Consider the following 57671-nt stretch of genomic DNA (forward strand, 5'->3'; position numbering starts at 1 on the left):
TCCGGTTCAGCACGAAGCGGACGGAGGACGGCACGGGCCTGGTGCTGTACGAATACCGCGCCTACAGTCCCACCCTGGGAAGGTGGTTGAGCAGGGATCCATTAGGGGAACAGCCTGGCAGCTTCTCGTTAAGGTCCGGGCCTGCGAGTCTGTTGGGTGCGCAACCCTATGCATTTGTCCTTAATGCGCCGGTGTTCCAATATGATATTTTGGGTCTCGTACCGCCGATGGATGTGCCATGGTGGCCTCCCAAATGCGATCCGCCCCCGCTGCCAAGTCCCTGCGATGTAGCCGCACACCTTATTAGGAGCTTCTTGAGCACGCCTCAGGAGAAGGCAGCGTGGGACAGGTATGTGTCGGGCACTGGAGGGACGTGGGAGTTATCGTGCTCGGAGATGCGATCGGTGTTGAGCGCAGCCAGGGCCGGGAACGGGATGACCGTGCTGGATATGATCGAAGCAGAGCGGCGCCGATGCGAGTACGGCTTTTTGGGGTATCCCAATTCGGACTGGTGGAAGTCTCGTTGGTGGATGAGTCAAAGGAAAGAGGTAGTGGCTGTGGGCGCCCCATGGGAGTGTGCTTTGGGCAACGTTGAGCTGACGATTTACACCGAGTGCGAGTGCAACAAGTTCTTCTTTAGAGTGTGTTTGAAGGACACCTACGATTTCGATCCCAAGTGGTTAGAAACGCACCGGGGTTCGGGTGAAGTCCCTGTGATCCTGGTGTCGGCCGCTCAGAATGCACTGAATTGCGGTTGGACGCCATTTGAGTTTACGGGCTGTTATGCAACCGGATGTGGGCCGTAGGGTGGCGAAGGCGGTGTTAGGGGTTGCCTACAGCATGACGGTTATTGGGCTTCCATTAGCAGACGCCGTATACTTTGGGGGTGGAAGGTTGGGGGGGTGGCTGGAACTTGTCGTACACCTGGTGTTATTTGGCAGCGTGTGGTTGGGGTGGGCGCTGAACCGGTGGGAATGGGGGTTGGGTGCCGCAAGCGGGGCGTCTGCGATCCTGTTGGTGGTTTTTGTTTGGCGTAATGTCGGGCATCCTGAGCCGATCGTGGGTGACTATAGCGGCCCTTATCTCCTTGGACTGACCGTTCTTCCTTTTGTGGCTTGCTTGTTCTATCCGGGGAAGTGGTATGTGAAGCTCGGGTTCATGGTGGTCGGATTGTTGGGCGAGTGCATAGCGCTTGTGGTGAGTGGGTTTGTGTGGTTAGTCCTAAGGGGCTTGCCCGTGGATTGAGCTGCGCAGCGGAGTCGAAGTCCGCCGGGAGATGTTAATGGCACTGCAAGGAACGATCCGGTGAGTCCGTAGGGCCAGCCTCGAGCGCAACTGCATGTCGTCGACGTCCTGAGCCTTAACGCTAGTGTCCAGCCCAGCGGATGCTTTGGCCGGCGTGTTTTGGGTGGCTGTGGCATTGACGAGCTCCAGAGGCACAGAGTGCGCACGGGGCGGTGCATCGGGCTCGTGATGCATGGAGTCGTGCGGCGTGTAGGGAAGCGCTGGGCGACGATGCCAGTTGAGCAGCGATCTGGACGCCATGGGGTGGGCGAGGACGGCGACCGTCCCGCGTGGGTGTGACGGCGCAGGTAAGGGACGGACGGTATCCGGCCGGTCCGCAGGAAGATGCGGGCACAGGGGACTGTGCCCCTCCCACAGGGTTTGTTGGGGGGACCGTGCCGCCGCGGTCCGCAAGAAAAGGCAGACACCGGGGCCCGCGCCGAACCTGCAGCGCAACTCAATCGGCCGGGTGCCCTTCCGAACTCCGCCAGGTCGGGAGGGACCGTGTCCTCGCGGTCCGGGAAAATAGCGGGCACAGGGGACTGTGCCCCTCCCGCGCGATCGCTAAAGCCAAGGCACCCTGCGGCATTTAGCAGCTTGGGAGGGACGGCGCCCCGCCGTCCGCAGAAATATTGGGCACAGAGGACTGTGCCCCTCCTGGGGAATCCCCAAATCGGAGGCAGCCCAGCCCATTCGCCAGGTCGGGAGGGACCGTGTCCTCGCGGTCCGGGAAAATAGCGGGCGCAGAGGACTGCGCCCCTCCCAGAAGGTCGCATGGGAGGGACGGCGTCCCCGCCGTCCGCAAGAGTATTGGGCACAGGGGACTGTGCCCCTCCCGGGCCATGGGCAAACTGAGGGAGTCCTGGGCGGTTGGCCAATCTTGGGAGGGACCGCGTGCTTGCGATGTGCATTTGGCGGGCGTGGAGGAGTGTGCCGCTTGCGGGCGGGGTGGCCCGGGTCGGGAGGTGACCGGGCGTGCGGGTAGCGCGAGAATCCGTTGGCGATCGGCCGTGGCGGCTTTTACATTAGGGTGCCGTGGGTCTTGTCAAGAGGAAGCTTGAGGAACGGCGACCCGAGCCGGCCAGGTACGACGACTCAGGTGGGCCAGGGGTGAGGTGGGTGTTTTCGCTGATCTGGAAGCTGCGCTGTTGTTCCGGGTTGGTGCTTCTACTGGCGTGGGCGCATGTTGCATGGGCGCAGACCACGTTGACGCTGGTGCCCGAGGGGGCGTGGTGGCGGTGGCGCAAAGGCACCAACGAGGCGTCCAATCCGACGTCGGCATGGCGTCAGCGGTCGTATAACGACTCGACCTGGCTGCTGGGGCCTGCGCCGTTCCACTATGGGGAGGGTTTGACCCAGGGGACACTCCTCAGCGACATGCGCAGCAACTATACCTGCATTTTTCTGCGCACCTCGTTTGTTTTTACGAACGCGCCGGAGGAGGTGGCGCAGGTGGAGTTGCAGGCCAATTTCGATGACGGCTTTGTGGCATGGATCAACGGGGTGGAGGTGGCACGGTCCAACGTGGTCGGGGAACCGCTGGTGACGGGGGTTGCGTCGGCGTCGCATGAAGCCGGCCAATTTGAGTCGTTCCCGATTGCACTCACGCCGTCGTCCTATCTGGTGACAGGGAGCAACGTGCTGGCGGTGCAGGTTTTCAACTCTTCCCGCACGAGTTCGGATCTGCGGTGGGATGCGCGATTGGTGCTGCGGCTCCGCGTGCCTTCCACACCTCCGGCGGTGGTGAATGTGCAGCCGCCCGCGGGCGCCACGGTGTCCAATCTCAGCCGGGTCGTTGTGACCTTCAACAAACCGGTTCAGGGTGTGGATGGGCCGGACCTTTGGGTTCAGGATCAACCGGCTGCGCGGGTTTGGGGGGTGCCGGGGACGAACGTGTATGTGTTTGAATTTGCCCCGCCTGCTCCGGGTCTGGTGGCGATTTCCTGGGACGAGGCCCACGGCATCACGGATCTGGCGGGTCAGCCATTTGATGCGACGGCTGCGTCGGCGCACTGGACGTATGTTGTGGCGGACACGGTTCCGCCGGTGATTCAGAGAATGGTGCCGGCTCCGGGCGCGACGGTGGGGCAATTCGGTGCTCTGGAGGTGTGGTTCAGTGAACCGGTCTCGGGCGTGGACGCTTCGGACCTGCAGGTGCAGGGTCGGCCGGCTGCTGCGGTGGTGGGGTCGGGCGCCGGACCGTATGTGTTTACGTTTGAGCCGGCCGGACCGGGGACGGTGGAAGTGGCCTGGTCGCCGGGTCACGGGATTGCCGATCTGGCGCAGCCGCCGAACCCGTTTGCAGGTGGGAGCTGGACGGTTCAGGTGAGCGGCCCGGGTTTTGCGGGCGACGTAATTCTGAATGAATTCGTGGCGGCGAATCGGACGGGTTTGCGGGACGAGGATGGCGAGTTACAGGACTGGATTGAGTTGTACAACCGGGGCAGCAACACGGTGAACCTGCTGGGCTGGTCGCTGACGGATGATCCGGACGATCCAACCAAGTGGGTGTTCCCGTCGGTGCAGTTGGGGCCGGGCCAGTATCTGGTGGTGTTTGCGTCGGGGAAGGACCGGCGCGATCCCGCGCCGGGCAGGCGGCTTCATTTGAATTTTCAGCTCAACGATTACGGCGAGTATCTGGCGTTGTATCGGCCCGACTATCCGTTTCAACCGGCCACGGTGTTTGCGCCGGCGTATCCGGAGCAGCGGACCGACATTGCGTACGGGTTGGCTGCGGATGGACAGTGGCGGTATTTTGCCACGCCGACGCCCGGTGCGGCCAACACGGGTGCGGCGCTGGCGGGGATCACGCCCGAACCGCACGCGAGCGTGGCGCGCGGGTGGTTTGACCACCCCTTCTGGCTGCATTTGAGCTGTCCGTTGCCGGATGCGGTGCTGCGCTACACCACGGACGGGCGGGAACCCACGGCAACCACCGGCAGCGTGTACACCGGGCCGCTCTGGATCACCAACACCACGGTGTTGCGCGTGGCGGCTTTTGCGCCGGGTTATTTGCCCTCGCGCACCGTCACCCACACCTACCTGTTCCTGGAAAGCGTCATTCGGCAGCCCAACAACCCGCCGGGATTCCCTTCGACCTGGGGGACCTATGCCAATTTTCCGAACAACATCGTGCCGGCCGATTACGAGATGGACTGGGACCCGTTGCGGGTGGACCCGAACAATCCGGCCTCGCCGGTGGATCCTGCCAAGCTGCAGGATCTGAAGGAGGGGTTGCTGGAGCTGCCGGTGTTGTCGCTGGTGATGAACCCGGCCGATTTGTTTGAACCGACGGGTCTGTACTGGTCAACGAACGTGGTGCGGAAGACCTTCCCCAACAAACCGGTGTCGGTGGAGATGGTGTTGCCGGACGGGCGGACGGCATTTGCGACCACTGCGGGGATTGAGGCGCATGGGAATGCGAGCCGGGAACCGTCCAAGAATCCCAAGCACGGATTCAAACTGAACTTTCGCGGCGATTTCGGTCCGGCCGCGTTGGAGTATCCGGTCTTTCCCGAGTCGCCGGTGAAACGGTTTGACGATCTGGTGTTGCGGCCGGATTTCAACACCAGTTGGCGGCACTGGTCGGACAGCCCCAACAACGGCGCCGGAGCGTATCAGCGGAGTCGGGCCAGTCGATTCCGTGATGCATGGATCAAGCAGGCGTTTCGTGACATGGGGCAGGTCGCCAGTCACAACCGCTACGTGCACCTGTTCCTCAACGGGCTTTACTGGGGCGTGTATGACATCAGCGAGCAGCCCACGAAACATTTCGGTGCCGCGTACTATGGCGGGGACGATGACGAGTACGACGCCTACGACCAGGGGGTTTTGCGGGCCGGCACGGCCGATGTGTACAACGCGATGGTCGGCCTGACGGGGCTGGCCGACAATGCCCGTTACGAGCAGATGAAACAGTACCTCGACGTGCCGCAGTACATTGATTACGTGCTGCTGCATTTCTTTGTGGGGCACCAGGACTGGGGTTACAACAAGAACTGGCATGCGGTGCGCCCGCGGCGGCCGGGCGGCACGTTCAAGTTTTTCCCGTGGGATGGCGAGTGCATTTTGTTGAATGAGGACGTCAACCGGGTATCCAACACGGACGTTCCGGCCGGTCTGCACACCAAGCTGGTGGAAAACGCCCAGTATCGTCTGGATTTCGCCGACCGTGTGTACAAGCACCTGCTGGCGCCGGGCGGGGCGCTGACCCGGGAGGCCAACATTGCGCGGTGGTTGTACTGGTCGAACCTGTTGTATCGGCCGATTGTGGCCGAGTCGTGTCGCTGGGGGGATTATCGCCGGGATGTGCATCCCTGGCAGGACGGGACGTTTGTGCTGTACACCCGGGAGACCCATTGGCAGCCGGAAAACCAGCGGATGGTGGGTTCGTATTTTGTCAACCGGCCGGGGATCGTACTGAACCAGTTGCGGGCGGCCGGGTTGTATCCGGGTGTGGATCCGCCCGAGTTCCGGCTGGGGAGTGTGACGGGTCCTGTTACCGGCGGGGGTCGTGTGGCGCGCGGCACGTTGCTGGTGCTGCGCAATCCGGGGGCTTCCGGCACCGTTTACTTCACGACCAACGGGACCGATCCGCGCGTGTATTACGCGGGCACGGTATCCGCGGATGCGCAGATCTACACGCAACCGATCGTTCTGCAGGACACGCTGACGATCAAGGCGCGCGTCCTGTCCGGCACCACCTGGAGCGCCCTGAACGAGGCAACCTTCCGGGTGGCGGAACTGACGCTTCCGATTGCCATCACGGAGATCAATTACAACCCGCCCGGAGGCGAGGCTTACGAGTTTCTGGAGCTTCAGAACCGTGGGACCCGCCCCCTGGACCTCGGTGGATTCAGCTTCGAGGGGATTTCCTTTGTGTTTCCGATCGGGACCGTGCTGGCGCCCGGCGGGGTGATTGTGCTGGCCAACAATGCCAACCCGGCCGCGTTCGCAGAGCGGTACCCGGGGGTGCCGGTGTTCGGGTATTTCGGCGGCAACCTCTCGAACGGTGGGGAGCGTTTGCGCCTGCTGGATCGGCAGGGTCGGCCGGTTCTGACGGTTGCTTATGACGATGAGAACGGTTGGCCGGCGGCGGCCGACGGCGGGGGCGCCACGCTGGAGTTGGTGGATCCCGAGGGCGATCCCAGTGCACCGGCGTCGTGGCGGGCCAGTGCGCGACCCTGGGGCACGCCCGGTCTGGCCCCCGTGGCGGCTCCGTCGCCGGGACCGGTGCGGATCAGCGAGGTGATGGCCGACAATGCAGGTTCGGTGGTCCACGAGGGTGCGTTTCCCGATTGGGTCGAACTCCACAACCGTGGCGATGAACCGGTGGATCTCGGGGGCTGGAGCCTCACCGACGACAGCAATCCGCGCAAGTTTGTGTTTCCGTCCGGCGTCATGCTGCCGCCCGGCGGTTTTCTGGTGGTGTGGTGTGACAGCCGCACCAACACGGCGGGGTTGCACACGGGATTTGCCCTGAGCCGGCGCGGCGACTCGGTGTTCCTGTATGATCCGGCCACGAACCGCGTGGACGCGCTGAGCTTCGGGGTTCAGTTGACGGATTTCACCCTGGGGCGTGTGGGGGATGAATGGCGGCTGTGCCGGCCGACGCCGGGGTCAAGCAATGAGCCGGTGGCCCTCGCCCCGGCGACAAACCTGGTCTGGAACGAGTGGCTGGCCAATGCGCCTCCCGGCGGGACCGATTGGGTGGAGCTGTACAATCGGGATCCCAACGCGCCGGTCAGTCTGCGCGGGTTGTATGTGGCCACGTCCAATGCCGTGGTGGAGCTCCGGTGGCTGTCGTTTGTGCCTCCGGGCGGGTTCGTGCTGTTGCGGGCGGATTCGGATCCGGGGCCCGATTCGCTGGGACTCAGCCTGCCGGCTTCCGGAGGGACACTGACGCTTTACGATCCCGCCGGTGAGGTACTGGATCAGGTGAGTTATACGGCGCAGCCGGAGGGCGTGTCGGAAGGGCGTTATCCGGACGGCGCGGAGACGGTGGTTACCTTTCCGGGCACTCCCAGCCCCGGTGCTTCGAACTACCGGGCCTCATGGAGCGGCCCATGGTTGAACGAAGTATTGGCCCGGAACAATCGGGCGGCGCTGGCTCCCTGGGGTGAATACGCGGATTTCATCGAACTGCACAACCCGGGCTCGAACGCGGTTTCGCTGGCGGGGCTGGCGCTGGGGCGCGGTTCGGGGACGGGACGCAACCGTTGGGCATTCCCGCCCGGTGTGAGCATCCCTGGCGGCGGTTATCTGGTGGTATGGTGCGACGGGGCCCGGCCGGCCGGTTTCGTGGCCGGTTCGGCCCTCAATGCCGGGTTTGATCTGGACGGTGACTCTGACGAGGTGCTGTTGTTCAACGCGGCGGGCCAGGTGGTGGATCGTGTGGCGTACGGCTTGCAGGTTCGGGACCTGCCGCTGGGCCGCACCGCCGAGGGTTGGCAACTGCTGGCAGCCGCGACGCCCGGAGGCCCCAACGCGGCCCCGGCCGAGCTCGGGCCGGTCACAGCGCTGCGCATCAATGAATGGCTGGCCGCCAACCCCGACGGACCGGACTGGTTTGAACTCTACAACACCGATCCGCGGCCGGTTCGACTCGACGGCCTTCGGTTGACGGATAACCCCTCGATTCCGGGGCGGGCCCGTTTCTCGATTCCGCCGCTGAGTTTCATAGCCGGGCATGGCTGGGCACGGTTCATTGCGGACAACGACCGCAGTGCGGGGGCGCATCATGTCAACTTCGCCCTGAACCAGCGGGGCGACAGCCTGCTCCTCTACACGGCCGATGGACAGCTCATTGATGCGGTGGGGTTCGGCCTGCAGTCTGCGGGCGTGTCCCAGGGCCGGCTGCCCGATGGTGGGTCCAATGTGGTGGCTTTCCCCGGTCCGTCTGCGGGCGAGCCCAATTACCTTCCGCTGACCAACGTCCTCATCAGCGAGGTGCTGTCGCATACCGATCCACCCTTCGAGGATGCGGTGGAAATCCTGAATCTCACCGACAACCCGCTCGACATCAGTGGCTGGTACCTGAGCGACAGTGCCGCCGACCCGAAGCGGTACCGCGTCCCCGAGGGCACGGTCATTCCCGCGCGGGGGTATGTGGTGTTTTACCAGTTCCAATTTGGTTCGCCGGACGGGGAAGCAGACGCGCCGCCGCGGTTCAGTTTCAACTCGGCGCATGGCGACGAGGTGCATCTGTTCGAGGCCCTGCCGGATGGAACCCTGACCGGTGCACGCGCCAGTGCGGTGTTTGGTCCGGCCCCCAACGGCATCCCGTGGGGCATCCATCCGACCAGTGTCGGGTACGACTTCACCCTGTTGAGCCAGCCGACCTTTGGCGTTTCCCAACCCACGAACCTGGTCCATTTCCGGACGGGTCGCGGCGCGCCCAATGCGGCCCCGTGTATCGGACCGGTGGTGATCAACGAAATTCACTATCAACCGCCCGAGGACCTGGACGCGCCGGACAGCGGCCTGTTGGAGTTCATCGAACTGTACAACCTGGCACCGACGAACGTGCCCCTGTATGACCCGGTACATCCCACCAACCGCTGGCGGCTGGCCAATGCGGTCCGGTTCGAATTCCCGCCGGGCCTGGTGTTGCCACCCGGCGGGTACCTGCTGGTGGTGGCGTTCGACCCGCAAACCAACGCGGCCGCGCTGGAACTTTTCCGGGCCCGGTACGGCGTGACCACCACGCCGATCGCGGGCCCCTGGGACGGCCGCCTGGACAACGCCGGCGAGACGGTGGAACTGCTGCGGCCCGACACGCCCCAGGCGCCGCCTCATCCCGATGCGGGTTACGTGCCGTATTACCCGGTGGATCGCGTGGCCTACGGTCGGGCGGCGCCCTGGCCGGTTGAAGCCGCGGGCGGAGGGGCTTCGCTGCAACGGATTCGACCGGACCTTTACGGCAACGACCCCGTGCATTGGAAGGCCGGGGCACCCACGGCCGGCCGGACCAACGCGCCGGTGCCCCAGGCGCCTCCTGTGATTGTGCAGGCGCCCCGGTCCCTGACGGTTCGACCGGGCGAAACCGCGACGTTCCAGGTGGAGGTTGAGGGCGCAGCCCCCTATGAGTTCCAGTGGTACCACGGGGGCACACCCATTCCAGGCGCGACCGCCCCGGTGCTGACCTTCGTGGTGGACAGCGAGGAGCGGGCCGGATCGTATCGCGTCCGGGTTTCAAACGCCTACGGCACGGTCCTGAGTTCGCCGGCCACCCTCACGGTGCTTGTGCCGCCGCAGATTGTGGCAGCGCCGCCGGACCTCGTCGTCCGGCTGGGGGAGGAGATTCTGCTGCAGGTTCAGGCCGCGGGCACGGCACCGCTGTCGTACCAATGGCAGCGCAACGGCATCGATCTGCCGGGACAAACTGCGTCCATTCTGCGTGTGGCGTCGGCCACCCTTGCCGATGCCGGTCTGTATCGCGTCCTGGTGACGAACGAGGCCGGGAGCACCAGCGCGGTGGCGCGGGTGACAGTGCAGGCGCCGCCGCAGCTGACGCTTCAGCCGCAGGGCGGGTTTGCCGTGCCGGGCAGCCGGTTCGAATTCCGCGCAGCCGCCACCGGGGATCCGCCGTTGAGTTATCAATGGCATTTCAACGACACGTCGATCCCCGGCGCAACCCAGCCGGTTTTGGTGCTGGATCCGGTGAGGACCGATCATGCGGGTACCTATACCGTCCGGGTCACGAACCCGGCCGGCAGCGTGTGGAGTGCGCCGGCCATGCTGATTGTGGTGCAGCCACCGCGTTTGTCGCCCGTGGGCTGGACCGAGGAAGGGGAGTTCGAGGGCCTGCTGATGGGTGAGCCGGGCCGGTTGTACGTCGTGGAAGCGTCGGTGGACCTGCGGCAGTGGATTGAAATTGGTCGGTGGCGGGTGGAATCCGACGCCGTGACGTTCCTCGACGCGGAGGCGGGTCAACACCCGGTGCGATACTACCGGGCCCGACTCATTGAGTAATAGTCGGGCGGCCGCGTTGCGGGCCGCTTGAATGGGCGCACTCGGGACGGGTTGGGGCGGCGGGAGTTTACATTTCTTGGCTTTCTTTTCTCCAGAATGGCGTTTTGGGGCAGCGGCTCTTGCGAATGGACAGCGGCCTTCTAGTGTGGCGTGACGGGGCGCAAGGGGTGCGTTCCCAGAACCAGTGAGGGTCCCATGAAAACGCGGCGTGAGTTCCTGAAAACCTCGTTGGCGGCCGGTGCCGCCCTGTCCCTGGGCGGGCTGGAACGGTTGTTTGCGGCTGAACCTGCGTCGGGTGGTGCCACAGCGCAGGCGGGGGCACAGGCGACGCGATCCGTTTTGGTGGCGGTGCGGGATGGCGAGCGAGCGGCCATGCTGGATCGTGCCCTGGCGGAGTTGGGCGGGATGAAGGCGTTCGTCAAGCCCGGGCAGACCGTGCTGGTGAAGCCGAACATCGGGTGGGACGTACCGCCCGAGCGTGGGGCCAACACGCATCCCGAGCTGGTGCAACGGATCGTGGAGCTTTGTTTGGAGGCGGGCGCCAGGAGTGTACAGATTTTCGACAATCCGGTGGACGAGTGGCGTCGTGCCTACGAAACCAGCGGGATTGAGGCGGCCGCGCGCAAGGCCGGCGCCACGATGGTGAACGGCAAGGACGAGTCGCTTTATCGTCAGGCGAGTGTGCCGCGCGGGGTGAAGTTGCGGGAGGCGCGCGTGCATCGCCTCTACCTGGACGCCGACGTGGTGATCAATGTGCCGGTGCTGAAGACGCACGGCGGGGCGCGGATCACGGCCTGTTTGAAGAACCTGATGGGGGTGGTCTGGGACCGCCGGGTCTACCATCAGTTGGACCTGCACCAGTGCATTGCGGATTTTGTGACGTTGCGGAAACCGGAGCTGAACATCCTGGACGCGTACCAGCCGATGGTTCGAAACGGTCCGCGGGGCCGCAGCGCGGATGACTGCGTGGTGATGCGGACGTTGTTGGTCTCGACCGACCCGGTGGCGGTGGATGCGGCCGGGGCCCGCATGCTGAATCTGGAACCGGATCAGGTGGCCCATATCCCGCTGGCGGCGAAACTCGGGCTGGGTACGGCGGATCTGGATCAGGTGGAGGTCCGTCGGATTCGCCTGGGCTGAGGCTCGGGGAGTCAACCCGGCCTCTCCGGCGAGGTGTTCATGGCGGAAGTTCGCTCCTCTCAACCCGGGCCATCTTCGCGTCGGGCACCTGTCTCTTCCGAAGACTTCCGACCCGAGGGCAGGGCTGCGGTCTGTGGAGCGCCCGAGGTTTGTGCCCGGATTGGCCGGGCCGGATGGTTGCGCCGGGTCCGGGTGGCAGTGGGGGTGGTGGTTCTGGGTGCGTTTGTCTGGGTGTTCACCGATGTGCGGGAACTGGCGCCGGCATGGCTGGGGTGGTTGTTGCCGCGGACGCAGTTTGTCCCCTCTTTGCTGGGCTGGACGGCCGGGGCAGGCGTGGCCGTGGCCGCGCTGGTGATTCTTGCGGTGACGTTGCTTTGCGGTCGGGCGTACTGTGCGGCGTTTTGTCCGTTGGGGCTTTACCAGGACGCCGTCTGGTGGGTACGCCGAAAATTGCTGGGGAGCCGGCGCGTTCCGTTCTCGCCCGAGGCCGCGAGGGTACGGTCGGCGGTGTTTTGGTTTTGCGTGGGAGGTGCGGTGGTGTCGGGCGGGGTGATGCTGGCGTGGCTGGATCCTTACAGTGGATTCGGCCGGATCGCAGCCCTGTGGTTTCGCCCCCTGTTTGCGTGGTTGACCAATGCGGCGGTGGATCTGCTGGGCGCGTTGGGGGTGGAGGGGTTGTATCGCGTGGCGGTTCCGTGGCATTGGGGATGGGGGAGTGGGCTGGCGGCAGGTTTGTTGTTTCTGGTGACGGGCCTGGCGGCGTGGCGGGGCCGATTGTACTGCAACACGGTGTGTCCGGTGGGGACGCTGCTGGGCTGGCTGGCACGGCGGGCGCGGTGGCAACTGCAGTTGCAACCGGCGCAATGCCGCAAATGTGCGCGGTGTCTGGAGGCCTGCAAGGCCCAGTGCATTGACCTGCGGCATCAGACGGTGGATTTCTCGCGGTGCGTTCTTTGTTTCAACTGCATGGCCACCTGTCCTGAACAGGGCATGCGGTGGGTGCGCGGGAACCGCGGGGCGCCCGGTCGGGAGGCCGGTTCCGCGGGCGGGGTGGCTGCGCCGGATCGGCGTCGTTTTCTGGCGTGGGTATGGGGGCTGATTGCATCCGGGCCGCTGTTGTGGGGTGCCCGTGTGCGTGCTGAAGGGGAGACGGGCCATGAATCGACCCCGGCGGGCGGCGGTTCGGCTCCGCGGGGCGGCGTACCGGTCACTCCGCCGGGGTCTGTGAGCCAGCGGCACTTTCTGCGGCACTGTACGGCATGTGGTTTGTGTGTTGCGGCCTGTCCCACGCGGGTGTTGCAGCCGGCGGGTTTTGAATACGGCTGGGCCGGGCTCATGCGTCCGCACATGGATTATACGCACGCCTTTTGCAACTACGACTGTCACCGTTGCGGCGAGGTTTGTCCCACCGGGGCGATCCGTTCGTTGCCGCTGGCCGAGAAACAGCGGACCAAGATTGGAGAGGCCGAGTTAACGCTGGAACGGTGCGTGGTGGTGAAGCAGGGGACGGATTGCGCGGCCTGTTCGGAGCATTGTCCCACGCAGGCAGTGACCACGAAACCGTATCGGGATCATCTGCGGGTGCCGGAGTTGCATCCGGAGCTTTGCATCGGATGCGGGGCTTGTGAGTATGCGTGTCCGGTTCGGCCGGTTCGGGCCATTGTGGTGCGCGGGTGGGTGGAGCATGGGCGGGCCGAGAAGTGGAGGGACACGCCGCCGCCGAGCCTGCCGGGTACGGATGACTTTCCGTTTTGAGCGCGGCCGGCAGGAAACCGGGCCGGCTCCGCACCTTCAGGCCTTTCTCAGCAGGGGGACGGTTTGGAGGAGGGTGGTCAGCGTGCGTTCCAGTTCGGGCTCGACGCGGGCCCGCGCCTCGGCGGGGACGGGTCGCTCCGGGTCGCGCCAGCCGCCGGACCAGTCCAGGGTGCTCATGAGGGTACCGCCCAGGCCCATGCTCCAGGCATCCTCGTCATCGCGTCCGGCAAGTGTGCGCCAGGCGAGGGCCCACCCCCGCACGGTGGGTTCGAACTGGTAGCCGCCACCGCCGCTGATGAGCAGGGGCAAACCGGTTTGGCGGAGGTGACGTGCAATTTCGAGGACGGCGTTGTTGGTCATTTGGAGGTGGGTGAGGGGGTCGCCGGCCAGGATATCCATGCCGAGCTCGACCACGAGAACGTCAGGTCGGTAGGCCTCGATCAGGGGCGGGACGATGGTCCGGTAGGCGCGGAGGAAGGCTTCGTCGTAGGTGCCGGCCGGCAGCGGGACATTGATGTTGTAGCCGTAGCCGGGGCCCTCGCCGAGTTCGTTTTCGAAGCCGCCCCATGGATAGAGGGTTTTGCCGGACTCGTGCAGGGAGACGGTCAGGACATCGTTGCGGGAGTAGAAGAAGGCCTGAACGCCGTCGCCGTGGTGGGCGTCGAGGTCGAGGTACATGACACGGCGGCCTGCGGCGGCGAGGTGTTCACAGGCGAGGGCGACGTCGTTGAGGTAGCAGAAGCCGCCGGCGCGATCGGCGTGGGCATGGTGGAATCCACCGTGGAGGTTGAAGGCGATGTGGGCGCGGCCCTGGAGGAGGAGCTCGGCGGCCTGGAGAGCGGCGCCGCAGGCCCAGCAGGCGTAGTCCCAGAGGTCGCGGAACACGGGCGTGTCCGGCCCGCCCAAACCTGCATGGAGGGCTTCGGCCGTCAGTTCACCTGCAGCGGCGGCCTGGAGGAGGTCGAGGTACCGCGGGGTGTGAAGCCGTTCGAGCTCGGCCCGGGTGGCCGGGCGACAGGGCACTTCGCACAGGTCGGCCGAACCGAGCAGGCCGGCGCTGCGGAGCTGGCGTCGGGTGGCCTCGGCCCGTTCGGTTTTGAAGGGGCAGTCCGGCGGGTAGTGGAGTCGTTCGGTTTCGGGTGCGTAGACCAAGGCCTGGACGTTCGGGGGCATGGAGCGGGACGCCGGCGGTTGTGGGCCCGGGGCTCGGGGCCGGGCCGGGCCGTGGCTCAGGTGAATTCGAGTTCGTAGTGGTAGACGTTGCCCACGAGCCGGCTGCTGACCTTGCACTCGGCCTTGTTAAAGACGGCCTGCATGGCCTTGTTTTCGACGAGGACCTCGGCGGTGAAGCCGCTGATGCCGTTGCGGCGGGCGATGCGCATGAGATGTTTGAGCAGGAAGGTCCCGATACCGCGTCGCTGCCAATCGTCATGGACGGTGAAGGCGACCTCGGCCCGGTTGGTTTTCGGGTTCAGGTAGTAGCTGCCGATGGCGATGATCTGGTCGCCGGCGGGATCCGGCAGGACGCCGACGATGCAGACGTCGTTGCGGTGGTCGATGTAGACGAAGTCCTCAATCTGCCGGCGCGGGATGATGCCGTCTTTGACCGCCTGCATGAAGCGGAAGTAGATGGACTGCTGGGAGAGGCTGTAGAAGTGCTCGCGCATCCGGGGCACATCCGTGGGGTGGATGGGCCGGAAATTGATGAGCGTGCCGTCGCTCAGGAGCATGGTGGTGCGCAGCTCTTTCGGGCCGATGATGATCTTGCCCTCCTTGTCGGCCATTTCGGCGGACAGGTACTTGGCCTCGATGGCCTCGCGCAGGAGCTGGGCGCGGAACTTGGGGTGGGCGATGCTGATGAGGGCCAGGGCGCGTTCGGAGACGCTTTTGCCGTGGAGATAGGCCACGCCGTATTCGGTGACGACGTAATTGACACCGGCCCGGGTGGTGACGACGCCGGCGCCGGGGCTGAGCCGGGTGACGATGCGGGAGACGGTACCGTTCTTGGCGGTGGAAGGCAGGGCGATGATGGCCTTGCCGCCCGGGGCCTTGGCTGCGCCGCGGTTGAAGTCCACCTGACCGCCCACGCCGCTGAAGAACTTTGAACCCAGCGAGTCGGCGCACACCTGGCCGGTCAGGTCGACCTCGAGGGCCACGTTGACCGCGACCATCTTGTGTTGCTGGCTGATGATGTGGGGGTCATTGACGTACTCGGTGGGTTGGAAGGAGAAGATGGGATTGCGGTCGATGTAATCGTAGAGCTTGCGTGTGCCCAGGCAGAAGCTGGTGACGATCTTGCCGCGGTCGAGGGTTTTGCGTTTGCCGGTGATGACGCCCGACTCGATGAGGGGGATGATGTCGTCGGTGATCATCTCGGTGTGGATGCCGAGGTCCCGTTTATGTCCGAGGAACGCCAGCAGGGCATGAGGGATGCGGCCAATGCCGAGCTCGAGGGTGGATCCGTCGTCGATGAGGGCCGCGATGTATTCGGCGATCTGGCGGGTGACGTCCGTTACCTCGGCCGGCGGCACTTCCACCAGGGGGTCCTCACACGGCACGAGCACGTCCAGCTTGAGGATGTCGACCAGGGAATCGCCATGGGTCCAGGGCATGTTGGGGTTGACCTGGGCGATGACGAGCGAGGCGTTTTCGATGGCGCTTTTGACGATGTCCACCGAGATGCCCAGGCTGCACATGCCGTTCTCGTCGGGGGGCGTGACCTGGATGAGGGCGGCGTCCAGGGGCAACTGACCCGAGTGAAACAGGCGCGGGATATCGGACAGGTGGATGGGGGTGTAATCGCCCAGGCCTTCCTGGATGATGTTGCGGACGTTTTCGGCGATGAAGAAGGAGTTGACGCGGAAGTACCTGGCCAGCTCGCGGTGGGCGTAGGGGGCCTCACCGAAGGTGAGCAGGTGCACGATTTCGGTGTCGGGGAGCTGCGCGGCGCGCGCGGTCAGCGCGCGCACGAGGGTCAGGGGCTCGGCGCAGCCGGTGCCGACGAAGACGCGTTGACCGGGCCGGATCCGTCTCACGGCCTCCTCGGCCGTTTGGATCTGGGCCGCGTATTTTTCCTTCCAGTTCGGGTCGAATTTAATGGGCGACTTGCTCATGGCGGGAAGAATCGATGCCGGACAGGGTCATGCGTGCGTCCGCGACGTAGGGGCGCATGCCGACCGGGCCGACGACAAAGGGGTTGATGTCCAGTTCCTGGATTTGCGGGTAATCGGTGGCCAGCTGGCTGATGCGCTGGAGGGCGCTGGCGATGGCGTCGAGGTCGACCGGTTCCTGGCCGCGCGCCCCCTGCAGCAGTGCGTAGGACCGGGTGCTTTTGAGCATTTGCATGGCCTCGTCCTGGGTAATGGGGGCCAGGTAAAAGGTGACGTCCTTCATCACCTCGACGAAGATGCCGCCCAGACCGAACATCAGCAGCGGACCGAAATTGGGGTCGCGCGTCATGCCGAGGATGACCTCGCGGCCGCGGGGGCCCATTTTTTCCACGTAAGCGCCCCGGACCCGGGCCCTGGGGGCCCTGCGTTGAATGCGCACCATCATGAGGTCGAAGGCATCGCGCACCTGCTCGGCCGTGGCCAGGTTGATCCGGACGCCGCCGAAGTCGGATTTGTGGATGATATCGGGTGAGGAGATCTTCAGGACCACGGGGTACCCGATGCGTTCGGCCACTTCGACGGCCTCGTCGGCGGTGCGGGCCAACTGGCCGGGCAGCACGTTGAAATCGTAGGCGCGCAGGATTTCCTTGGCTTCGACTTCGCCGACCTGGGCGGTGCCGCTTCGGACGTGCCATTGCAGGACCCGGTTGACGCGTCGGCGGTTGACGGCGATCCGTGCCACCACCCGCGGCGGCCGGTTCCGCCAGGCGGAATAATCCACCATGGCTTTGAGCGCCGCCACGGCGCGTTCCGGCGAGGGATAATTGGGGATGCCCGCGCTCACCAGGAGTTCCTGTGCCGCGGCCACCTCCTGGCCGCCCATGAACGCGGCCAGCACGGGTTTGACGCCGCGGTGCGTCTCGATCAGGCGCCGGGCCAGATCGGTCGGACGCGTCATGTTCTGGGGTGTGACCAGCACGATGATCGCGTCGATGGTCTCGTCTTCCTGGATGAGCTCGAAGGCCTTCATGTAGCGGTCCGGATCCGCATCGCCGATCACGTCCACGGGGTTCCCCACGGACGCCGCGGCCGGCAGGACCTCCCGCAAGCGCTGACGGATGGGGTCGGACGGCGGCACCATCCGGAGTCCGCAGGTTTCCGCCGCGTCGGCGGCCATGATGCCGGGTCCGCCGGCGTTGGTGATGACGACGACCCGGTTGCCCCGGGGCAGCGGCTGTGCGGCGAAGGCCCGTGCGTAGTCAAAGAGTTCCTCGAAATGCTCGGCGCGGATGACCCCGGCCCGCTTGAACGCGGCACCGTAGGCCATGTCGGCACCGGCCAAGCTTCCGGTATGGGAGGAAGCAGCCCGGGCGCCGGCCTGCGTGATGCCCACCTTCAGCACGATGACCGGTTTGATCGAGGCGGCGGCTTCGGCCACCTGGAGGAACCGGTTCCCGTCGGTGATGTTTTCCAGGTAACTGACGACGACCCGGGTTTCCTTGTCCTGGGCCAGCGCTTCCAGGAAATCGGCCTCATTCAGGTCCGCCTTGTTCCCGATGCTGAGCACCTTGCTCAGACCGAGCCTTTCCTTGACGGCCCAGTCGAGAATGGCCACGCAAAGCGCTCCGGACTGGGAGATGACGGAGATGGGCCCCGCGGGGGGCAGGGCGGCGGCAAAGGTGGCGTTCATCCGGTGATGGATGTTCATCACGCCAAGGCAGTTCGGGCCCATCAACCGCACGCCGGCAGCCTTGCAACGCTCCACCAGAGCCTTTTCCAGGGCGGCGCCCTCCGGCCCGACCTCCTTGAACCCGGCGGTGATGACCACCACGGCCTTCACCCCCACGCGGATGGCGCTTTCCAGGGCCTCCATCACGGCCCTGGGCGGCACGACAATCACCGCCAGATCCACCGGTTTGCCGTAGGCGTCAAGGCTGGGATAACAAGGCACACCGAGGACCTCGGTTGCTTGGGGATTGACCGGCACGATCGTGCCTTGAAAACCGCTGGCCAGCAGGTTGGCCACAACGGCGTGACCCACCTTGCCGGGGCTTCGGGATGCCCCGATCACGGCCACCGTGTTCGGAGAAAGCAGCGATTCCAGCATAACATTCGGCGTTGCGGAGCCCCGGGGTCCGGGCCGGGCTGCACCTTTCCCGGGCGGGCTCCGGATCCTTTCCTTGCACGTGTGGGGGCCGACGGAAAAGCGCGGCCGTCCCACACCCGGCCAAAGTTGCCCGAACCGGCTCGGCATGCTTGGCCCGACTTGCCAAATGCTCATCCTTTTTTGGTGCGGGCGGGCCAAGGATGGGCAGTCAACCGCGCCCCAGAGTGGCGCGAAGGTCGGCAGGTGGCAAGCCCGGGACCGCGCGGGTTCGAATGGCGGTGCGCGGATGGAGTCGAAAGAGCGGGATGTTCCCCGGGTGCAGCCTCCGATGCCCGATGCGTTACTGCACGGGTCGATTTCGACCGAGGTGGCTCGGGGCGCGGGGTCTTCCACGAGGGTTGTGCTCTTGCACATCTGCCGGGTTTTTGTCGGGCCGGCGCGCACACTCGGGCGGAACGATTGCCAACTCCACAGGACCTCACGCTCCAGGGCGTGCGCGAGCGAACCGGTGGGAGCCATGGCTCCACAGCCGGCGCGGCTTCCGATTACAAGGTCCACCGGCACAGGGAGGGCCAGGACGGGTCGGGGATGGTCCCGTTCCCCCGGATCGGCCGGGGTGTCCTCAACGATCAGAGGCGGATCGGCACGATGGCCGGCACCGAACCGGGGGAGGGCCGCGGATCCGAACACGGCAAGAGCCAACAGCTCCGGGTTGCGCTCGGCCTGATCAAGCATCCAGCAGTGAACGGCCGAGAAAACCATCCAGGCGTAGGGCCAAGTGACCGTGGACGACTGCAAGGACCCTACCGGGGTGGGCAATGGCTCGCTGGCTTTGAGCAGGGCCGTGGAGTCCGCAAGGCCGGGGATCAGGATTGCCACTCATCTCGACCGGTGCTTGAAGGCCACCCGGCGGCCCCGGTCATCGAGGTGGCGTGGCTTACCGGCTTTTTCTGCGACCTGATGAGGGGAGAAGAGGTCTGTTTGTTTCGTTCGTCCCCGTGCGCGATCCGGCCCGTTTCAGGTCACCCTCGCCCCGTGGCCACCAGTCACCGGTCCGGTTCATGACCCGCAGGTTGATGGCCGTGCCTGTGCAGCAGGCTGCAGGGCCAGAGCGGGAAAATCCAGGGGTGGGTATTCTGAAGCCGGGTCCGCCTGCATGGCCGGAGCTTCGCACCGTCCTGTGCCTGGTAGAGCTTCCGGGGCCGCCGAGAGCACCTTGCGCTGCACGCAGCGCCGCCTCTCGGGATCCTCTTGGAATCACCGGCAACCTGGCAGTTCTGGCGGCAGGCCGTGTTGCGAGGATTCGCGGCTCCGGGGATGGCGCTGCGTACCTTTGGGATCCATGGCCGTGGGAGAAGCCGCCGCACGGGTGCGTTCGGCGACGGGTGTTTGGTCAGCCACCGATTTTGAGGCTACGAGGATGTAGGTTGCGTGGGTTCGCGAGGAACGTGAGGACCGCGGGTGGGCGACGAATGGGCGGGATCCCGGGCCATTTGTTCCGGGCGGGGTCCGGCCCTCGGGGCGCCCAAGGGATGCGGTCGCGTAACCTTGCGCTGTCTGAAGGCTCAGGCACAGGATGAGCGCGGTTGCGTGCAGGTAGGTGAACAGCCTGGACCACGGCAGGAGTCGGGCCATGAAAACGTTTCGGTGGATTGTTGCAACGGGTTGGATGGCGCTGAGCGTGTGGGGGGCGGATGTTCCGGCTCGGACGGTGCCCTGGGCGGGTCGGCCGCTGACGTTGACGGAGGCGTTGAATTGGGCGCTGGCGCAGAATGCCGAGGTGCGGAAGGCGCGTCAGGATCTTGAGGCGGCAACCGGTGTGGCCATTCAGACGCGGGCGGTGGCGTTGCCCCGTCTGGAAGGCAACGCCGGGTACACCGTGCGGGAGCAGGGCGGTGTGGAACAGTTTCCCGTGCCCGGGCTGCCCATCCAGATCCCGAACGACAATTGGTCGGCGGGCATTCGGCTGGTGCAAACGGTGTACGGGGGCGGACGTTTGACGTCGGCCTGGCGCTCGGCGCGGTTGACGGAACAGCAGGCGCGGGCGGCTTATGACACGGCGGTGGCCGAGACCGTGCTTGCGGTGAGGACCGCGTATGCGGACGTGTTGCTGGCTGCCGAAATGGTGCGGGTGCACGAGGCTTCGGTGCAGCTACTGGAGGAGGAACTGCGTCAGACCCGGCAGAGGTTCGAGGCCGGCACGGTGCCGAGGTTCAACGTGCTGCGTGCGCAGGTGGAGCTGGCGAATGCCCGGCCGCGGCTGATTCGGGCGCAGAACAGTCTGCGGATTGCCCGGCAACAACTGGCTCAACTGCTGGGGTTCGATGTGCCGTCGGAGTTTTCTGACGATCTGCCGTTGGAACCGGCTGACCACCTCCAACCGCCGGAGTCGAAGCCCGACCTGGCCGCCGGTTTGAAGCAGGCGCTGAACCGGCGGAGCGAACTGGCGATGCTGCGGCATGCAGAGTCGCTGCAGGCCGAGGCGGTGCGCCAGGCACTGGCCGGTTACAAACCGGCGCTGGAGGTATTTGCCGGCTACGACGTGCACAGTCCCACCTTCCGGGACGAACTGGATCGGGGCATCGGTGGCTGGTTGGCGGGGGCGCAGGTTCGCTGGAGCTTTTTTGATGGCGGGTCAACGCGGGGTCGGGTGCTGGAAGCCCGGTCCAAACAGGAACGGGTGCGGGTGGAGTTGGAGGATCTGCGCCGCCGAATTGAGCTGGAAGTCCGCACCGCCTATTCCCGGTTGATGGAGGCGCATGAGGTTTTGGCTTCCACGGCAAAGGTGCAGGAGGAGGCGGAGGAGGCGTTGCGTCTGGCGCAGGCCCGGTACGCGGCGGGCACCGGCACGCAACTGGACGTGCTGAGCGCGCAAACGGCCTTGACCGAGGCGCGGTCCATTCACGTGCAGGCGCTGCGTGACTGTGTGGTGGCGCAGGCCCGATGGGAACGCGCGGTGGGTTTGCCGGTGATGGAAGCCGAGTCGCAACCCTGAGCGGTTCGGACTCAGGGTTGGGTTGGGCTGCGGTACGACGACTTTCCCTGGCCGAGGCCGGTTTGGGGGGAGTCGGACCCGCGCAAGCGGGCGAGGACGGTGTGAAACCGTGTCGAGCGCCGTAGACGCCGCGTCACCCGGGTTTTGGGGCCGTCACGGTGGCCGGGGGGTTGCCATAACTTGTCGGAGTCTTGAGCCCTGGAACCGTTTCTGCGGCGCCCGGGTAGAGGCGAGGCTCAAGATGGCCGGGTCTCTGCGGCGCGGGGACGGCCGCGAGCTGTCCTGGGAGGTAGCAACCGCGCCGGGGACGGATTGGACCGTACGGCCACGCGCCTTGGCTGGACCGGGCCCGGTTTGTTGTCTGGCGTGACTTTCCCGGACTGGCGTCAGCGGGTCGGCGCTGGTTGAGGGGGGCGGGTCGGCGGCCGGCTGATTTTGCGTGAGGATTTGCTGCCATGGCGCGGGTGTGTTGACCGGAATGGTTTCGTGGGCAAAGAGGGAGATCCATTCCAGGGCCGCCTGACGATCAGCCGGGCTGCCACCGTGCAATCGGAGCCGGCCATCCGGCCAGCACACCAGTTCCGCCCGGCCCCAGCGCTTGATCAGTCGGGGCCGCAGGAATCGCATCCGGAGCCGATTGATCATCGATTTCATGCGGCCCATTGTGACAACCGGGGTGGGACAATTACGGGGTGAGGGTAAAAAAGTTTCCTTCCGGTTGCCGGGTTTCCGCCCGTGACCCGGGCCGCTGCTTTGGCCAAAAGCGGGTGCACGCAAAGCGAATGAGCTTTCGGGGCGGGATCTCAGGGACGCCGGTGCAACCTAATCCGTCTGCCAATGCACGGGCCGTGGGGCGGGGTCGGATCGTTTTGACGGTCGTGCCCGCGGGCGAACAAACTGGCCGGCGTTCCACGCGTATGGGAAGGCGGGCTTTGCCGGTGAACGTTTCCCCGTCCTGGCAGAGGCAGGGGACAGTTTCCGCCTTCTCTGGATGGGGTCGGAGAGGGGTTCTGCAGTCAGGCCGTGGCTCTCGGGCAACCGGCCGTGGACGCTGGCACGATTGGCCAATCGAGTCCATGATACGGGGACTCATGAGAACACTGATCCTGGGGTGCGGGTATCTGGGTGCGGCACTTGGGGGCGAACTGGTTCGTCGCGGGGCGGAAGTTTGGGGCGTGCGACGTTCCATCGCCGGCGATGCGGCGCTTCTGCAGGCGGGGATTCGACCCGTTCATGCGGACGTGACGCAGCCCGGGTGGTGCGCAGGGTTGCCGACCGACTGGGATGCGGTGGTCTATTGCGCCGCGCCGGGCGCGGGTACCCCGGGCGATTACCGGGCGGTTTATGAGGCGGGGGTCCGCGGGGCAATCGCGGATCTGGGTCGCCTGCGGGTTCGCCGGGTGCTGTATACCAGCAGCACCGGCGTTTACACGGCAGCCGACGGGGAATGGGTCACGGAAGAGAGCCCGGCCGAACCCCGGGATGAGAAAGGTCGGCTGCTTCGCGCGGCGGAGCTGATGTGGATCGCGGCTGCGGGCACGGTGTGTGAAACGGTGTTGGTGCTACGGATCTCGGGCATGTACGGGTGGGGCCGCGGTTACTACCTCCGCCGGTTCCTCGAGGGACCGGAGCTTGATGCCGGGGAAGCACAACGTTGGGTGAACCAGGTGCACCGGGACGACGTGGTCTCGGCAGCCGTCCTGGCCCTGGAACGGGCGCCGTCCACGCGCACATACAACGTGGCGGATGACGAGCCGGCCCGGCTGGGAGAGATTTTTGCCTGGCTGACGGAGCGTCTGGGCCGGTGCGCGGGTTCGGGTCACCCGGCGGGCACCCTTCCGCGCCGGCGGCGCGGCGCGGGGGACAAACGGGTCTCGAATGCGCGGCTCAAGGCGGAGCTCGGCTGGCAACCGCGTTATCCCACCTACCGCGAGGGGTACGAGGCTGAACTGCGCCGGATGGGCTTGTGGCCCGGCGGCCCGGCCGGCGAGGCGCCGGAACGCGTGTGATGCAGGTTGCGCCGGTGCGAGCAATCTGCGCCGCCGGGCAGGGGTGCTATTCCACGGTCACGCTCTTGGCCAGGTTGCGTGGTTTGTCCACGTCGCATCCGCGCAACAGGGCGACGTGGTAGGCAAACAATTGCAGTGGCAGCACCGTCAACAGCGGTTGCAAACAGTCCAGGGTGGGCGGGATATAGATGACGTCGTCCACCTTTTTGCGGATCTCCCGGTCACCGGCGGTGGCGATGGCGATGATGGGACCGTTGCGGGCTTTGATTTCCTCAAGATTGCTGAGGTTTTTCTCGTAGAGTGCGTCGCGCGGGATCACGAACACGCTGGGGAACTCCGGCGAGATCAGGGCAATGGGTCCGTGCTTCATTTCGGCCGACGGATACCCCTCGGCGTGGATGTAGGAGATTTCCTTCAGCTTGAGGGCACCCTCGAGGGCAATGGGGAAGTTGTACTGCCGGCCCATGTAAAGGAAGTCGGTGAACCGGTAGTACTTTTTGGCCAGGCGAACGATCCGGCTCTCCGCGGCGAGGATCCGCTGCATCCGGGATGGGATGGCCTTGAGAGCGCGGGCGATGCGCCGACCCTCGCTCCGGCTGAGCGTGCCGCGCCGTCGCCCCAACCATAGCGCCAGGAGGGTGAGCTGCAGCAGCTGCATGGTGAAGGCCTTGGTGGACGCCACGCCGATCTCCGGACCCGCCCGCATGTAAAGGGTCCAATCAGCCTCGCGCGCGAGGGTGGATCCCACCACGTTGACCAGGGCCAGGGTGCGGACCTTTTGCTGGCGGGCCAGCCGCGTGGCGGCCAGGGTGTCGGCCGTTTCGCCGGACTGGGAAATGGCGATGACGAGTGTGCCCTCCTCGAAGGGCCGTTGGCGGTAGCGCATCTCGCTGGCGCATTCCACCTCCACCGGAAGGCCGGCGAGGTTTTCGATGAGATACTCTCCGGCCAGGGCGGCATGCCAGCTGGTGCCGCAGGCCACCAGGATGAACCGGCGCATGCTCGCCAGTTCGTCCAGGTGCGGTGCCAGGGAGTCAAACTCGACGGTGCCCTCCTCGGATCGCAGCACCCGCCTGAGTTCGTCGGCGACGCGACCGGGTTGCTCGTGGATTTCCTTGAGCATGTAGTGGGGGAACCCGCCCAGTTCGGCCTCCTCGGCCGACCACTGCACGGTGTCCACGGGCCGTTCCACCGGCTGGTCGCCGGCCCACAGCCGGTAGGAATCCGAGCGCAGAAGGACGATGTCACCGTCGTGGAGGTAAATGACCCGCCGCGTGTGGGGCAGGATGGGGGACACGTCGCTGGCGAGGAAATTCTCGCCCCGGCCCAGTCCCAGCACCAGCGGCGAACCGCGTCGGGCACCCACGAGACAGTCCGGCAGATCGGCATGCAGGAGGGCGATGGCGTAAGTGCCCTCGGCTTCCCGGGTGGCCTGATGCACGGCGGCGACGACCTGCTCGGCCGTGGGCCGCTGGCCGCGGGGCACTTGTTCATCCAGGTGCCGGCCGATGAGGTGGGCCAGCACCTCGGTGTCGGTCTGGGACTGGAACTGGTGTCCGGATTCGACCAGTTGTCGGCGGAGGTCGGCGTAGTTTTCGATGATGCCGTTGTGGACGATCACCAGCCGGCCGGACTGGTCGAGGTGGGGATGCGCGTTGGCGTCGCTGGGCAGGCCGTGCGTGGCCCAACGGGTGTGGCTGATGCCCAGGGTGCCCTGCAACGGCCGGGCACGCACCGCCGCGATGAGGGCGTCCACGCGGCCCACGCACTTGCGCAGTTGCAGCCCCGAGCCGTCCAACGTGCAAATCCCGGCCGAGTCGTAGCCGCGATATTCCAGGCGTTTGAGCCCGTCCAACAGAATGGTCGCGGCTTCCCGCCGGCCCACGTAACCCACGATCCCGCACATACAGGCGTCCTTCCGCTGCCACTTACGATGATGCGTCGGCGGCGGCACCCCCGCGGTCCGCCCCTGCCGCCGGCCCAACTCCTTTCCCTCGCCCGGGACAGGCCCGGGTCCCCCTCAGAATGGCATCGGCGGCTGCCGGCAAATCTTGAACCACCCACAAAGGTCCCGGGGCCGGCTCCGGCAGGGTCCGCAGTGTGTCGGCCCCGTACCCGGTCAGCACCAGAATAGATGCCTGCACACCGGCGTTCCAGCCACATTCCAGGTCGGCCCGCTTGTCTCCGACCATGTAACTCCGGGCGAGGTCGACACCGTGTCGGTCGCGCGCCTGGAACAGGAAGTGGGGTGAGGGTTTCCGGCCCTGGCTGGGTTGGTCCGGGGCCTCGGGTGCGACGTAAACCTCCGCGAAACAGACTCCATGGGGTGCCAGCAGAGCAATCAACCGTTCATGCACGCGCTCAACGTCAGCCAAGGTAAAGTAGCCCCGTCCGACGCCGGATTGGTTGGTGACCAGAAACAGGAGGTACCCCGCCCGGGCCAGGCGTTGCAGCGCTTCACCTGCACCCGGCAAAAGGCGCACCTCCTCGGGCCGGCTCAGGTAATGCCGTTCCTCGATGATCGTGCCATCGCGATCCAAAAAAACCGCCGATTTGCCCATCTCGGGGCCGGAGTGTTCAACATGCCCCGCTTGGAGGCGAACTTTTTTCGGGGCCAACCCGCCGGCGCGACCGGGGCGGATCCGGCCGGGAAACTCAGGCAGGAACCTGCTCGCAAACCCGTGTGGAGTGGGGCTCGACAGCCCGGCCGGGCCCGTTAGAGTAAGCGTCAGAAACGCCGGAGCCGGCCGCGGCGGACGTCCGGAAACGGGATGGGTTCGGATCAGAGCCGCAGCCCGGCACGGCGGGACCACTACGCCCATGAATGCGCGACGTATCTTCTGGTCGGGTCTCCTTGCGGGGTGGATCGTCTGCTCGGGGGCCGCTTGTCGGGGCCCGGACTCCGGTTCGTTCCAGCCGCCGCCGGTGTCAACGGAATCTGCGGACCCGGCGGAAATCGGGACCGGCGAGCCGATTTTGCCTGCCGATGTGACCGAAACCTTGCGGCGTGCGCTGGCCCAACCGCCCACGGCCTGGCCCGGCACAGACTGGAAGGTTCTGTGGGACTGCCGGTCATGGAAGGGTTGGCTGGTGATTCCTTACGCCGGCCGCGGCGCGGTGGAGTTGCGCGACGGTGTGCTGGTCATGGGCATGGGCAGCCCGTTCACCGGTGTCCGCCACACCAACGAGTTCCCGCGGATGAACTACGAGATCGCCCTGGAAGCGGCGCGGCTGTCCGGCTCCGACTTTTTCTGCGGGTTGACGGTGCCGGTGGGGAATTCGCATTGCAGTTTGATTGTGGGAGGTTGGGGCGGCGGGTTGGTGGGCATTTCGAGCCTGGACGGGTACGATGCTTCGGAAAACGAGACCACCACGTTCCGGCGGTTTGAGAAGGGGCGGTGGTATCGGATCCGGATGCGCGTCACTGCCAACCGTTTGGAGGCGTGGATTGACGACGAGCAGGTGGTCAACGTGAACACCGAGGGGCGACGCATTTCGGTGCGCCCCGGCGACATCGAGGAATGCATTCCGCTGGGAATCGCCTGCTGGCAGACCGCTGCCGGGATTCGGAACGTGCAATGGCGCACAGTTACGGGTCCGGCCAGTCCGCCCCCGCGGTCGTTTTAGAGCGGGCGGGGCGGGCGGTTCATGGACCGCTTTCGAAATCCGGGTTGTTGGCCGGGGCCCTAGGTTCTTGGCACGGGCGCGCGCAACGTACGACGCCGGATTCGAGTTTGGGTGGATACACCGACCTTGCCCCGGTGGCCGGGGCTTGGGGTGCCGCGCCTGAAGGTGCCGGAACCCGGGGTCGTCACCGCCGTTGAATGCGCGGCCCGGGGTTGGTTTTGGGCTTTTTCGGCCGAAATGCCTTCCTATACTGGGTCGCGTTGTCACAGGGCGGCCGGGCACGCCACAAACGGACCACCGGGCCGCCCACGTTTTCGGGGCGTTCAAGCAGGGTCGGAGACCGTGGCCTGAGGCGCGGTCCTGATCCTCTCGAAAGGGCAAGCCCGGTCAAGAAAGGGACAAACGGGAACATGGACCTGACGTTTGTGTTGACGGGTCTGATCACCCTGGCGGGTGCGGTGGCCGCTGTCTGGTTGCGGAACCTGGTGCATGCGGTTCTGGCGCTGGCGGTTTCTTTTGCCGGGGTGGCAGCGGTGTATTTGCAGCTGGGGGCGGAGTTCCTGGGGTTTGTGCAGATCCTGATTTATGTGGGTGCGGTGGCGATTTTGATTGTGTTTGCGTTGTTGCTGACGCGGGGCGGGGAAGTGCCGGTGGGCGGCGTGCACGCGTCGCGCTGGTGGGTGGGGGCTTTGGTGGCATTGGCCGTGTTGGGCGTCCTGGGATGGTCGGGTTGGGCGGCTGCGGATCGGGGTGGTGTGGGGGACGCCCCCTCCGTGACGGTGGCGGATTTGGGTCGGGACCTTGTGACGCGCTGGGTGTTTCCGTTGCAGGTGCTGGCGGTGTTGTTGACGGCGGCGTTGATGGGTGCCGTGTTGCTGGCGTGGAAAGAGGAGGGGGACGCCCAGGGAGTGGACGCCCCGGGCCCTTCGGGTGAGGAGACCAGGCGATGAGCCAACTGACCGGCTGTTTGTGGTTGAGTGCCGCGCTGTTTGCGACGGGTCTGGCAGCGGTGCTGACCCGGCGGAATGCGGTCGCGGTGTTGATCGGCGTGGAGCTGATGTTGAACGCGGCCAATCTGAATTTTGTGGCGTTTTGGCGGTACGGTGCCGGGGCCGGCGACGGCTCCGGTCTTGTGTTTGCGCTGTTTGCGATCGCAGTGGCGGCGGCCGAGGCGGCCGTGGGTCTGGCCTTGGTGATTGCCGTGTACCGTCACTATCGAACGGCGCACGTGGATGAACTGGATCGGCTGCGGGGATAGAGCAGGAACGGCCCTGACAGGAAAGGGGTGAGGACATGGAGGGTTGGGTCAATTGGATGTGGCTGATTCCGGCTCTGCCGCTGGGGGCTGCGGGGGTGACGGCCCTGTTGCCGCGGCGGGCGCGGGCGCTTTCGGCGTCGCTGGCAATCGGGAGCCTGGCGCTTTCGCTTCTGCTGTCCGTGGGATGCTTCCTGCAAACGCTGAATGGGGAGACGGCCCGCCAGACGGTTCGGTTTCCCTGGTTTGGGTTCGGGCCGGGCGACGCCGGTGTGTTGTGGCTGGGGTGGGTGTTGGATCCGTTGTCGGCGTCCATGCTTGTGATGGTTTCGGGCGTGGGTCTCCTGATTTTTGTGTACAGCGTGGGGTACATGGCCCGGGACGAAAATTTCACCCGGTTCTTCTGTTTCCTGTCGTTGTTTGCGGGGGCGATGTTGGGGCTGGTGATGTCCAACAGTCTGTTGGGTCTGTTCATTTGCTGGGAGTTGGTGGGTCTGGCGTCGTATCTGCTGATCGGGTTTTGGTTTCAGAAGCCCGCGGCGGCTGCGGCGGCGAAGAAGGCGTTCATTACCACGCGGGTGGGGGACCTGGCATTTCTGCTGGGGCTGGTGTGGTTGTACGGTTCGACCGGGACACAACTGTTTTATGACGGGGGCCGGGGGTGTTTGGAGGGGGTGGCTCTGAACCGGTTGGTGATGGAAACGGCCTTGTGGGGGTGGAGTGCGGCGCAGTGGATCGGTTTGTTGTTGTTCATTGGTGCGGTGGGCAAATCCGGGCAGCTGCCGTTGCACGTATGGTTGCCGGATGCGATGGAGGGGCCCACGCCCGTCAGTGCGCTGATTCATGCCGCGACGATGGTGGCGGCTGGGGTGTTCCTGATGGCGCGGGTGTATCCCCTGTTGACGGCCGGAGTGGCGGAGGGGGCTGGTGCGGCGCTGACGGTGATGGCCTGGGTGGGTTCGATCACGGCGGTGTTTGCCGCGTCGGTGGCCGTGGCTCAAAACGACATCAAGCGGATTCTGGCCTATTCCACCATCTCGCAGCTGGGCTACATGATGCTGGGCCTGGCCACGGGCGGGGTGGCGGTGGGGATGTTTCACCTGCTCACACATGCGTTTTTCAAGGCGCTGCTGTTCCTGGGGGCCGGTTCGGTGATTCACGGTTGTTACGAGGAACAGGACATCCGGCGGATGGGCGGCCTGCGACGTTGGATGCCGGTGACGTTCGCCACCTACATGGTGGGGATGCTGGCGCTGGCAGGGTTCCCGGTCCTGTTCTCCGGGTTCTGGAGCAAGGAGGAGATCCTTCATGCGGCGCACGCATGGCCGGTCGCGTCGGGACCGTTTTGGTTGGGACTGACCGGGGTCTTTTTGACGGCGTTTTACATGACGCGTCAGGTGGTTTTGGTGTTTGGCGGGGAGGGTCCAAGGGGTGCGGTGGGCGCCGGGCATGCACGTTCGGAAGCGGTCCACGAGAGCCCGCCCGTGATGACGGTGCCGCTGCTGGTGCTGGCAATGTTTTCGGTGGGACTGGGCTTTGTGGGGACACCCGCCTGGCCGTGGATTCAGGGCTATCTGGCGGGCGAAGCGGTGACGTTGGACTGGACGCGCCTGGTGTCGGGTGAGGTCTGGAAGCTGGCGTGTCTGTCGGTGGCGGGGGTTGCGTTGGGCATGGGCCTGGGGATCTGGCTGTACGGGCGGGCTCGAAAAGCGGCCGGCGAGGTGGAAGAGCCTCTGATGCGTTTGCCGGCGGGGTTGTATCCGGCGTTGCGGGACAAGTTTTGGGTGGACGAAGTCTACGAGGCGACGGTGATTGCGTGGGTACGCGCGCTGGCGCGGTGGTCGGATCGGATGGACCGGTGGGTTTGGAACGGTTTGGTACAGATGTTGGCGCTGGCGACGGAGCTGGTGGCCCGTCTCAGTCGGGCCACGGACGAGGGGCTCGTCAATGCGGGTTTCGACGCTGCGTGCGGCGGTCTGCGGTCGCAGGGCGGACGTCTGTCGCTGTGGCATAATGGTCGGGTCCAACGTTCGCTGGCGCTAATGGCGGCGGCGTTGGTGTTGTTGATTGGTTGGTGGGTTTGGGGAGGGTCGGGCCGATGAACGGGTTTCCCTGGTTGACCTGTCTGACGCTGGTGCCGCTGTTGGGCGGGCTGGTTTTGATGGGGTGGGGCCGGGCGGGGACGGCCCCGGTGCGTGCGGCGGCCCTGGGGATCTGGGGGGTGACGGCCGCGCTGGTGTTGGGATTGGGCGCCTCGGTGGATCTCCGGTCCGGCACGCTGCAGGCGGTGGAACGGTACGTCTGGGTGCCGACGCTGGGCGTGGAATACTACGTCGGCGTGGACGGGTTGGGGTGGGTATTGTTGTTGTTGACGGTGGTGGTGAGCGGGCTGGCGCTGTTTGCCTCCGCGGGGATTCACGAACGGACGCACCTGTACCACGGCCTGATCCTCTGTTTGGTGTCCACGCTGTTTGGCGCCTTCACGGCGCTGAACTTTGTTCACTGGTTCCTGTTCTGGGAACTGAGTCTGATTCCGGCCTTTTTCCTGGTGCGGTTGTGGGGCGGACCGCATCGGCAAGCGGCCTCGATGCAATTCTTCCTGTTCACCCTGGCGGGCAGCGTGGTGATGTTGCTGGGTTTTTTGGTGGTCCTTTTGGGCACGGGTCAGCTGAACTTTCCCGATCTGGCGCGCATGGCAGGGGAGGGCTCTCTCTGGCCGGCGGTGTGGGACCGCTGGGCCGGCTGGGGCGGAACGGCTGCAGGGCTGGCCCTGGCGGTGATGGTCGCCGTGCTGGTGGGTTTGGCGGTGAAAGTGCCGATGATGCCGTTGCACACCTGGCTGCCGGCAACCTACACCGAGGCTGCGACACCGGTGACCATGCTGCTGACCGGTGCGATGTCCAAGATGGGCGTTTACGGGCTGGTGCGCGTGTTCCTTCCGATTTTCCAGGAGCCGCTTCGGGAGGCGTGGCCGTGGCTGGTGGGGCTGGCGGTGTGGACGATCGTCGCCTCCGCCTGTGCTGCTCTGGCGCAGCGGGACCTCAAGCGGATGCTGGCCTACTCGTCAGTGAACCACCTGGGTTATTGTCTACTGGCCGTGTTTGCGTTGGGGTCGGCGCGGAGTGGGGAGACCGCGGCGGTGCACCAGGGGGCTGCCCTGAACGGTGTCATCCTGCAGATGTTCAACCACGGGCTCACGGCTGCGACGCTTTTCTGGTGCGTGGGCCTTCTGGAAACCGGCAGTGGAGGCCGGCGCGGTTTGGATGAGTTCGGTGGTTTGCGTGCGGTGGCACCGGTGTTTTGCGGTTTGATGGGGATTTCGGCGTTTGCGTCGCTCGGCCTTCCCGGCTTGAACGGGTTTGTGGGTGAGTTCCTGATTTTCCGGGGTGTGTTTTCGCTGGTGCCGTGGGGTGCGGTGCTCGCCGTGCCCGGTTTACTGGTGACGGCGGTGTTCCTGCTGCGGATGATGCAACGGGTGTTTCACGGGCCCGTCCAACCCGCGTGCAGGGAGTGGCGCGAGCCCGTGGGCTGGGAACGGTGGGCCCTGGCGCTCCCGGTGGCCGGGATGTTGCTGCTCGGTCTGTGGCCGCAACTGCTGCTGCAATTCACGCAGCCTTGTGTGATGCAGTTGCTGGGTTTTCTCAGGGTTTGAGCCATGTACGGTCCCTCCGCCGCGCGGGTGCGGCGGTGACCCCGGTCACCGCGCGAGGAACAGCGGCCCACGCTCGTCCTCCGGCGTTGGTGGCGCAGCGCCCGGTGCTTGCCGAGGGCTCTGTGCACGGATCGCCTGCAACCCTTGCACTCGCCGGACCGGCCGGCTCACGGATGGAGCCCGGAACGTTCCCATTCGCTGCATCGCCGGGCCAAGCCCTGCGCGAGGGTCTCGCGGTCGGGAAAGGTGGCCACAGGCCGACCCGGCTCCAGCAGGGCAAAGCCATCGCCGTAGGCGGGTCCGTTGACCACGCAGGCGTGAGTGTTGGAGAGCTGGATCTGTTTCCAGCCCGCCGCGAGGGCGTCCGCTTGGGATCCGTCCACGACAAACTTCCAGCCGACCCGCCAGGCCCGGGGGAACCATTCCTGAAGGTGACGGATGAGCTTGGGCGTGGCTAGAAGTTCGAGCCACAACGGTTGAAGGTCGCTGGGGATTTTTCCGGCTTCGACGAGCCTGCCCTCCCTAGGGTCGGATCCGTGCCAAATCCGGCCGGGACGAAAATCGCTGACGGCAGCAGTATGGAAGACCGCGCCAACCGGCTCGGTCCGGAATTCCTCAAGGCGCTCCTGCAGCTCTGCAGTCGTGGAGAACCGTTGGACAACGTCGGCGCGGGCCGGGAGGGTGGACGTGGCGGTGCGGCTGAGGAGGAGAATCACGCGGTGCCCGGCGGTTTGCAGGGCCTTTGCCAGTCGCAGACCCAGCTCGCCCGTGGCGACGTTGGTGAGGACGCGGACCCTGTCCACGGGTTCGCACGTCGCGCCGGCGGTGATCAGGCAGTTCATGGGCGCGGCCGGGCCCCGGGATTCAAGGGCCTGTTCATGTGGCAATCCGCATGGGCATCACCACGTAGAGGAACGGGCCGTTGACCTTGATGACGCCCGGGCTGAGCTCATCGGTGAGTTCCAGGAAGACCTCCTCGTACTCGTCCAGTGCGTTGAGCGGTTCGATCAGGTAGCGGGGGTTGAATGCGATGGAAAAGTCATTGCCGTTGTAGTTGACGGCGAGGCTTTCGCGGGCCTCTCCGACGTCGGGCGAGTTGGCGGTGATGGCCAGATTGTTGCGGGTGAAGGTCAGCTTCACCGAGTTCGCCTTTTCGCTGGTCATGAACTCGGCGCGGCGCAGGGCACGAACCAATTCCTCGCGCGGGAGGGCGACACGGTGCTGGGATTCCGTGGGGATTACCTGGCGGTAGTTCGGGTAGTTCCCATCCACCAGCTTGCTGACCATGAGGATCTGGCTGCCCTGTTCCCCGGCGAATTCGAAGGCGGCCTGATTTTCGCTGAACCGGAGCTTCAGCGGCCCCGGCCCGGGCACGAGGCGCGCCAGTTCGTTCACGGTCTTGGAAGGGAGGATGAACTCGGCAGCGACACCCTCCGGGACGGCCAGTTCATGCTCCACGAGGGCCAGGCGCCGGCCGTCGGTGGCCACCAAGGTCAACTTGTCCTCCTTGATGCTGAAGCAGACACCGTTGAGAACGTGACGGGATTCGTCGGTGGAGACCGCATAGGAGGTCTTTCGCAGCATGGAGGCGAGGGTTTCTCGCGGGACCTCAAGCTCCCGGCCCTGCGGGAAGACGGGTTGTGGGGGAAACTCATCGGGACTGATTCCCCGGAGCCGGTAATAGGAGGGTCCGGTCCGCAGGCTGCAGATGAAACGCTCGTCCGCCTCGACCTCCAGTTCCACCCCGTTGAGCTCGCGCACAATCCCCAGGAGGGTACGGGCGGGCACGGTGGTGGCGCCGGGGCTGCCCACCGTGGCTGGCACGGTGCAGGACACCAGAATGTCCAGGTCCGTGGCGGTCAGCCGGAGTTGACCGGGCTCGGCCTGCAACAGGACGTTTTGCAGCACGGGAAGTGTGGTGCGGCCGCCCGCGACATTCTGAACGGCGTGGAGCCCGATCAGCAGGTGCTCCTTGGCGATGGTCAGGTTCATGCGCTGCTCCGGTTAATAGGTATTCCCAGCACTTTTGAGAGCCGTATTCTTAGGCCCGGTGAATAAGGCAGAAACCTTGCGAGTGTCAAGGTTGGGCGCGGCTGCCATGGGGTCGGGCCACTGTGGATAACTGTGTGGACAGGGTGTTGCCTCCCTGGACAACCTGAAACTGTGCGCAGTGTTTGCAGGTTGTTCACAAGCGACCCGCCGGCTGTCCACAGGATCGGCCCACCTGCACTACGCGTTGAAAGACCTCAATGACGGTGTGCACGTCCGCCTCGGTGGTTTCGCGTCCCAGGGAGAAGCGTACGAGGCCGGCCGCAATGTCGGATGGAACGCCGAGCGCCACCGCGACATGCGAGGGCTCCAGCGCACCCGAGGTGCAGGCCGAGCCTGCCGACGCACAGACGCCCTCCACGTCCAGCGCAGCCACCAGGGTCGCGCTGTCGAGTCCCTCCACCCCGACTGCCACGGTGTTGGGGAGCCGCCGCTCCGGGGAGCCGAGAAGGTGGACACCGGGAACCTGCAAAAGGCCCTTTAAAAGGCGGCAGGTGAGCTGGCGCATGCGTTCGGGCTCAAACACGGGAGGCTTTAAGAACTGCTCCATCGCGCGTACGAGGCCGGCGATGGCGGCCAGGTTTTCCGTGCCTGCGCGGCGCTCGTTTTCGTGGGGACCGCCGAACAGGATGGGGTCGATCTGGAGGGGCGACCGGATGTAAAGCAACCCGGCTCCCTTGGGACCGTGAAACTTGTGCGCGCAGAGCGAGACGAGGTCCGCCCCGAGATCGCGGACCGATTCGAAAGGCACCTTTCCAAAGAACTGGACGGCATCCGTGTGGAAGAGCACGCCGCGCTCGCGGCAGGCGGCGGCCAATTCGCGCACGGGTTGCAGGGTGCCAATCTCGTTGTTGGCCGCCATGATGGATACCAGAACGGTGTCCGGCCTTATGGCCCGGCGCAGTGTCTCCGGATCCACAAATCCCCCGGGGGTGACCGGCAGGCGGGTGACCTCGAAACCCTCGCGCCTTTCCAGATACTCCATCGCATGGAGCACGGCGTGATGCTCGATGGCGCTCGTGATCAGATGGCGGCCCCTCTCCCTGCGGGCTCGGGCGGCGCCCAAAATGGCCAGGTTTACACTCTCGGTACCGCCGCTGGTAAAAACGATCTCACCCGGTTTCACGCCCAGGACCGAGGCGGCGCGTTCGCGTGCCTCGTCCAGGGCTGCACGGGCGCGGCGACCGATCCGATGCAGGCTGGAAGGATTGCCCCATACCTCGGTGAGGAAGGGCTCCATGGCAGCGCGCACGCCCGGGTCCAGGGGTGTGGTCGCATTGTAGTCGCAATAGATGGTTCGCATCCGCGGCTCTCATTTTAGCCCGGAACCGGCCGGGCGCGAGAAGCTCCCGCAATTGCGGGGCTCACAGGACGCGTTGGTTCCGTTGCCTGCCACACCGGTCAGGCCGCAAGGGGCGGCGGCGGTTTGGGCGGTTTCGCGGCGAGTTTCGGCCAGGCCCAGGAACCACCCGTGGTGAACTGTTTCCATGCCCACCGCAGCCAGCGCAGGAGGGACAGCGCAAGCCAGAGCGACCAGGCCAGCATGGCGAGCCGGTACCACCAAAGGGAGATCGCCAGGCACTCTGGCCGGGGCAAATCCGGCCCACTGCGGGCGGTGAACCAGTGGTGCGTCCAGGTGGAGGATCCGTTTCCGCTCACGAACATCTGGACCTCCCCCAATAAGCCGGCCCGAACCGCCAGGTACAAGACCACGGCCGCGCAAAAGGTCAGTCCGACCAGGATCAGCTGGGCCAGGTCGGCCAACCACCACCGTTGCTCGTGCAGGGCCCAGGACCCGCGCAGTTGCAGGGCGGCAAACCAGGCGACCACCAGCCAGCCCAGCCAGACGGGCGCCTGGGTCAGCCCCACCAACAGGAGGAACCACGAGATCGGACCGGGAGGTCCCGCGCGCAGCGCACTCAGCAGCACGGCCAGAACCGCAGCCAGCGCCAGCATCGACCAGTATTGCACGGCCGGACCCAAACGGGGACCGCGGGTGCTCAGGACCCAGCGGTCTTTGGGCAACTCAACCGTTTGTTGCACGTTGCTCGATTCCACCGGCAACTGCACTGGCGAGGGCCGGATCCGGGCCCCCAAGGGAACGGCTTCCTTCCAACTCACCAGGACCGATTGCCGACCCGGCACGAGCGGGATGGTGACCTTCCGGCCCATTTTTTGGAGGGGCAGCGACCGGGCATCCCGGCGCACTTCCACCGATTCGGCCTGCTCCGGGAGCGTCAGCACAAAGTCCTGACCCAGGCTGGAGTTGATGCCGAGGGTCAATTCCGTGGTGCGCATCCGATGGCCCACGCGGGTGAGGTGGGTGACGGATTCCACGGTCATGGTGGAACCCGGTACCGCTTCCGGTCGGCGCACCTGCAACCGCACTGCTTCGCCCGGCCACGGGCGCCACACGGGTACCAACATGGGCCCCGCCTCGTACACGGGCGGCAACCCTTCAAAACTCACGTTCCACACCGGGCCCACGCGGAGACGCCATTCCTCGGCCCACTCATCGTTGGTCCGGGTCTGCAGCGAGAGGTCATTCGTCACGGTAAGCTCGCTTTCCCAAACAAACTGGACCTGGCCGGGTCCAAACCGCGCCTCCACTTGCTGGCCGTGGGTCGTGAGGCCACCGGTGAGGATCTGTTCCCCGGGTAGCAGGGGAATCTGGACCACGACCGCGCGGCCCGGCGGCGAAAGACGTTGCACAGTGGTACGGACCTTCCAACGCAGGCCGAGTTCAAGTTCGCGCAAGGTCAGGAAGGCCGGTGCGAGCGGTTGTTCGCCGTAGTTGCCGGAGAGGGCCGGATTGGGCAGTCGCGCGGCGCGGTCCGTACCCGACCGGACCCGGCGGAGAAACACTTGGTCGGAAGGTACGCCTTCGGGGTTGATCCCGGAGACCTGCCAACCATCCGCCACCACTTCCACACGACGCGGACGCAGCTGGAAGGACCAGACCCACTCGTCCACCGGAGCCATCCGGCCCTCCACCCGCACTTCGTGCACTCCGGGCTCGGCCACAATCCAGAGGGAACCGTCCTCGCGGCGGAGGGCGGCGGTGGGTTGGCCATCCAACCAGACGCGCGCAGGGGCCCACTGGTTCATGCGCGCCGGTACGGGCACCGCACACCGTGCCGCGGCTTCGATGCGCGCCCGGAGGACCAGATTCTGGTTGGTGATTTGCAGTCGGGCCCAGGGCACCTCGGCCGCGCCCGGGAACGCCGGCGGCGCTGCCAGCAGCCGATCACGCAATTCATTCAGGAGTTGCGGGGGAGGAAACTCCTCCGCCCCGGCAGGAAGGCAGCTTCCGCAGACCAGCAGCACGGCACCAGCGGTCGCGGCTGCGACCTGGCCGCTCGGACCCGCCGGTGCAGACCGGCCGGAAGGTGAAGCTGCGGTGGGACGGGCCGCCCGCACCAGAACCCATGCCAGAGCCAGGCTTAGCAATGCCCGACCCAGCGACAGCATTCGTTCCAGCCACGGTGGAATGAGCCACAGGTGCACGGTCTGATCCGGTCGCACGGGCCCGTTCCACCGCCACGAAGCGGTGCGCCACCGCCATTCGGGAATTCCCGGACCCGTCTGAACTTTGGCGGAAGCGTCCCAAGCCAGGTTGGCGTCGGAACGGGCGGAAAGGTCCTTGGATTGTACCTGTGCGGCAGATGCCTCCAAGGTCCCGGCGAGCCGGCGGGGCGAGGGCGGTGCCAGGAGGGGCAGTGTCGTCGGAGTCGGTGTGGGGCCTGCATCCCTCGCTTCTTCTGCCGCTGAGAGCGTGAGGACCAGGCCCTCGAGCGGCTGGACCACGCCCTCGGGCGGCTCGAGTTGGGGGTGCAGGGCCTTGCGCAGTTGCAGTCCGGCAAACACCACGGCACACAAGGCGAGCGCGAGGCTGGCCAGCACCCACAATCCGCCGAGTGCGAGCGCAGCTCTGGGCGTGCGCGCAAGTCGGATCAATGCCGCAATCAGCACGACCCCCCACCAACTCCAGTGGGGTGCCATGGGCTCATGGTAGATGAGCGCAGCCGTGATCAGGGCGAGCAAACCGGCCCGCCAACCCAACAGTTGCTGCACCGCCAGGGCCAAAACCAGCACGGCAAACAGATCGAGCAGCGTCCAACGCCGCAACCAATCCCCTTTCACCTCGTCCGGGCCGAATGCGGCGAGCAAACTCCAGCCCACCGGCAGATGCAACACGGTTTCCACCTGCTCGGCCGTGATTTCCCAACCCCCGCCCGGGACGGGCGCGCCCAGGGGGAATCGGCCCACCGCCTCCACATCGAAATCGCGCAGGCGAACCTCAAACCCCGGCCGGCCGGTCGTCGGATGTCGCGTCAGCAGTTGGGGCTCGCCGCGGAGTCGGACCGATCCCAACTCGATTCCCGGGGTCACGTCCAGGCGCCAGAGCTTTTGCCCCTGTGCTTGAATGCGGTCTTGAAACGTAACGGCGCGACCGTCTTCGTCCAACCACCAGGTCCGCCGAATCTGCAGGGACGCCACCGGTCCGGTTCCTTCGCCCTTCTGACGTTCCACAATCTGCAGGGGCTCGCGAATGTCCCACCGGTACACCGGCCACCCGCGCCACCGTTCCGGGTAACGGGTTTGCGAAGCGTCCACCGGTTCGCCGCCGCGCAGTTCCACCACGCGGAACTCCGGCCGACTTTGCAATCCGATCAGCACCGGTGCGCCCGGCACCCTGGCGCCCTCGGGGAAACGAAGGTCCGGTTGGCGACCGTAACGGAAGGCGTCCAGTTCCACGGTCCATTGGCCGGGCCGGACCTGGACACGCAGCCGACCCTCCTCCACGAACACCGGCAGGGGGCTGCGGACCGCCGCCAGCAACCAACCCTCGGGCAGCACCGTTCCGACCCGTTCCTCGCGTGGCCGGCCCGCCACGGACAGTTGCACCTCCACACGAAGCCACTGCGGGTTCCCATCCTCCAGCAGGGCAAACCAGTCCGCTGACAAAAAGTCGGGTTGCGCCTCCTCGGTTTTCGGGGCCGGGGGCTGGCGGAACCATAACCACCCTTCGGCGTCCCATTGCGGCACCGGCACCGGTTGCCCTGAGACCGTGAGTTCGAGCGTGCCCGCCTCCGCGGGCATACGCATCCGCAGGGGAATGCCGCGCCAAAGAAATCTTCCCTCGATGCGCCAGAGCCCCGCAGGCACGCGCACCACCGGGCGACCGGCCCGCGTCAACACGGGGAGGGGCTTTCCGTTCCCGGTGACCTCCTGCGGCCAGAGCGTTTCGTCCCCGGGCAGGGTCACCCAGTCCTCTGCAAATGTCCGTGCCTCCAGGACGAACCTCGCGCCGGTGTCGTCGGCCTCCAGTACCAGGTGGCCGGGCCAGACCGGCCGCCGTGCGTCGCCCTGGTCCCATCGGGGCGGAGCGGTTCGGTCCTCATGCCCGTACAGGACCCATGGCACCCATGGTTTCAGCGAATCCGGCACCCAAGGGGGCAATTCCGACCCGGGGGTTTGTCCTCGAAGCAGACCGCCTGCGCAGAGGAAGAGGAGAACGAAGCCGTGCACCCGATAAGGCTTGTTCATACGACCCCACCCTGAACCCGCCTGCCGGGACCGTCAAGTCGCCACCGACCGCGCTCGCGCACTTCCTCCGGGCGCGGCAATGCGGAGAAGGTGGGTGGACGGCCGCGTTGGTCAAGGGCTTTCTCCGGATGGCCGGCCGGGCCGGTCATAAGGCCGACAGGTCATTAGCCGGGCTACATGAGCAGAAAGGGTCAGGCGTGACAATGGATTCGATGGGGAACACGGGGTTTTGGGCTCTTGAGGAAGCGGCCCGGCGTGGAGCGTGCCCTTAACCCTCGCACGGTGAAGCGTTCCGCCAAGGGGGTGGCGAATCCATTCAATTGCCCGCGGACGGGCCCATTTTCCGCGCTGGATGTTCGGTTGCCCCGAGGGGCCCGATTGGTTGAGGGTCGCGGGTCGCCAAGGGGGGCCAATCACGGCAGGCACCGCCGACTTCAACCCGCGCACTTGGCAGGGGGCTGGCGCGAATTTCTGCAAAAATCTGCAAAAAACGCTTGTCAACGTGTTACGGCCCGGTTAAGAGGGGCTCAACTTGAGTTCAGAATTGGTCAAAAACAGGAACCCATAACCAGTCTCCCACCCACCTCTAGGCGTTTCGCGTGTCCTGTGTGCCGCGGGGATCGCTTTGGCGTTGGGCCATGCCGCTGCGCAGGAACCGCAAGGCCCGGAAACCATGAAGCCGGTGATCATTACCGAATCCTACATTCCCACCGTGGACGTGAATGCCAGCCCGTCGCCGGTGAAGGTGCTGACCGCGGCTGAAATTCAGAAGATCGGCGTGGCCACCGTCAGCGACGTGCTGCAGCGGATGCCCCAGAACAACGCGGGCATGTTCAACGAAAGTTTGAGCGGTGGAAACTCCTTCTCCAAGGGATCCGCCGCGGTGTCGTTGCGTGGTTTAGGGCCCAATGCCACCCTGGTCCTGTTGAATGGTCGTCGGCTGGCCAGCTACGGGTTTGCCCAGAACGTCACCGAGCAGTTCGTGGATCTGAACAGCATCCCTCTGGCCGCGGTGGAGCGCATTGAGATCCTCAAGGACGGCGCCTCGGCGTTGTACGGATCCGACGCGATTGCCGGCGTGGTCAACATCGTGCTGAAAAAGGAGTTCACCGGTACGGAAGTCACCGCGCGCATCGGGAACGTGACCCGCGGCGATGATATGCTGGAACAGTCCTACAGCGCCGCCTGGGGCGTGTTGACGGAGAAAGGCAGCGCGCTGGTTGTGGCCGACTGGTTCAGCCGGAACGCGCTGTTTTACCGTGACCGCGATTATGCCCGTTCGGCCGACCAACGGCCCCGGGGCGGTGTGGACCTGCGGAGCCGTTTCGGCAACCCGGGCACCATCATCCTGACCAGCCCGTGGACGGCGCCCGACGGCACCGTGTACGGTTCAGGCCGGTATCGGGTGCCCTCCAACCCTGCAGTCCCCGGCCATCCCACCGCCCTGGAGATTGTGGCCAATCCGGGCGTGAACCGGTACGACTACAACCCGTGGATTTCCGCCTATCCCGACACGACCCGCTACGGCGCGTTTACGGCCGTGGACTATCAGGTGCTGGAAAAGGTCAAGGTGTTCTTGGAAGCGTCGTTCCGGCGAGTGAACTACGAGGTCAGCGCCGCGCCCACGCCGGTATTTGGCGACCTGGACGGCTTTATTGTCCCGGCCAGCAACCCGTATAACCCCTTCGGCCAGGACGTGACCTTCCGTTATCGCCTCACCGAGGCCGGTCCGCGGATTGATGAGGGAGAAACCGACGCCATCCGCCTGCTGCCCGGAATCAAGGTGGAGCTCGGTGGCGACTGGACGGCCGAGGCTGCGTTCCTGTGGAGCGAAAGCAGGACTCTGGAAGTCGGCAAGAATTTCATTTCCGCCCAGGCCCTGCAGGACGCGTTGAACTCGACGGACCCGGCCACGGCCCTCAACGTGTTCGGTGCCGGACAGGGGATTAACTCCCCTGATGTGATCAACAGCTTGAAGGTCCGCACCTTCCGGTCGGGCAGGTCCATTCTTTGGAGTCCGGATGTTCGGGCCAGCGGCACGCTGCCCATTGATTGGGGTGCGGGTCGTGTGGGTCTGGCCGTGGGCGGCGAATACCGCTACGAGGACGTGCGAGACCTGTCGGATCCCTTCTCCGAGGGCGGCCACATTGTCAGCTCGGGTGGGACTTCGGGAGCGGGCAGTCGGGATGTCTGGGCTGCCTACATTGAAGCGCGCATCCCGCTGCTGGGTCAGGATCTTTCCTTCCCGGGCGTGAAGGAGTTGGAAGTCCAGGCCGCGGGCCGATTTGAGCAGTACTCGGACTTCGGCGACACGGCCAACCCCAAGGTGGGCGTTCGATGGAAACCCTTGGACCAGGTGGTCCTCCGCGGGACTTACGCCGAGAGTTTCCGGGCGCCCTCGCTGGTTGAGCTGTTCCAGGGCAAATCCACGGCCTTTGACTCCCTGGCCGACCCGGCGCGGGGAGAAAACAACCTCCAGTACCGGGTCGAGTTTGGCGGAAATCCGAACCTGGATGCCGAAGAGGCCACGTCCTGGACCGCTGGTATCGCCGTCGAGCCCATCAAGAACCTGACCTTGTCGGTGGATTGGTTCCACATCAAGCAGACCGGCAAGATCGAGGCCCTTCCTCCGCAGGACATCCTGGACAACGAAGCCCTGTTCCCGGGCCGCGTCATCCGGAATCCGCCCACGGACGAGGACATTGCCAAGGGGATTCCGGGGAGCATCGTCAAGATTATCAGCGGCTATGAAAACATTGCCGAGCGCAGGGTGGAAGGCCTGGACTTCGGGATCCGGTACCTGTACCCCACGGAGTCCTGGGGCGAATTCACCCTGGACGCCAGTGCCTCCTGGCAGTACCAGTTTGACGAGGTTCCCAAGCCCGGTGACCCCACGATCCACTTTGCGGGTGCCTACAACTGGCCCGAGTGGCGCGGGTATGGCACCCTGTCGTGGGAGTACAAGGGCTTCACCTTCAGCTTCACCGCCAATTACATCGGCGAGTACGATCAAGGCCTCCAGATTGTCCACAAATACGTGGACGATCTCTGGACGTTCGACCTGCAGGCGGGTTACACGTTCAAGAACACCAAGTATGATCTGCTGAACAACGTTCGGTTGGTTGTCGGTGTGCTGAATGTGACCGATGAAGATCCGCCGTTCTCGGATAATCCCAACGACACTGCGGGTTACGACACCTCCATCCACGATCCGCGTGGCCGGTTCTGGTACGTCCAGGTGTCCAAGAAATTCTGATCGCACCTGACTCGGGTGAACGCACGCGACCCCGCCCAAGGGCGGGGTCGTTTGTTTTTGGAAGCCGGACCCCGGGCTTGGGACTTCCGTCAATTCAGGCCCGGGGACCACGGTTAACGGCCTGGCTTGACCGTTTGTGTACTGCCCCCGGACAGCAAGCCGGTTGCACGGGAGACGAGCCGGTCAGGTAAGCGAGCGCCGGATGGTGTGCAGTTCCGTGGCCTGGTGGCATCCGGACAGCGCGGGTGATTCTTTGTCAGGCCTGTGCTAGATTGGGTGCCATGGAGACCAGGGCGACCATCAGAGCCGGCTCCGCGACAAAATGGCGTGTGCTGCCGTTACTTGCACTGGGCTTCCTGGTCAGCTCTTGTGCCAGCGGCCCCCGGGCTTCTCAATCAGCGGGCGTTTCGGGCACGGTTCCCCGGGCCGCTGTCGCATCTGCGACGACCCGAGAAGCTTCGGAGCAAAGGCAGTTCATCACGGGATCGCACATTCCCCGGGAGGTTCGTCGGATGGGGCAAACGGCTGACACACCGTTTCCCATCTACATTCTGGACAGCCGGGACATCGAACGCTCCGGGGCTGCCACGGTGGCGGAGGCGCTGCGGCGGGTTCCGGCCGTTCGGTGAACTGCAGCGGTGCCCCGTTTGCGACAGCCGGGCCGCGGCCGGCGCCGCGAGAGGTACCCGGCTGCGGGCGGCCGGCGGTGCAGGGTTGGCACAGATCCATGCGGGCTTGACTGTCGGCGTCGAAGACCGGGCGGGATGTCGCCTCCCGCATGAACGCCTGTGTGGCGCCAGGGGTGTTGTGCTTCTGTCAAGGGCCCGGGCCCGTTGCTCCGCTTTGTGACGGAGCCGACCCGTGATCCTGCCCCATTCCGCGGATTTGGCGGCGCAACCGACAACCCACAAGGTGGCTGCCGATCAAGTCTCGGTGGTGACGTCGCCGCCGATGATGCGTTCCAGCAGGCCGTGTTCGGTTCGCAATAGCAGCGCCCCGCTGTCGTCGAGGGCCTCGGCTCGGCCGCTGAGGCGGCGGGAACCCACGACCAGCGTGACATGCCGGCCCAGGGTGCTGCAGTACCGCGCCCATTCTTCGGCCACGCTGCGGAATTCTCCGTCGCAAATGCGACGGTAGTCCTGGTCCAGAGCCTCCAACAGACCTGCCGCCAGGGCCGGACGGTCCAGCGGCTGGCCCAGTTCGATCCGGAGGGAGGTGGCCAGCCCCCGCAGCTCGGCCGGGAAATCACGTTGTTCCAGGTTCACATCCACCCCGATGCCCAGGACCACGTGGTGGAGCGTGTCCGGGTCACCGCTCATTTCGGTGAGGATCCCGACCACTTTCCGGCCGCGGCAGGTGATGTCGTTGGGCCATTTGATTTCCAACGGCAGCCCGGTGGCCTGTCGAAGTGCGCGGCAGACGGCCACCGCGGCGGCCACGGTGATCTGGGTGGCTTCGGTGGTCCGCAACGGGGGCCGCAGGAGGATCGAAAACCACAACCCCTTGCCGGCCGGGGAGACCCAACTCCGGCCCAAGCGACCTCGTCCGCGGGTTTGTTCCTCGGCGAAGATGACCACGCCTTCCCGGGCACCTTCGAGCGCCAGTTTTTCCGCAACGTCGTTGGTGGAGGACGTACAGGCGAAAACGCGGATGTCCCGGCCGATGCACCGGATCCGACCCGCCAACCGGGCCCAAAGATCGTCTGCGATCAACCGGTCGGGGCAGCGGATGAGCCGGTACCCGTGATGCGGACTGGCCTCGATTTCGAAACCCAGGGCACGCAGTTCCTGGATTCGGGACCAGACGGCGGCCCGTGTGATGCCGAGTTGTTCGGCCAGGTCGGCTCCGGAGACGCCGGCATTGCCGGCGGCATGGAGCGCAGCCAGGATGCGCGCGTCCGTGGTCATGGGCACTCAGAGAAAATCCAGGCCGATATCCACGGCCGGGGCCGAATGCGTCAGGGCGCCCACCGAAATGTCGTTGACGCCGGTTTCTGCGACGGCCCGGACGTTGTCGAGGTTGATACCCCCGCTGGCTTCGAGCCGGGCCCGCCCGGCCACGCGGCGCACTGCCTCCCGGAGGTCCGGCAGCGTGAAATTGTCCAGCAGGATGCGATCCGCCCCGGCTGCCAACGCCTGGTCCACCTGTTCCAACGTGTCGGCTTCGACTTCCACCTCCAACCCGGGCCACCGTTGGCGGGCTCGGGCCACGGCAGCCGCCACGGGGTTGGGGGAAGCGCCCTGCAGCATGCGGAGGTGATTGTCCTTGATGAGGATCAGATCGTGCAGGCCAAAGCGGTGATTGTGCCCACCGCCGCAGCGCACGGCGTATTTTTCGAAGGTGCGCCAGCCGGGCGTGGTTTTGCGCGTGTCGAGGATCCGTGCGCCGGTGCCGGCCACTGCGCGGACGAAGCGGGCGGTGTGAGTGGCAATGCCGGACAGCCGTTGCACGAAGTTCAGCGCCACGCGCTCGGCTGACAGCAACGCCCGGGCGGGGCCGTCCACCTCCAGCAACACGGCTTGGGCGGGTACGCTTTCGCCGTCTCTGACGCAAGGGCGCACCCGAACGGCCGGGCTGCGCAGGCGAAAGGCTTCCACGGCAAAATCCAGGCCGGCCAGGACCAGGGGCTCCCGGGCCCGCAGGACGGCCCGGGCCTGCGCCCTCGGGGCCACCAGGGCGATGGAAGTGAGATCACCGCGGCCCAGGTCCTCTCGCAGGGCCGCCCGAACAGCTCGACGCACCTCGCGTGGATCAAGTCCGGTCACGGACCTGAGTGTGGAAACGATCGGGCTCCGGGGCCAGCGTCAAATCGGCAAGAGTACCGAAGAGCCGCGGCGGCGGCGCGTCGACGCCTCTGTGGCAGCCTTGCGGGGCATGCACGGCCGGAATGATGCTTTACAGGCAGACTGAAAGTCCGGCTTCCTGAGGAGCGTCCAAGCCTTGGACCATGCAACCGATGCGCCACATCGGGGCTGCCGGGGCAGGCCAGGAGCGACAACAGGACCAGGGGACCGGTCGCGCCGGGTTGCATGGGTTTTCGCCCGCTCTGCTCTCGCGTTTTCCGGTCTGGCGTCGCGGGGTGCTTGTCGGGCTGTGGCTGTGGGTCTGGGTCTGCCCGGGACTTGCCGGGTGGAACCTCCGGGCCGATGGACTGCCTGCCGCGCCAGCGGTGCCGGAGGTGGCGCCGGTCTCGGAAGAGCTTCGCATGCGGCTGAAGCTGGGTCCGTTTTACCAAAAGCACGTTGAGGTGGGCGGGCTGCCGGTGTTGGGGTCCGCCCGGGTCAGTGATGCCGCGTTGCGCGAGGCGGCGTGGATCCTGGGCCATATGATGGCGGGGCGACCTGAATGGTTGGCCCGCATGGGCGAGCGAGGGGCACGCGTTGTGGTGATGGCCCACGACGAGTACACCACGGATGTCCCCGAGCACGCGCGGTTGCGTCCGAAGATTTACTGGGACCGGCGGGCGCGCGGCCTGGGCGGTCGCATCACCAGTTGCGGGGAGGAGAATCTGCTGGGGTTCCCCGGCGACCCTTATGCCGGGGAGAACATCCTGATCCACGAATTCGCGCATGCGTTGCACCATGTGGCCTTGCGTGGGCTGGAACCGGGCTTTCAGGAGGCGTTGGAAGAGCTCCACCGGCGCGCGCTGGCGGAGGGCCGTTGGTCCGGCACGTACGCAGCCAGCAACCCCGAGGAATACTGGGCCGAAGGGGTGCAGAGCTGGTTCGACTGCAACCGGGAAAACGACGCCAGTCACAATCACGTCAACACCCGGGAGGAACTGGAGTTGTACGATCCCGGGTTGGCGCGGCTTTGCGCCCGGGTTTTTGGACCGAACCCGTGGCGCTATCGCCGGCCCGGAGAACGGCCGCCCGAGGCGCGGGTCCATCTGGGTGATTTCGATCCGGGGAGGGCACCGCGGTTCCGATGGCCGGATCCGCCCCTGGGCGAACGTGTGGTGGTGCGGTTTGACCTGGCTGCGGGCTCGTTGGAAGCGGAACTGTATCCCCGGCAGGCTCCCCGGACGGTTCGGCATTTTCTGAATTTGGTGCGCGATGGTTTTTATCGCGGCGGGATCCTGATCTGGGTGCCGGCGGGCGGCTCGCAGAGCAGGGCCGGCTTTTGGGAGGGCCGGACGGATCCGGGTCGGGCGACTGAACTGCCGCCGCTGCTGACCTGGGAAGGGCCCGGCCAGGTTGGACCGGAACACGCCCGGGGTACGATTTGGTGGGTCTTCGAGGGACCGGCTGAACCCGCGGAGCGGTTCCGGATTGATGGTGGGGCGCAGGTGCTTCAGTCGGTGCCGGGCGCGGAGCCCGCGGGGTCGGGTACGAGACTGACCGCGTTGGGGCGGGTGATTCGTGGGTTGGATCTGCTCGAGCGGCTTCGTGACGATGCAGCTTCAGGGCTGCCCGCTCGGGCCGGTCTGCGCCTGCAGGGGGTTTACCGGCTCGAGTAGGGTTGACTTGGCGGTTTGCCGTCTGTGACGCCGGACGGTTCGGTGAAAGCTTTCGGAGAGGAAAGACCCGAATGCACGGAATGTGCGGGGAGTGTTGGCCGAGGCCTCTCGAGGCTCGGGCTCGTGCGGGAAGGGATCGGCGCCGGACCGCACGCGGTTGCGCTCAGAGCGGTTGTCGGCCGGCGTAACCGGCGTCGAGGTCGTGCCAGTACGCGATATCCGGCTCGCCCTCTTCCCAGCAAAGGAACACCTCGCGACCGTCGCGCAGTGCGGGGAAATCCACCAGCCCGCGGTCCAGGTCGCGAACGATGATCGAGCGCTTTTCCAGGTCCTCCAGGAGTTCGTGCAACGTGAACCAATCCCGGACGTACTGGTGCACCGTAGGGCCGCCCAGGTCGTAGCCGTTGGGGAAATCGCGTTCCAGGCGCCTGTGGAAGCGGTTGATCGAGTCGCGCAAGCCCCGGAGTGTGGCCAGACGCTGCTGGATCATGGGCAACAGGGCCCGGGCTTCTTCCAGGGTGTAGTGACGTTGGAACCGGCGCTTCATGGGGCGGGATGGGCCGATCCGGCGGCGGACGGATCGGGTTGGAGCTTGCGTCGGATGGTCTCGTTGTTCGGATCCAGCTCGAGCGCGCGTTGCCAGGCCTGACGCGCTTCGTTGGTTCGCCCCAGTGCGGCCAGGATGTCCCCGTAGTGGTCGTACATCGTGGGGTCGGGCTCGTCCATGGTGGCGAGTGCCTGTTCCATCCAGGGCAGGGCCTCGGCCGGCCGACCCAACTGGAACAGCACCCAGGCCATGCTGTCGAGGTAGGCACTGTTGTGCGGGTCGGCTTGGACGGCCTGTTCGATCAGTTGATGGGCCCGGTCGAGGTTTTCGCCCCGTTCAGCCCACATGTAGCCGAGGTAGTTTTGGGCCGGGTGAAACTTGGGATCCAGCTTCAGGCACTGCTCGAAGGCGCGTACGGCAGCCGGGATGTCGCCGGTTCGTTCGGCCGTGACGCCCAGTTGAAAGTAGAGCGCGGCGTTGAGGCGGTTGGTTTCCGAGGTGGAAGCCAGGACCTCGGCGGCGAGAAAGTGCTTCCGCGCGGTGGCGTAATCGCGCATCTGACTGGCGGCCAGACCCGAAAGGTACTCAACAAGGAACGTGCGGCCGATGTTGGTGCGGGCGCTTTCCATGGTGGCCAGGGCCTGTTGGGGCTGTTGCAGTGCCAACAGGGCCTGGGCCAGGTTGTAATAGGCTGCTTCAAGCTTGGGGTTGAGGGTCAATGCCCGGCGGTAGGCGTCCACCGCTTCAGCCGGGCGACCGGCTTCCAGCGCCAGGTTGGCCAGAACAAAGTGGACCTGAACGTTCATGGGGTCGGCTTTCGACAGATCCTCCAACACCTCGCGGGCGGGCTCGGCCCGGCCGGTTTGGAGGTACAGATCCGCCAGCCGGGCCAGCACAAGCCGGCGTAACGGAGAGGCCTCCGGCACGGCCGCACGGGCCTGTTCGTACCAGCGGATGGCCTGCTCGACCGCCCCGCTCCGAAGGTGAAGTTCGGCCAAACCGAATTGTTGTTCGGGTGTGGCGGGGTTGAGCGATTCGACCCGTCGGGCGGTGCGGGCCAGGACTTCGGCGCTTTGACTGCGTTCCGCCGGGTCGAGGGTGGTTAATCGGGCATAAGCGTCGGCCAGCACCAGCAGCGACTCGGCATCCGCGTGGGGAGCGTCGAGCAGCTCCCGGACGAACGCCAACGGCCGGGCCTCGGCCGGGAGCGCATCCGGCCGCTGCAAAACGGGCAGGAGCAAGGGCACCAGGGCGGCCAGGGGCGCACCCCGCTTGTGAGCCTCCCGCAGCGCCGTGAGGGCTTCCGTTGGCCGGTTTTGGAGGAGATGGCCTTCGGCCTGAAGCAACGGGAGTTCGTAGTGGGTGGAGTTGGTGCTGAAGGGCTGCAGGATGGCCAGGGCGGCGCCCGGTTGTTGGTAGCGCAGGAACCGGCGGGCCACCTCGCGCGCCAGTTCCTCATCTCCCGGAGCGGCTTCCAGAGCACTCCGGAATGCGGCCACGGCCCGCGGGATGTCGCCCTGGGTCTCGTACAGAACGCCCTCGGCAAAGCGCGCATCCGCCTCCATTTGCGCGCGGGGTGCCCCGGCCACGGGATCGCGCCGGCCAGACCCGGGGGACAAGGGCCACCAACGCGGGACCGGGGCGCATCCCGGTCCCGCCATCCAGGTTGCCAGGAGCAACAAAGCAGCGCTCCGGCAAAGTTGGCCGGTGACCGTCATGCGCTGATCATACCGCGCCGTGACCGGGAGGGCAAAATGCGGACGCGCGGGCGCCCGGACGGAAGGAAGAACGGCCGACCGGTCAGGTCTGCCAGGTGCGCTTCTTGTGACGGTGCATGCGTCGCTTCTTGCGGCGCTTGTGCTTGTTGATTTTGGCCTTGCGGCGCTTTTTGAGTGAACCCATAACTTGCTCGGCCCTCAGTATACGATTTTGTTCAGCGGATATTCAATGATGCCCTCGGCGCCCGCGGCCTTGAGCCGCGGGATCAGCTGCCGCACCACATGCTCGTCAATCACGGTTTCCACGGCCACCCAACCGGGCTGACTGAGCTGGGAGATGGTGGGGTTGCGCAGGGCGGGCAACAGATCCAACACCGGCTGAAGTTTCTCCTGGGGGACGTTCATTTTCAGTCCCACCATGACCTCGGCGTCCAATGCGCCCTTCAACAGCATGGCCAGTGTTTCGATCTTTTGCCGCTTCCAGGGATCGCGCCAGGCATCGTGGTTGGCAATCAACCGGGGGGTCGACACAAGAATCTCGTCGACGATCCGGAGTTTGTTGGCCCGCAGAGAGGAACCGGTCTCGGTCACCTCCACAATGGCGTCCACCAGTTCGTGGGCCTTGACCTCGGTGGCGCCCCAGGAGAACTCCACCTCGGCCTTGACCCCGTGTTTGCGCAGGTAACGCCGGGTGATGTTCACCACTTCGGTGGCAATGCGTTTGCCCTGGAGGTCCTTGACCGATCGGATGGGCGAATCCTCCGGCACGCACAGAACCCAACGCGCCGGGCGCCGGGTGGCCTTGCTGAAGAGGAACTCGCCCACCTCGTGCACCTTGGAGCCGTTTTCCACGATCCAGTCGTACCCGGTAATGCCGCAATCCAGATAGCCGTGTTCGACATACCGGCTGATCTCCTGGGCGCGGATGAGCCGGACCTCCAATTCCTCGTCATCCACGTAGGGGATGTACGAGCGGCTGCTGACCTCGATGTGGTAACCGGCCTTGGCCAGTTTGTCCAATGTAGCTTCCTGCAGGCTGCCCTTGGGCAGCCCGAATCGGAGGACCTTTCGTTGCGCCTGCGTTTTTGTTCCGGTGTTTTGTTGTTTCTGCTTGGCCATGCGAATCCAATGCGCCGGGATGGAAGAGCCCCCGTGGGCCTCCGTGGTTGAATCCTCCGCCCCGTGCGCGGCGCTCTTTTTTGCCAGCTTGGCCGGCCGATTGCCAACCTTTTCTTTGCCCGGCCCTCGGGGGGCGCATCTCAGGTTTTGACGCCCGGCCATTTTTGGGGGCTGGGCCCCGGCCCATTTTGACGGGGAACTGCCGCTGTCACCTCCGGGACCGCCCGGGGCGGCTTTGTTCAGATTTCCGCGTAGAAACCGTGAAGCGCCGGGTCCGGACGGGTTTGGCGTCGCCGGCGCGATAGGTCCGCGGCCGATCCGAGGGTGCAAAAGACCGAGAGGTGCCCCGTCAGGTGCCGGACCGGGCCGGCTGCTTCACGGGCGCGTCCCGGGGCCTGTCAGGGGCGGGAGGTTCATCCCGAGGTCGGGATGGTCTCGGGTTGCAGCACCAGCACCGCCAGAGGGGGCAGCGTGAGCGCAGCCGACCACGGCAGGCCGTGCCAGGGCACCTCTTCCGCGCGGACCCAGCCTCCGTTGCCGAGGTTGCTGCCGCCGTAGTAGGCGCTGTCCGTGTTCAAACGCTCCCGCCACGTTCCGCCCCGGGGCAGTCCCACGCGGTACCCAAAGCGCGGCACGGGTGTGAGATTGAGAATCACCACGCATTCGGGTGCCGGCCTCAGGGCGCGTCGCACAAACGACAACACGCTCTGTTCGTGATCCGAGCAGTCAATCCACTGGAATCCGGCGGGGTCGTAATCGGCCTCCCAGAGGGCCGGTTCGGCCCGGTACAGTCCGTTCAGATCCGCCACCAGGCGTTGAATCCCCTGATGCAACGGGTGTTGCTCGGCCAGGGCCCAGTCCAGGGCCGCGTTGGCGTTCCACTCGGTCCGTTGGCCCCATTCGCCGCCCATGAACAGGAGCTGTTTACCCGGGAACAGCCATTGATAGGCCAGGAGCGCCCGCAGGTTGGCGGCCCGCTGCCAGTCGTCGCCCGGCATCTTCCCCCAGAGCGAGCCCTTGCCGTGCACCACTTCGTCATGGGACAACGGCAGGATGAAGTTCTCGTGGTGATGGTAGAGCATCGCAAAGGTGAGCTCGTTCTGGTGGTATTTCCGGAAGATCGGGTCGCGATGGAAGTATCGGAGCGTATCGTGCATCCAGCCCATGTCCCACTTGAACGTGAATCCCAGGCCGCCGACATGCGGGGGCCGGGTGACCATGGGCCAGGCGGTGGACTCCTCGGCGATGGTGACCACGCCGGGGAACGTGGCCGGAACGACCTCGTTGGTGTGGCGGAGGAAATCGATGGCCTCGAGGTTTTCGCGCCCGCCGTAGCGGTTGGGGATCCACTCACCCGGCTTGCGGGAGTAATCGAGGTACAACATCGAAGCCACGGCATCCACGCGCAGGCCGTCGGCATGATAGCGGTCGCACCAGAACAACGCGTTGGCCACGAGGAAATTCCGTACCTCGTTGCGCCCGTAGTTGAAGATCAAGGTGCCCCAGTCCTGGTGAGCCCCCAGTCGCGGATCTTCGTGCTCGTAGAGGGCCGTGCCGTCAAAGCGGGCCAGGGCCCAGTCGTCGCGGGGGAAATGCGCCGGTACCCAGTCCAGGATCACGCCGAATCCGGCCTCGTGCAGCGCATCCACGAGATATTGAAAATCCGCGGGTGTGCCGTAGCGGCTGGTGGGCGCATAGTAGCCGGTGACCTGGTAACCCCAGCTGGGATAGAAGGCGTGCTCGGCCACGGGCAGAAACTCCACATGGGTGAACCCCATCCGGCGCAGGTAATCAATCAAGGGCCCGGCCAGTTCACGGTAGCCCGGCGATTCGGTGGGTGACTTTTTCCGCCACGAGCCCAGATGCACCTCGTAGATGCTCATGGGCGAACGCAACGGATCCTGTTGGGCCCGGCGGGCCAGCCAGGCATCGTCTCCCCAGCTGTAGGACCGGGGATCCCACACGATGGCCGCGTTCCTGGGCGGCACTTCGAAAAAGAACCCGTAGGGATCGGTCTTCAGGGTGATCTGCCCGTGGACGTTGCGGATTTCGTACTTGTAGAGGGCCCCGGGCCGAACGCCCGGTATAAAGATCTCCCACACCCCCGAGGCACCCAGTCGCCGCATCGGATGGCGCCGGCCGTCCCATTGGTTGAAATCACCCACGACGCTCACCCGCTGGGCATGGGGCGCCCAGACGGCAAAGCTGACGCCCGGTACACCGTCGAGCTCGCGGACCTGCGCACCGAGCTTTTCGTAGATCCGGCGTTCATCACCCTTGTTGAACAGGTAAAGGTCCATCTCACCGATGGTGGGCAGGAACGAGTACGGATCGCGCGTGCGCGTCACCCGCCCCTGTTCGTCCGTGATCACGAGGTCGTAGGCGTAAACCCGATGGGCTTCCGAACTGACGCCCTCGAACAGGCCCACCTCATGGATTCGCTGCAGCCGGATCCGCGGCTGATGGGGCTCGTGCACCGGCACCGCCTCCACCTGCACCGCTCCGGGAATTAGCGCGCGGACCACGACGCCCCTCCGGTCACCCAGCACATGCATGCCGAGCAGGTCATGGGGCGTGGCGTGGCGGAATTCCACGAGGCTGCGGAGTTCTTCCGGGCTTAACAGCATGACCCCAGCATAACGACAGGGTCGGCGGGGGCAATCCCACGAAGCCCGGACGTAAAGGAGCGCGACCTTCCCTCTGCGCCGGCGAGCCGGGAAGCCTCCGGACCCGGCCGGGCGCCTGCGCCGGAGGTTGCCGGGGCGCGATGGCGACAGCTCGACCCCCTCCCGAGGTGTTGGAATTGCAGGGCGCACCGGGCGCCTTTGAAGCGGGTCCACCCTTTGCAGACCCATTTTCGGCGTTGTGGCGCGCGGCCCGCGGCGTTAAAAATACGGTTCCCCGCCGGGTGGGGCGTGCGGCGGGTGGACCTTTTTCTCACGCCTGAGAAGCGGAACGGTTGGCAGAGATTTCAACCATGTCACAGCACCGAAGTTTGCGAGCTGTCAAAACCGCGGGCGGCAAGCGCAACGTTTTGAAGCGGTTTGAACGAGTGGCGTTGCTGAAGAAGCGGGGGCTCTGGAAACCGGGCGACCGGATCACCGGTTTGCCCAAAACCAAGCCGGAAAACATCTGAGGCCCGGGGACCGGCCGGACCGGGTGGGCTTTTGCGCCCGGCCGATCATGCAGGGTTCCACAAGCCTGCCGGGGGGTGCCGCCGCTGCACAACCCGTAGGGCTCGGAGCGGGTTGGGGTTGCGCCGAAACGGTGATCCATGCAGGTGCGGCTGCAAAAATTTCTGGCCGAGGCCGGAGTGGCGTCGCGCCGGGCCGCCGAGGAGTTGATCCTGGCCGGCCGCGTATGCGTCAATGGCCAGCCGGTGACGCGCCTGGGCAGCCGGGTGGATCCGGACCGCGACGAAGTCACCGTGGACGGCCAGGTGGTCCGGCCCCGCCGAAAACTATACGTCGCTCTGCATAAACCACCCGGTTACGTGTGCACCCGGAACGATCCCCAGGGCCGCCCGGTCGTGCATGACCTCCTGCCGCCCGAATGGCGCAACCTCTTTACCGTGGGCCGGCTGGACCGTCAGAGCGAGGGCCTGCTGTTTCTCACCAACGATGGCGAGTTTGCCCTCCGACTGACCCACCCGCGGTACGGTGTGAAGAAAACCTACGAGGTGACCGTGACGGGTCGGATCGAGCCGGCAGCCCTGCAACCCTTGCTCCAGGGAGTCCGCCATCGGGGCGAACTGCTCCGCGCCACGGCCGCCCGCCTGCTCCGGGCCAGCCGCAAACGCAGCATCATCGAACTGGAACTGGCTGAGGGGAAAAACCGCGAAGTGCGGCGGATGTGTGCCTCCCAGGGTTGGCAAGTGGAGAGGCTGGTCCGGACCCGGATTGGCCGGATCCGGCTGGGCGACCTGCCGCCCGGCCGGTGGCGGACGTTGACAGCCTCGGAGATTAAAACTCTACTGGCTCCGTTATGAAAACGGGCATACTGGCGTTGTGGGTTTGGGCCCTGACCGGTGCGACCATGGGGGCGTTCCGGGCCGGCGCGGCCGAATCCACCGCTGCAACTCGACTGCATCCCGGCCCGGCCGTTGTGGCGGCCGACCGATTGAACGTCCGCGGTGAACCGCGCCTCGAAGGCGAACGGGTCGCTCAGCTGGAACGTGGCGACCAGGTCTGGGTGTTTGAGGAAATCGTTGTTGAAAAGCCGAAACCGGGCGAGCCCGACCGCTGGGCCCGCATTGCCCTGCCCCGGGGCACCAAGGTCTGGATCCATTCCCTGTACGTGGACCCCACAAACCGGGTCGTGCTGGCCTCCCGCCTCAACCTCCGGGCCGGGCCCGGCGAAAACCACAGCGTTCTCGGGACCTTGGAACGGGGCGAAACCTACGAGGAAACCGGTGTGATGGACGGGGACTGGATCCAGATCGTTCCGCCCACCAACGCCTGGGCGTTTGTCGCTGCCCGTTACCTGGCTCAGGAACCGGGGGCGTCGGAACCTCCGGCCCCAACCACCGAGTCATCCACTGCGACGGAAGCCAAGCCCACCACCCCGCCGGTCCAACCCGCGCCACCCGCGGAGCCGCAGGAACCGGCCGTGCCGCAACCCACACCCGTGACGGTCACCAACGCCCCCGAACTGGCCGCACCCCCGGAACCCACCAACGAAATCGCCACGGCGGCGTTTCAAGAGCCTCCACCTGCGCAAACCGCAACAGACCCGGCCGCACTCGAAAAGGCCCGCGAGGCCATGCGACAAAAAATGGCCGAACTGATCGCCCGCGACGAAGCCCTCCGCGCCGCCGCTGCTCCTCCACCTTCCGAGGTGCGCGTGGTCACCCGCGAAGGCATCGTGCGCCGCGCCCGGCACATCCTCGCACCCACCCAGCACGCCCTGACCGAGTTGGAAACCGGCCGGGTCATCAATTACCTCTACACCACCTCCACCAACCTTGACCTGTCGCGGTACTGGGGCCGCCATGTGCTGGTTACCGGCGAGGAGGGACTCGACCCGCGTTGGCAGGCCACGCCGGTGCTCACTGTCCGCCGGATTCAGGTTTTTCCGTGACCGCCTTTCCCAATCTCATTGACGGCCGCGCCATCGCGGCGCAGGTCCTGGCTGAATTGCAGCCCCGAATCCGGGCACTCCATGACCGGGGCGTGCAACCGGGGCTTGTGTTTGTGCGGGTGGGCGAGGACCCGGCCTCCAAGGTCTACGTGGGGCGCAAGGAAAAGGCCGCCGCCGAATTGGGCATCCGCTCCCACACCCACGTGCTGCCCGAGACCACCACCGAGACCGAGCTTCTGGCCCTGTTGGAACGGCTGAACCGGGATGAAACCTGGCACGGCATCCTCGTGCAGGCCCCGTTGCCCCGCCACATCCGGCCCGAACGCGTCTATTCCACCATCCGGCCGGACAAGGACGTGGACGGGTTTCACCCGCTCAACATGGGCCGCCTGCTGCTGGGTGATCCGGGCGGATTCGTCCCCTGCACGCCGGCGGGCATTCAAGAGTTGCTGGTGAGGGCCGGCATTTCCTGGGAGGGGGCTCATGTGGTGATTCTCGGCCGCGGCAACATCGTGGGCAAACCCCTGGCCGCGTTGTTGTGCCAAAAGGCACCCCGGGCCAACGCCACCATCACATTGTGTCACTCGGCCACCCGCGATCTGGCCGGGCATTGCCGGCGGGCGGACATCCTGGTCGCTGCCATGGGCGTGCCGGAATTCGTCCGCGCCCCCATGGTTCGGCCCGGCGCCGTGGTGGTGGACGTTGGGGTCAATCGCGTGCCCGACCCCGCCCGGCCCGGCGGCAGCCGGTTGGTCGGCGATGTCGCCTTTGCCGAGGTGCAACCGGTGGCGGGCCGGATCACACCCAATCCGGGCGGCGTCGGCCCCATGACCATCGCCATGTTGATGCAAAACACCGTGCGCGCCGCCGAGATCCTCACCGGATGAGATCCAGCCCGGCCCGTTGAATCCAACGTTTCCCAACCATGACACCCACACGCATTCTTCCCGACCTGCAATGTTCCCTCCTGTGCGAAGATGTTCGGCAGGAGGTTACTGGCAATTTCATCCTGGTGGGCGTGCTCAACTTCATTCGCGTCCCCCACCTGCCGGTGATCGCCCTCAAACTGAGCGTGTTTAACCGTTGGACCGCCGGCATCGGCCAGTTCATCGAAAGCACACGCCTGGTGGCGCCCGACCAGACCACCGTCCTGCGCAAGGGCGAGGTCCGCTTCGTCCTCCAGGACCCCAACCATCACGCCACCAACGTCACCCTGTTCGGCCAGGTCGAATTCAAAACCGCCGGCGTCTACTACATCGAGGTGCTCGTGGACGATGTGATGAAGCTGCGCTATCCGGTCCCGGTCATTCACACGCCGCCCCCGCAACCCCACCAGGGGCAACCGCCCAAACCCCAGGATCCCGCTCCGCCCCAGGCCTGACCCCCGCGCACACGCAAGCGACGGTGCGACCCGGCCCTGCTTCGCACGGGACGACACACCCGTGCCCGACAAATAGCAGGGCTCCATGTACGCCGACTCAGGCCGGACCGCCCGGGTTCAGAGGGCCGCATGGGGGCGCTGGTGAACAGCGCAGTCGGGCATCCCGGCCCGTCACCGATTTGCCGGTGTCTGCAGCACGGGCAGCGCAGGAGGTGAATTTCGGTGGTGGATCGGACCTGCGGGTGCGGCTCCTCATCGGCTCGGCGATGGGACCCGGCGACTTGACCGCGGACGCACGCCCCTGCCAGCCCCTGCAACCTTCCAACGGCCCGGCCCTTGTGCCGGGCTTTGGGCGGTTCGAAGGGCACAGCACGAGTGGAACGGGCGCGCGAACCGGACCTTCGTTGGCGTGAAGGGATCCCTGCCGGACCGCGGCCGCTCCGGCCACGCTCAAGCCGGCCCTGTGGAAGCGCTCAGCAACTGCCGCAACACGTAGGGCAGGATCCCGCCGTGCCGGTAGTAATCAATCTCGATGGGTGTATCGATCCGGCACTGGACCGGCACGGTTTCCTCGCGCCCGTCCGCGCGGCGAATGCGCAGGGTCAA

At 65.8% G+C, this 57671-nt stretch carries 35 protein-coding genes (1 of these 35 running past the window's edge); 19 read left to right on the forward strand and 16 right to left on the reverse strand.

The genetic code is table 11. From position 1 onward, the window contains the following. The 4 genes from G4L39_RS12995 to G4L39_RS13010 all read left to right on the forward strand — a co-directional run. Positions 1–806: RHS repeat-associated core domain-containing protein (locus G4L39_RS12995; RefSeq protein ID WP_205881008.1), on the forward strand; the 806-nt coding region annotated here is incomplete at its 5' end. A gap of 1597 nt (positions 807–2403) precedes the next feature. Continuing rightward, a complete protein-coding gene (locus G4L39_RS13000) occupies positions 2404–10257 on the forward strand; it encodes a lamin tail domain-containing protein (RefSeq protein ID WP_165108775.1) in 7854 nt (2617 codons plus the stop codon). Positions 10258–10452: 195 nt separating this feature from the next. Continuing rightward, positions 10453–11397: a DUF362 domain-containing protein gene (locus G4L39_RS13005; protein WP_165108777.1), complete on the forward strand. Its 945-nt coding sequence runs from the start codon at positions 10453–10455 to the stop codon at positions 11395–11397. Between the two features lie 192 nt (positions 11398–11589). Beyond that, on the forward strand, positions 11590–13152 hold the full coding sequence (locus G4L39_RS13010; RefSeq protein ID WP_165108779.1) for a 4Fe-4S dicluster domain-containing protein: 1563 nt from the start codon (positions 11590–11592) through the stop codon (positions 13150–13152). Between the two features lie 36 nt (positions 13153–13188). Here G4L39_RS13010 and G4L39_RS13015 read toward each other — a convergent pair whose 3' ends face one another. The 3 genes from G4L39_RS13015 to acs are packed head-to-tail and all read right to left on the reverse strand — an operon-like array spanning position 13189 to position 18369. Then, the gene (locus G4L39_RS13015; RefSeq protein WP_165108782.1) at positions 13189–14325 is read right to left on the reverse strand and encodes an arginase family protein; all 1137 of its coding nucleotides are present in this window, start codon (positions 14323–14325) and stop codon (positions 13189–13191) included. Between the two features lie 56 nt (positions 14326–14381). After that, the gene (locus G4L39_RS13020; protein ID WP_165108784.1) at positions 14382–16265 is read right to left on the reverse strand and encodes a bifunctional acetyl-CoA hydrolase/transferase family protein/GNAT family N-acetyltransferase; all 1884 of its coding nucleotides are present in this window, start codon (positions 16263–16265) and stop codon (positions 14382–14384) included. After that, the gene (gene acs / locus G4L39_RS13025) at positions 16246–18369 is read right to left on the reverse strand and encodes an acetate--CoA ligase alpha subunit (protein WP_165108786.1); all 2124 of its coding nucleotides are present in this window, start codon (positions 18367–18369) and stop codon (positions 16246–16248) included. Before acs ends, G4L39_RS13020 begins: the two co-directional genes overlap by 20 nt. 1633 nt (positions 18370–20002) lie before the next feature. Between acs and G4L39_RS13030 the strand changes: the two genes are divergently transcribed. Continuing rightward, on the forward strand, positions 20003–21364 hold the full coding sequence (locus tag G4L39_RS13030) for a TolC family protein (RefSeq protein WP_165108788.1): 1362 nt from the start codon (positions 20003–20005) through the stop codon (positions 21362–21364). Between the two features lie 1091 nt (positions 21365–22455). Next, on the forward strand, positions 22456–23373 hold the full coding sequence (locus G4L39_RS13035; RefSeq protein WP_165108790.1) for an SDR family oxidoreductase: 918 nt from the start codon (positions 22456–22458) through the stop codon (positions 23371–23373). 46 nt (positions 23374–23419) lie between these two features. On the opposite strand, the gene glmS is transcribed toward G4L39_RS13035, so the two are convergent. Further along, the gene (glmS, locus tag G4L39_RS13040; RefSeq protein ID WP_165108792.1) at positions 23420–25279 is read right to left on the reverse strand and encodes a glutamine--fructose-6-phosphate transaminase (isomerizing); all 1860 of its coding nucleotides are present in this window, start codon (positions 25277–25279) and stop codon (positions 23420–23422) included. A 22-nt stretch (positions 25280–25301) separates the two neighbouring features. Beyond that, entirely contained in the window at positions 25302–25934 is a 633-nt protein-coding gene (locus G4L39_RS13045; RefSeq protein WP_165108794.1) for a D-glycero-alpha-D-manno-heptose-1,7-bisphosphate 7-phosphatase, read from the reverse strand. 259 nt (positions 25935–26193) lie between these two features. Between G4L39_RS13045 and G4L39_RS13050 the strand changes: the two genes are divergently transcribed. From G4L39_RS13050 to G4L39_RS13070, 5 genes are all read left to right on the forward strand, one after another. Then, positions 26194–27000 (forward strand): 3-keto-alpha-glucoside-1,2-lyase-like domain-containing protein, encoded by an 807-nt coding sequence (locus G4L39_RS13050; protein WP_165108796.1) that lies wholly within the window; start codon positions 26194–26196, stop codon positions 26998–27000. Between the two features lie 410 nt (positions 27001–27410). Continuing rightward, positions 27411–27950 carry an NADH-quinone oxidoreductase subunit J family protein gene (locus tag G4L39_RS13055; RefSeq protein WP_165108798.1) on the forward strand — a complete coding sequence of 180 codons (540 nt, stop codon included), beginning with the start codon at positions 27411–27413 and terminating at the stop codon, positions 27948–27950. Further along, positions 27947–28258, forward strand: a complete 312-nt coding sequence (gene nuoK / locus G4L39_RS13060; RefSeq protein ID WP_165108800.1) for an NADH-quinone oxidoreductase subunit NuoK — start codon at positions 27947–27949, stop codon at positions 28256–28258. Before G4L39_RS13055 ends, nuoK begins: the two co-directional genes overlap by 4 nt. A gap of 35 nt (positions 28259–28293) precedes the next feature. After that, positions 28294–30357: an NADH-quinone oxidoreductase subunit L gene (gene nuoL, locus G4L39_RS13065; RefSeq protein ID WP_165108802.1), complete on the forward strand. Its 2064-nt coding sequence runs from the start codon at positions 28294–28296 to the stop codon at positions 30355–30357. Continuing rightward, positions 30354–31907 (forward strand): complex I subunit 4 family protein, encoded by a 1554-nt coding sequence (locus tag G4L39_RS13070; protein WP_165108804.1) that lies wholly within the window; start codon positions 30354–30356, stop codon positions 31905–31907. The genes nuoL and G4L39_RS13070 overlap by 4 nt, the downstream gene beginning before the upstream one ends. Before the next feature lie 167 nt (positions 31908–32074). Here the strand turns inward: G4L39_RS13070 and G4L39_RS13075 are convergent, their stop codons facing one another. The 4 genes from G4L39_RS13075 to G4L39_RS13090 all read right to left on the reverse strand — a co-directional run bounded on the left by G4L39_RS13075 (position 32075) and on the right by G4L39_RS13090 (position 39506). Further along, complete coding sequence (locus G4L39_RS13075) at positions 32075–32749, reverse strand: phosphopantothenoylcysteine decarboxylase domain-containing protein (RefSeq protein ID WP_165108806.1); 675 nt, start codon at positions 32747–32749, stop codon at positions 32075–32077. Between the two features lie 34 nt (positions 32750–32783). Continuing rightward, on the reverse strand, positions 32784–33899 hold the full coding sequence (gene dnaN, locus G4L39_RS13080) for a DNA polymerase III subunit beta (protein ID WP_165108808.1): 1116 nt from the start codon (positions 33897–33899) through the stop codon (positions 32784–32786). Positions 33900–34092: 193 nt separating this feature from the next. Then, on the reverse strand, positions 34093–35259 hold the full coding sequence (locus tag G4L39_RS13085; RefSeq protein WP_165108810.1) for a cysteine desulfurase family protein: 1167 nt from the start codon (positions 35257–35259) through the stop codon (positions 34093–34095). A gap of 98 nt (positions 35260–35357) precedes the next feature. Then, the gene (locus tag G4L39_RS13090) at positions 35358–39506 is read right to left on the reverse strand and encodes a hypothetical protein (protein ID WP_165108812.1); all 4149 of its coding nucleotides are present in this window, start codon (positions 39504–39506) and stop codon (positions 35358–35360) included. Positions 39507–40179: 673 nt separating this feature from the next. Here G4L39_RS13090 and G4L39_RS13095 point away from each other — a divergent pair. Together G4L39_RS13095 and G4L39_RS13100 are read left to right on the forward strand one after the other, a co-directional pair. Continuing rightward, a complete protein-coding gene (locus tag G4L39_RS13095) occupies positions 40180–42762 on the forward strand; it encodes a TonB-dependent receptor (protein ID WP_165108814.1) in 2583 nt (860 codons plus the stop codon). 512 nt (positions 42763–43274) lie between these two features. Then, positions 43275–43391, forward strand: a complete 117-nt coding sequence (locus G4L39_RS13100; protein ID WP_165108816.1) for a TonB-dependent receptor plug domain-containing protein — start codon at positions 43275–43277, stop codon at positions 43389–43391. Between the two features lie 294 nt (positions 43392–43685). On the opposite strand, the gene G4L39_RS13105 is transcribed toward G4L39_RS13100, so the two are convergent. Then, positions 43686–44669, reverse strand: a complete 984-nt coding sequence (locus tag G4L39_RS13105) for a biotin--[acetyl-CoA-carboxylase] ligase (RefSeq protein WP_165108818.1) — start codon at positions 44667–44669, stop codon at positions 43686–43688. A 6-nt stretch (positions 44670–44675) separates the two neighbouring features. Next, on the reverse strand, positions 44676–45503 hold the full coding sequence (gene nadC / locus G4L39_RS13110) for a carboxylating nicotinate-nucleotide diphosphorylase (protein ID WP_343203338.1): 828 nt from the start codon (positions 45501–45503) through the stop codon (positions 44676–44678). Between the two features lie 206 nt (positions 45504–45709). On the opposite strand from nadC, the gene G4L39_RS13115 reads away from it, so the two are divergent. Continuing rightward, complete coding sequence (locus G4L39_RS13115) at positions 45710–47221, forward strand: peptidylprolyl isomerase (protein WP_165108823.1); 1512 nt, start codon at positions 45710–45712, stop codon at positions 47219–47221. Between the two features lie 163 nt (positions 47222–47384). On the opposite strand, the gene G4L39_RS13120 is transcribed toward G4L39_RS13115, so the two are convergent. The 4 genes from G4L39_RS13120 to glgB all read right to left on the reverse strand — a co-directional run bounded on the left by G4L39_RS13120 (position 47385) and on the right by glgB (position 53232). Next, on the reverse strand, positions 47385–47768 hold the full coding sequence (locus tag G4L39_RS13120; RefSeq protein ID WP_165108825.1) for a DUF2203 domain-containing protein: 384 nt from the start codon (positions 47766–47768) through the stop codon (positions 47385–47387). Beyond that, positions 47765–49357, reverse strand: a complete 1593-nt coding sequence (locus tag G4L39_RS13125) for a tetratricopeptide repeat protein (RefSeq protein WP_165108827.1) — start codon at positions 49355–49357, stop codon at positions 47765–47767. Before G4L39_RS13125 ends, G4L39_RS13120 begins: the two co-directional genes overlap by 4 nt. 327 nt (positions 49358–49684) lie before the next feature. Then, positions 49685–50605 carry an ATP phosphoribosyltransferase gene (gene hisG, locus G4L39_RS13135; protein WP_165108831.1) on the reverse strand — a complete coding sequence of 307 codons (921 nt, stop codon included), beginning with the start codon at positions 50603–50605 and terminating at the stop codon, positions 49685–49687. A gap of 413 nt (positions 50606–51018) precedes the next feature. Further along, complete coding sequence (gene glgB, locus G4L39_RS13140) at positions 51019–53232, reverse strand: 1,4-alpha-glucan branching protein GlgB (protein WP_165108833.1); 2214 nt, start codon at positions 53230–53232, stop codon at positions 51019–51021. Between the two features lie 350 nt (positions 53233–53582). On the opposite strand from glgB, the gene G4L39_RS13145 reads away from it, so the two are divergent. The 5 genes from G4L39_RS13145 (at position 53583) to G4L39_RS13165 (ending at position 57065) form a co-directional block, all read left to right on the forward strand. Continuing rightward, a complete protein-coding gene (locus tag G4L39_RS13145; RefSeq protein WP_165108835.1) occupies positions 53583–53741 on the forward strand; it encodes a small basic protein in 159 nt (52 codons plus the stop codon). A gap of 138 nt (positions 53742–53879) precedes the next feature. Then, on the forward strand, positions 53880–54593 hold the full coding sequence (locus G4L39_RS13150) for a pseudouridine synthase (RefSeq protein ID WP_165108837.1): 714 nt from the start codon (positions 53880–53882) through the stop codon (positions 54591–54593). Further along, complete coding sequence (locus G4L39_RS13155) at positions 54590–55684, forward strand: SH3 domain-containing protein (protein ID WP_165108840.1); 1095 nt, start codon at positions 54590–54592, stop codon at positions 55682–55684. The genes G4L39_RS13150 and G4L39_RS13155 overlap by 4 nt, the downstream gene beginning before the upstream one ends. Continuing rightward, positions 55681–56571, forward strand: a complete 891-nt coding sequence (locus G4L39_RS13160) for a tetrahydrofolate dehydrogenase/cyclohydrolase catalytic domain-containing protein (protein WP_165108842.1) — start codon at positions 55681–55683, stop codon at positions 56569–56571. The genes G4L39_RS13155 and G4L39_RS13160 overlap by 4 nt, the downstream gene beginning before the upstream one ends. Positions 56572–56609: 38 nt before the next feature. Then, complete coding sequence (locus G4L39_RS13165) at positions 56610–57065, forward strand: DUF6941 family protein (RefSeq protein ID WP_205881010.1); 456 nt, start codon at positions 56610–56612, stop codon at positions 57063–57065. Positions 57066–57515: 450 nt separating this feature from the next. Here the strand turns inward: G4L39_RS13165 and acnA are convergent, their stop codons facing one another. Then, a protein-coding gene (gene acnA, locus G4L39_RS13170) for an aconitate hydratase AcnA (RefSeq protein ID WP_165108844.1) crosses the window boundary here: on the reverse strand, positions 57516–57671 show its final stretch. It continues 2583 nt past the right edge of the window; 156 of the gene's 2739 nt are visible here — the last part of the coding sequence; its start codon lies off the right edge, out of view; its stop codon occupies positions 57516–57518.

Source organism: Limisphaera ngatamarikiensis, from assembly GCF_011044775.1.
In the GTDB taxonomy this organism is placed as follows: Bacteria; Verrucomicrobiota; Verrucomicrobiia; order Limisphaerales; family Limisphaeraceae; genus Limisphaera; species Limisphaera ngatamarikiensis.

Excerpts from the sequence above, each read along its gene's own strand:
- G4L39_RS13005 (WP_165108777.1), top strand. The coding sequence starts at position 10,453 with ATGAAAACGCGGCGTGAGTTCCTGAAAACCTCGTTGGCGGCCGGTGCC.
- G4L39_RS13015 (WP_165108782.1), bottom strand. The coding sequence starts at position 14,325 with ATGCCCCCGAACGTCCAGGCCTTGGTCTACGCACCCGAAACCGAACGA.
- G4L39_RS13020 (WP_165108784.1), bottom strand. The coding sequence starts at position 16,265 with ATGAGCAAGTCGCCCATTAAATTCGACCCGAACTGGAAGGAAAAATAC.
- acs (WP_165108786.1), bottom strand. The coding sequence starts at position 18,369 with ATGCTGGAATCGCTGCTTTCTCCGAACACGGTGGCCGTGATCGGGGCA.
- G4L39_RS13030 (WP_165108788.1), top strand. The coding sequence starts at position 20,003 with ATGAAAACGTTTCGGTGGATTGTTGCAACGGGTTGGATGGCGCTGAGC.
- G4L39_RS13035 (WP_165108790.1), top strand. The coding sequence starts at position 22,456 with ATGAGAACACTGATCCTGGGGTGCGGGTATCTGGGTGCGGCACTTGGG.
- glmS (WP_165108792.1), bottom strand. The coding sequence starts at position 25,279 with ATGTGCGGGATCGTGGGTTACGTGGGCCGGCGGGAAGCCGCGACCATT.
- G4L39_RS13045 (WP_165108794.1), bottom strand. The coding sequence starts at position 25,934 with ATGGGCAAATCGGCGGTTTTTTTGGATCGCGATGGCACGATCATCGAG.
- G4L39_RS13050 (WP_165108796.1), top strand. The coding sequence starts at position 26,194 with ATGAATGCGCGACGTATCTTCTGGTCGGGTCTCCTTGCGGGGTGGATC.
- G4L39_RS13055 (WP_165108798.1), top strand. The coding sequence starts at position 27,411 with ATGGACCTGACGTTTGTGTTGACGGGTCTGATCACCCTGGCGGGTGCG.
- nuoK (WP_165108800.1), top strand. The coding sequence starts at position 27,947 with ATGAGCCAACTGACCGGCTGTTTGTGGTTGAGTGCCGCGCTGTTTGCG.
- nuoL (WP_165108802.1), top strand. The coding sequence starts at position 28,294 with ATGGAGGGTTGGGTCAATTGGATGTGGCTGATTCCGGCTCTGCCGCTG.
- G4L39_RS13070 (WP_165108804.1), top strand. The coding sequence starts at position 30,354 with ATGAACGGGTTTCCCTGGTTGACCTGTCTGACGCTGGTGCCGCTGTTG.
- G4L39_RS13075 (WP_165108806.1), bottom strand. The coding sequence starts at position 32,749 with ATGAACTGCCTGATCACCGCCGGCGCGACGTGCGAACCCGTGGACAGG.
- dnaN (WP_165108808.1), bottom strand. The coding sequence starts at position 33,899 with ATGAACCTGACCATCGCCAAGGAGCACCTGCTGATCGGGCTCCACGCC.
- G4L39_RS13085 (WP_165108810.1), bottom strand. The coding sequence starts at position 35,259 with ATGCGAACCATCTATTGCGACTACAATGCGACCACACCCCTGGACCCG.
- G4L39_RS13090 (WP_165108812.1), bottom strand. The coding sequence starts at position 39,506 with ATGAACAAGCCTTATCGGGTGCACGGCTTCGTTCTCCTCTTCCTCTGC.
- G4L39_RS13095 (WP_165108814.1), top strand. The coding sequence starts at position 40,180 with ATGAAGCCGGTGATCATTACCGAATCCTACATTCCCACCGTGGACGTG.
- G4L39_RS13100 (WP_165108816.1), top strand. The coding sequence starts at position 43,275 with ATGGGGCAAACGGCTGACACACCGTTTCCCATCTACATTCTGGACAGC.
- G4L39_RS13105 (WP_165108818.1), bottom strand. The coding sequence starts at position 44,669 with ATGACCACGGACGCGCGCATCCTGGCTGCGCTCCATGCCGCCGGCAAT.
- G4L39_RS13115 (WP_165108823.1), top strand. The coding sequence starts at position 45,710 with ATGCAACCGATGCGCCACATCGGGGCTGCCGGGGCAGGCCAGGAGCGA.
- G4L39_RS13120 (WP_165108825.1), bottom strand. The coding sequence starts at position 47,768 with ATGAAGCGCCGGTTCCAACGTCACTACACCCTGGAAGAAGCCCGGGCC.
- hisG (WP_165108831.1), bottom strand. The coding sequence starts at position 50,605 with ATGGCCAAGCAGAAACAACAAAACACCGGAACAAAAACGCAGGCGCAA.
- glgB (WP_165108833.1), bottom strand. The coding sequence starts at position 53,232 with ATGCTGTTAAGCCCGGAAGAACTCCGCAGCCTCGTGGAATTCCGCCAC.
- G4L39_RS13145 (WP_165108835.1), top strand. The coding sequence starts at position 53,583 with ATGTCACAGCACCGAAGTTTGCGAGCTGTCAAAACCGCGGGCGGCAAG.
- G4L39_RS13150 (WP_165108837.1), top strand. The coding sequence starts at position 53,880 with ATGCAGGTGCGGCTGCAAAAATTTCTGGCCGAGGCCGGAGTGGCGTCG.
- G4L39_RS13155 (WP_165108840.1), top strand. The coding sequence starts at position 54,590 with ATGAAAACGGGCATACTGGCGTTGTGGGTTTGGGCCCTGACCGGTGCG.
- G4L39_RS13165 (WP_205881010.1), top strand. The coding sequence starts at position 56,610 with ATGACACCCACACGCATTCTTCCCGACCTGCAATGTTCCCTCCTGTGC.